This window comes from Halobacillus litoralis (assembly GCF_020171725.1).
Classification (GTDB): domain Bacteria; phylum Bacillota; class Bacilli; order Bacillales; family Halobacillaceae; genus Halobacillus; species Halobacillus litoralis_F.
Window position 1 is genome coordinate 1 of sequence record NZ_JAIVAJ010000008.1, and the last position, 57,671, is coordinate 57,671.

Annotated in this window: 59 protein-coding genes and 1 pseudogene (1 of these 60 running past the window's edge); 20 read left to right on the plus strand and 40 right to left on the minus strand. The window is 47.4% G+C overall.

Translation table 11 applies throughout. The annotated features are described in order from the left end of the window. Window positions 1–262 precede the first annotated feature (262 nt). Window positions 263–631 (minus strand): LytTR family DNA-binding domain-containing protein, encoded by a 369-nt coding sequence (locus tag LCM20_RS20265; RefSeq protein ID WP_412098007.1) that lies wholly within the window; start codon window positions 629–631, stop codon window positions 263–265. A gap of 244 nt (window positions 632–875) precedes the next feature. On the opposite strand from LCM20_RS20265, the gene LCM20_RS16010 reads away from it, so the two are divergent. The 4 genes and pseudogenes from LCM20_RS16010 (at window position 876) to LCM20_RS16025 (ending at window position 5,371) form a co-directional block, all read left to right on the plus strand. Further along, a complete protein-coding gene (locus LCM20_RS16010) occupies window positions 876–1,565 on the plus strand; it encodes a response regulator transcription factor (protein ID WP_225196659.1) in 690 nt (229 codons plus the stop codon). After that, window positions 1,562–2,587, plus strand: coding sequence for a sensor histidine kinase (locus LCM20_RS16015; protein WP_225196504.1), 1,026 nt, complete (start codon window positions 1,562–1,564; stop codon window positions 2,585–2,587). The genes LCM20_RS16010 and LCM20_RS16015 overlap by 4 nt, the downstream gene beginning before the upstream one ends. A gap of 100 nt (window positions 2,588–2,687) precedes the next feature. After that, window positions 2,688–3,450, plus strand: a pseudogene (locus LCM20_RS16020) (ABC transporter ATP-binding protein). Continuing rightward, entirely contained in the window at window positions 3,440–5,371 is a 1,932-nt protein-coding gene (locus LCM20_RS16025) for an ABC transporter permease (protein WP_225196505.1), read from the plus strand. Before LCM20_RS16020 ends, LCM20_RS16025 begins: the two are co-directional and overlap by 11 nt. Before the next feature lie 85 nt (window positions 5,372–5,456). Here the strand turns inward: LCM20_RS16025 and LCM20_RS16030 are convergent, their stop codons facing one another. Then, on the minus strand, window positions 5,457–6,218 hold the full coding sequence (locus tag LCM20_RS16030) for an SDR family NAD(P)-dependent oxidoreductase (protein WP_225196506.1): 762 nt from the start codon (window positions 6,216–6,218) through the stop codon (window positions 5,457–5,459). Between the two features lie 106 nt (window positions 6,219–6,324). Here LCM20_RS16030 and LCM20_RS16035 point away from each other — a divergent pair, with 106 nt between their 5' ends. After that, on the plus strand, window positions 6,325–6,696 hold the full coding sequence (locus LCM20_RS16035; protein ID WP_225196507.1) for a MerR family transcriptional regulator: 372 nt from the start codon (window positions 6,325–6,327) through the stop codon (window positions 6,694–6,696). Between the two features lie 12 nt (window positions 6,697–6,708). Here LCM20_RS16035 and LCM20_RS16040 read toward each other — a convergent pair whose 3' ends face one another. The 5 genes from LCM20_RS16040 to LCM20_RS16060 form a co-directional block, all read right to left on the minus strand. Beyond that, window positions 6,709–7,521 carry a metallophosphoesterase gene (locus tag LCM20_RS16040; RefSeq protein WP_225196508.1) on the minus strand — a complete coding sequence of 271 codons (813 nt, stop codon included), beginning with the start codon at window positions 7,519–7,521 and terminating at the stop codon, window positions 6,709–6,711. Continuing rightward, window positions 7,518–9,218: a M3 family oligoendopeptidase gene (locus tag LCM20_RS16045; protein ID WP_225196509.1), complete on the minus strand. Its 1,701-nt coding sequence runs from the start codon at window positions 9,216–9,218 to the stop codon at window positions 7,518–7,520. Before LCM20_RS16045 ends, LCM20_RS16040 begins: the two co-directional genes overlap by 4 nt. A 98-nt stretch (window positions 9,219–9,316) precedes the next feature. Then, window positions 9,317–10,486 carry a type III PLP-dependent enzyme gene (locus tag LCM20_RS16050; protein WP_225196510.1) on the minus strand — a complete coding sequence of 390 codons (1,170 nt, stop codon included), beginning with the start codon at window positions 10,484–10,486 and terminating at the stop codon, window positions 9,317–9,319. 15 nt (window positions 10,487–10,501) lie between these two features. Next, the gene (locus tag LCM20_RS16055) at window positions 10,502–12,373 is read right to left on the minus strand and encodes an IucA/IucC family protein (RefSeq protein WP_225196511.1); all 1,872 of its coding nucleotides are present in this window, start codon (window positions 12,371–12,373) and stop codon (window positions 10,502–10,504) included. After that, entirely contained in the window at window positions 12,370–14,061 is a 1,692-nt protein-coding gene (locus tag LCM20_RS16060; RefSeq protein ID WP_225196512.1) for an IucA/IucC family protein, read from the minus strand. The genes LCM20_RS16055 and LCM20_RS16060 overlap by 4 nt, the downstream gene beginning before the upstream one ends. Window positions 14,062–14,605: 544 nt before the next feature. Here LCM20_RS16060 and LCM20_RS16065 point away from each other — a divergent pair. Further along, window positions 14,606–15,352, plus strand: coding sequence for a hypothetical protein (locus LCM20_RS16065; protein WP_225196513.1), 747 nt, complete (start codon window positions 14,606–14,608; stop codon window positions 15,350–15,352). A 74-nt stretch (window positions 15,353–15,426) separates the two neighbouring features. On the opposite strand, the gene LCM20_RS16070 is transcribed toward LCM20_RS16065, so the two are convergent. The 7 genes from LCM20_RS16070 to LCM20_RS16100 all read right to left on the minus strand — a co-directional run bounded on the left by LCM20_RS16070 (window position 15,427) and on the right by LCM20_RS16100 (window position 21,154). Next, window positions 15,427–16,212, minus strand: a complete 786-nt coding sequence (locus LCM20_RS16070) for a GNAT family N-acetyltransferase (RefSeq protein ID WP_225196514.1) — start codon at window positions 16,210–16,212, stop codon at window positions 15,427–15,429. A gap of 71 nt (window positions 16,213–16,283) precedes the next feature. Continuing rightward, window positions 16,284–16,565, minus strand: coding sequence for a hypothetical protein (locus tag LCM20_RS16075; RefSeq protein WP_225196515.1), 282 nt, complete (start codon window positions 16,563–16,565; stop codon window positions 16,284–16,286). A 173-nt stretch (window positions 16,566–16,738) separates the two neighbouring features. Next, on the minus strand, window positions 16,739–17,848 hold the full coding sequence (locus tag LCM20_RS16080) for an endonuclease (RefSeq protein WP_225196516.1): 1,110 nt from the start codon (window positions 17,846–17,848) through the stop codon (window positions 16,739–16,741). Window positions 17,849–18,033: 185 nt separating this feature from the next. Further along, complete coding sequence (locus LCM20_RS16085) at window positions 18,034–18,456, minus strand: VOC family protein (protein WP_225196517.1); 423 nt, start codon at window positions 18,454–18,456, stop codon at window positions 18,034–18,036. Window positions 18,457–18,547: 91 nt separating this feature from the next. After that, window positions 18,548–19,372: a GNAT family N-acetyltransferase gene (locus LCM20_RS16090; RefSeq protein WP_225196518.1), complete on the minus strand. Its 825-nt coding sequence runs from the start codon at window positions 19,370–19,372 to the stop codon at window positions 18,548–18,550. Between the two features lie 215 nt (window positions 19,373–19,587). Then, the gene (locus tag LCM20_RS16095) at window positions 19,588–20,217 is read right to left on the minus strand and encodes an NUDIX hydrolase (RefSeq protein WP_225196519.1); all 630 of its coding nucleotides are present in this window, start codon (window positions 20,215–20,217) and stop codon (window positions 19,588–19,590) included. A gap of 106 nt (window positions 20,218–20,323) precedes the next feature. Further along, window positions 20,324–21,154: a hypothetical protein gene (locus tag LCM20_RS16100; protein WP_225196520.1), complete on the minus strand. Its 831-nt coding sequence runs from the start codon at window positions 21,152–21,154 to the stop codon at window positions 20,324–20,326. Between the two features lie 184 nt (window positions 21,155–21,338). Between LCM20_RS16100 and LCM20_RS16105 the strand changes: the two genes are divergently transcribed. From LCM20_RS16105 to LCM20_RS16135, 7 genes are all read left to right on the plus strand, one after another. Continuing rightward, window positions 21,339–22,607: an ATP-grasp domain-containing protein gene (locus LCM20_RS16105; RefSeq protein WP_225196521.1), complete on the plus strand. Its 1,269-nt coding sequence runs from the start codon at window positions 21,339–21,341 to the stop codon at window positions 22,605–22,607. Between the two features lie 12 nt (window positions 22,608–22,619). Beyond that, a complete protein-coding gene (locus LCM20_RS16110; RefSeq protein ID WP_225196522.1) occupies window positions 22,620–24,581 on the plus strand; it encodes a hypothetical protein in 1,962 nt (653 codons plus the stop codon). Window positions 24,582–25,018: 437 nt separating this feature from the next. Continuing rightward, window positions 25,019–25,276, plus strand: a complete 258-nt coding sequence (locus LCM20_RS16115) for a hypothetical protein (RefSeq protein ID WP_225196523.1) — start codon at window positions 25,019–25,021, stop codon at window positions 25,274–25,276. 80 nt (window positions 25,277–25,356) lie between these two features. Next, window positions 25,357–26,238: a helix-turn-helix domain-containing protein gene (locus LCM20_RS16120; RefSeq protein WP_225196524.1), complete on the plus strand. Its 882-nt coding sequence runs from the start codon at window positions 25,357–25,359 to the stop codon at window positions 26,236–26,238. Window positions 26,239–26,258: 20 nt separating this feature from the next. Then, window positions 26,259–26,435: a hypothetical protein gene (locus LCM20_RS16125; RefSeq protein ID WP_225196525.1), complete on the plus strand. Its 177-nt coding sequence runs from the start codon at window positions 26,259–26,261 to the stop codon at window positions 26,433–26,435. Between the two features lie 35 nt (window positions 26,436–26,470). Then, entirely contained in the window at window positions 26,471–26,623 is a 153-nt protein-coding gene (locus tag LCM20_RS16130) for a hypothetical protein (RefSeq protein WP_225196526.1), read from the plus strand. A gap of 97 nt (window positions 26,624–26,720) precedes the next feature. Further along, the gene (locus tag LCM20_RS16135; protein WP_225196527.1) at window positions 26,721–26,966 is read left to right on the plus strand and encodes a hypothetical protein; all 246 of its coding nucleotides are present in this window, start codon (window positions 26,721–26,723) and stop codon (window positions 26,964–26,966) included. A 17-nt stretch (window positions 26,967–26,983) separates the two neighbouring features. Here the strand turns inward: LCM20_RS16135 and LCM20_RS16140 are convergent, their stop codons facing one another. From LCM20_RS16140 to LCM20_RS16180, 9 genes are all read right to left on the minus strand, one after another. Next, on the minus strand, window positions 26,984–27,697 hold the full coding sequence (locus LCM20_RS16140) for a hypothetical protein (RefSeq protein ID WP_225196528.1): 714 nt from the start codon (window positions 27,695–27,697) through the stop codon (window positions 26,984–26,986). Between the two features lie 116 nt (window positions 27,698–27,813). Beyond that, window positions 27,814–28,239, minus strand: coding sequence for a universal stress protein (locus LCM20_RS16145; RefSeq protein WP_225196529.1), 426 nt, complete (start codon window positions 28,237–28,239; stop codon window positions 27,814–27,816). A 98-nt stretch (window positions 28,240–28,337) separates the two neighbouring features. Continuing rightward, the gene (locus LCM20_RS16150; RefSeq protein ID WP_225196530.1) at window positions 28,338–29,408 is read right to left on the minus strand and encodes an AI-2E family transporter; all 1,071 of its coding nucleotides are present in this window, start codon (window positions 29,406–29,408) and stop codon (window positions 28,338–28,340) included. A 220-nt stretch (window positions 29,409–29,628) separates the two neighbouring features. Further along, window positions 29,629–30,828, minus strand: a complete 1,200-nt coding sequence (locus tag LCM20_RS16155; protein ID WP_225196531.1) for a DUF819 domain-containing protein — start codon at window positions 30,826–30,828, stop codon at window positions 29,629–29,631. 234 nt (window positions 30,829–31,062) lie between these two features. Further along, complete coding sequence (locus LCM20_RS16160) at window positions 31,063–31,221, minus strand: hypothetical protein (RefSeq protein WP_225196532.1); 159 nt, start codon at window positions 31,219–31,221, stop codon at window positions 31,063–31,065. Between the two features lie 19 nt (window positions 31,222–31,240). Continuing rightward, complete coding sequence (gene amt / locus LCM20_RS16165) at window positions 31,241–33,520, minus strand: ammonium transporter (protein ID WP_225196533.1); 2,280 nt, start codon at window positions 33,518–33,520, stop codon at window positions 31,241–31,243. A gap of 220 nt (window positions 33,521–33,740) precedes the next feature. Beyond that, window positions 33,741–34,697, minus strand: coding sequence for a Gfo/Idh/MocA family protein (locus tag LCM20_RS16170; protein WP_225196534.1), 957 nt, complete (start codon window positions 34,695–34,697; stop codon window positions 33,741–33,743). Then, the gene (gene rbsK / locus LCM20_RS16175) at window positions 34,694–35,554 is read right to left on the minus strand and encodes a ribokinase (protein ID WP_225196535.1); all 861 of its coding nucleotides are present in this window, start codon (window positions 35,552–35,554) and stop codon (window positions 34,694–34,696) included. Before rbsK ends, LCM20_RS16170 begins: the two co-directional genes overlap by 4 nt. 11 nt (window positions 35,555–35,565) lie before the next feature. Further along, window positions 35,566–35,793 carry a hypothetical protein gene (locus LCM20_RS16180; protein ID WP_225196536.1) on the minus strand — a complete coding sequence of 76 codons (228 nt, stop codon included), beginning with the start codon at window positions 35,791–35,793 and terminating at the stop codon, window positions 35,566–35,568. Window positions 35,794–35,914: 121 nt separating this feature from the next. On the opposite strand from LCM20_RS16180, the gene LCM20_RS16185 reads away from it, so the two are divergent. The 3 genes from LCM20_RS16185 to ahpF all read left to right on the plus strand — a co-directional run bounded on the left by LCM20_RS16185 (window position 35,915) and on the right by ahpF (window position 39,137). Further along, on the plus strand, window positions 35,915–36,766 hold the full coding sequence (locus LCM20_RS16185; RefSeq protein WP_225196537.1) for a hypothetical protein: 852 nt from the start codon (window positions 35,915–35,917) through the stop codon (window positions 36,764–36,766). Between the two features lie 264 nt (window positions 36,767–37,030). Continuing rightward, entirely contained in the window at window positions 37,031–37,594 is a 564-nt protein-coding gene (ahpC, locus tag LCM20_RS16190) for an alkyl hydroperoxide reductase subunit C (protein ID WP_079477601.1), read from the plus strand. Between the two features lie 13 nt (window positions 37,595–37,607). Beyond that, window positions 37,608–39,137, plus strand: a complete 1,530-nt coding sequence (ahpF, locus tag LCM20_RS16195) for an alkyl hydroperoxide reductase subunit F (protein WP_225196538.1) — start codon at window positions 37,608–37,610, stop codon at window positions 39,135–39,137. Between the two features lie 443 nt (window positions 39,138–39,580). Here ahpF and LCM20_RS16200 read toward each other — a convergent pair whose 3' ends face one another. From LCM20_RS16200 to LCM20_RS16240, 9 genes are all read right to left on the minus strand, one after another. Further along, entirely contained in the window at window positions 39,581–40,870 is a 1,290-nt protein-coding gene (locus tag LCM20_RS16200) for a TRAP transporter large permease (RefSeq protein WP_225196539.1), read from the minus strand. Beyond that, window positions 40,867–41,346 carry a TRAP transporter small permease gene (locus LCM20_RS16205; RefSeq protein WP_225196540.1) on the minus strand — a complete coding sequence of 160 codons (480 nt, stop codon included), beginning with the start codon at window positions 41,344–41,346 and terminating at the stop codon, window positions 40,867–40,869. Before LCM20_RS16205 ends, LCM20_RS16200 begins: the two co-directional genes overlap by 4 nt. A 61-nt stretch (window positions 41,347–41,407) precedes the next feature. Continuing rightward, window positions 41,408–42,427: a TRAP transporter substrate-binding protein gene (locus LCM20_RS16210; protein ID WP_225196541.1), complete on the minus strand. Its 1,020-nt coding sequence runs from the start codon at window positions 42,425–42,427 to the stop codon at window positions 41,408–41,410. Window positions 42,428–42,467: 40 nt separating this feature from the next. Next, entirely contained in the window at window positions 42,468–43,112 is a 645-nt protein-coding gene (locus LCM20_RS16215; protein ID WP_225196542.1) for a bifunctional 4-hydroxy-2-oxoglutarate aldolase/2-dehydro-3-deoxy-phosphogluconate aldolase, read from the minus strand. A gap of 13 nt (window positions 43,113–43,125) precedes the next feature. Next, window positions 43,126–43,680 carry a 6-phospho-3-hexuloisomerase gene (hxlB, locus tag LCM20_RS16220; RefSeq protein ID WP_225196543.1) on the minus strand — a complete coding sequence of 185 codons (555 nt, stop codon included), beginning with the start codon at window positions 43,678–43,680 and terminating at the stop codon, window positions 43,126–43,128. Continuing rightward, window positions 43,649–44,302 carry a 3-hexulose-6-phosphate synthase gene (gene hxlA / locus LCM20_RS16225; protein ID WP_225196544.1) on the minus strand — a complete coding sequence of 218 codons (654 nt, stop codon included), beginning with the start codon at window positions 44,300–44,302 and terminating at the stop codon, window positions 43,649–43,651. The genes hxlB and hxlA overlap by 32 nt, the downstream gene beginning before the upstream one ends. Before the next feature lie 12 nt (window positions 44,303–44,314). Further along, window positions 44,315–45,268 carry a sugar kinase gene (locus LCM20_RS16230; RefSeq protein ID WP_225196545.1) on the minus strand — a complete coding sequence of 318 codons (954 nt, stop codon included), beginning with the start codon at window positions 45,266–45,268 and terminating at the stop codon, window positions 44,315–44,317. 15 nt (window positions 45,269–45,283) lie between these two features. Beyond that, a complete protein-coding gene (locus LCM20_RS16235) occupies window positions 45,284–46,288 on the minus strand; it encodes a LacI family DNA-binding transcriptional regulator (protein ID WP_225196546.1) in 1,005 nt (334 codons plus the stop codon). Window positions 46,289–46,527: 239 nt separating this feature from the next. Then, window positions 46,528–47,106, minus strand: a complete 579-nt coding sequence (locus LCM20_RS16240) for a hypothetical protein (protein WP_225196547.1) — start codon at window positions 47,104–47,106, stop codon at window positions 46,528–46,530. A 169-nt stretch (window positions 47,107–47,275) separates the two neighbouring features. Here LCM20_RS16240 and LCM20_RS16245 point away from each other — a divergent pair, with 169 nt between their 5' ends. Next, window positions 47,276–48,430: an FtsW/RodA/SpoVE family cell cycle protein gene (locus LCM20_RS16245; RefSeq protein ID WP_225196548.1), complete on the plus strand. Its 1,155-nt coding sequence runs from the start codon at window positions 47,276–47,278 to the stop codon at window positions 48,428–48,430. A gap of 21 nt (window positions 48,431–48,451) precedes the next feature. Then, complete coding sequence (locus LCM20_RS16250) at window positions 48,452–48,874, plus strand: RDD family protein (RefSeq protein WP_225196549.1); 423 nt, start codon at window positions 48,452–48,454, stop codon at window positions 48,872–48,874. A gap of 56 nt (window positions 48,875–48,930) precedes the next feature. Here LCM20_RS16250 and LCM20_RS16255 read toward each other — a convergent pair whose 3' ends face one another. The 8 genes from LCM20_RS16255 to LCM20_RS16290 form a co-directional block, all read right to left on the minus strand. Continuing rightward, on the minus strand, window positions 48,931–49,917 hold the full coding sequence (locus tag LCM20_RS16255; RefSeq protein WP_225196550.1) for an aldo/keto reductase: 987 nt from the start codon (window positions 49,915–49,917) through the stop codon (window positions 48,931–48,933). A gap of 280 nt (window positions 49,918–50,197) precedes the next feature. Beyond that, on the minus strand, window positions 50,198–50,407 hold the full coding sequence (locus tag LCM20_RS16260) for a hypothetical protein (RefSeq protein ID WP_225196551.1): 210 nt from the start codon (window positions 50,405–50,407) through the stop codon (window positions 50,198–50,200). Between the two features lie 49 nt (window positions 50,408–50,456). Then, window positions 50,457–51,971 carry a malate dehydrogenase (quinone) gene (gene mqo, locus LCM20_RS16265; RefSeq protein WP_225196552.1) on the minus strand — a complete coding sequence of 505 codons (1,515 nt, stop codon included), beginning with the start codon at window positions 51,969–51,971 and terminating at the stop codon, window positions 50,457–50,459. 274 nt (window positions 51,972–52,245) lie between these two features. Beyond that, window positions 52,246–52,506 (minus strand): HPr family phosphocarrier protein, encoded by a 261-nt coding sequence (locus tag LCM20_RS16270; protein ID WP_225196553.1) that lies wholly within the window; start codon window positions 52,504–52,506, stop codon window positions 52,246–52,248. Window positions 52,507–52,526: 20 nt separating this feature from the next. Further along, a complete protein-coding gene (locus LCM20_RS16275; protein ID WP_225196554.1) occupies window positions 52,527–53,423 on the minus strand; it encodes an AEC family transporter in 897 nt (298 codons plus the stop codon). A 140-nt stretch (window positions 53,424–53,563) separates the two neighbouring features. Beyond that, window positions 53,564–54,844, minus strand: coding sequence for a TRAP transporter large permease (locus LCM20_RS16280; RefSeq protein WP_225196555.1), 1,281 nt, complete (start codon window positions 54,842–54,844; stop codon window positions 53,564–53,566). Continuing rightward, complete coding sequence (locus LCM20_RS16285) at window positions 54,841–55,380, minus strand: TRAP transporter small permease (protein WP_225196556.1); 540 nt, start codon at window positions 55,378–55,380, stop codon at window positions 54,841–54,843. The genes LCM20_RS16280 and LCM20_RS16285 overlap by 4 nt, the downstream gene beginning before the upstream one ends. 69 nt (window positions 55,381–55,449) lie before the next feature. Beyond that, complete coding sequence (locus LCM20_RS16290; protein WP_225196557.1) at window positions 55,450–56,490, minus strand: TRAP transporter substrate-binding protein; 1,041 nt, start codon at window positions 56,488–56,490, stop codon at window positions 55,450–55,452. Window positions 56,491–56,781: 291 nt separating this feature from the next. On the opposite strand from LCM20_RS16290, the gene LCM20_RS16295 reads away from it, so the two are divergent. Next, window positions 56,782–57,639: a MurR/RpiR family transcriptional regulator gene (locus tag LCM20_RS16295; RefSeq protein WP_225196558.1), complete on the plus strand. Its 858-nt coding sequence runs from the start codon at window positions 56,782–56,784 to the stop codon at window positions 57,637–57,639. Between the two features lie 14 nt (window positions 57,640–57,653). Then, window positions 57,654–57,671, plus strand: the beginning of a protein-coding gene (locus LCM20_RS16300; protein ID WP_225196559.1) for a gluconokinase. 1,476 nt of this gene lie beyond the right edge of the window; the window shows 18 of its 1,494 coding nt (coding positions 1–18); the start codon lies at window positions 57,654–57,656; its stop codon lies beyond the right edge, outside the window.

Sequence of the window (57,671 nt, forward strand, 5' to 3'; positions counted from 1 at the left end):
ATTCAAAGGGAAGTCCTCCTTTTGATGTTTGTATTTGGTTGTACAAACGCATCATATCGGAGGGCTTCTTTTTTTACAAGGACCCCTTCATACAATCCCACAGGAATCTCCTGCGGGATTAACGGACCACGGCGAGATCCACTTAGGCTTTAGCCTAAGTTAGCTCGGCGTCCGCCGCGGAAAGCGAGCTATTTTCCACCCCACGACTCACTCTATTTTATTCAGAACCTTCTCAACAACTAAAAAGACTAACGCGACGGCGTTAGTCTCTCCATTTGGTCAACATCTCTTCTAACCTCTTCTTGGTCATATATGCTTTCTCCGAACTTCCGTAGAATTCAACGCTGAACGTACAATTTGCAAACAACTCGATATCTTTTATTTGGTGCATGTTCACAATGTAGGATTTATGTGCTCTGAAAAATTCATCCGGAAGCTCGCGGCCGATGTCTTTTAGCGATTGATGAGTATAGTAATCTTCAGTATTTGTAATAATTCTTGTACAACGTTGAGATGTTTCCATAAAAATAATGGATTCCAGACGTATAAAACTAACTCCTGATTTGCGTACGATAATCAACTTATTTTCGTCATTATAGTCGGTTGTAAGTATCATCTCAGTAGTCCCCATTTCTCAAGGAGGGATCTTAAAAAATGGAATCCTGAAGATGGTGAACCTGTTCTTCTCACCTCCAAGAGTGTTTTCATCAGTCGTGGCACTTTCAAGATAACGCTTTCTAACAAATGAGTCAATATTATCCATTAACTCTTAATTTGACCTTTACACAATTTACACTTCACTTTCCTTCGAACAGGAGGTGTCCGGATGATAACTTTGCTATAATTTGGGTACTATCAAACCTGAGGTGGATCATATGTTCAAAATTCTCATCATCGAAGACGACCTGACCTTATTCCAACAAATCCGGGACCGCCTTAAGCAGTGGTCTTATGACGTATATGGCATTGAAGATTTCAGCCAAGTGATGGAAACCTTCACATCGGTGAAGCCAGAACTTGTAGTGATTGATATTCAGCTTCCGAAGTATGACGGGTTTCACTGGTGCCGGCTTATCCGCGAGCATTCCAGCGTTCCGATTCTTTTCTTATCTTCCCGGGATCACCCGACCGATATGGTGATGTCGATGAATCTTGGAGCGGACGACTTCATTCAGAAACCGTTCCACTTTGATGTCCTCATCGCCAAAGTCCAGGCGCTGCTTCGCCGTGCGTATAATTACAATGCGGAATCGAACGAACTCAAGACGTTCAACGGAGCCAACGTCGATTTCGAGCAGAACCGGCTGACGAGCGATCATGGAACGATCGAACTGACGAAGAATGAGACGCTGATCTTGAAACTGCTCATCGAACAAAAAAATAAAGTGGTCAGCCGCGATACGCTGATCGAAAAGCTTTGGCAGGATGAACGTTTTATCAGCGACAATACGTTGACGGTCAATGTCAACCGCCTGCGCAAGCGACTTGGTGAAATCGGTCTTGAGAAAACCATTGAAACGAAAACCGGGCAGGGATATAAAGCTATTGAGAAGGTGAAACCATGATGCCCGCCTATCTCAGGGAAAAAATGAGCTGGATTGTGTTCATAGGCACACTTCAAGGATTCCTCCTCCTACTCAGTGCGCTCGATGCCACCATTCCATTCGAGTCTGTCCTTTATTACGTCTTCCTCTCAACGAGCGCTTTCCTCGTGTTTCTTTTTGTAAGGTACAAGAGAGAATCGGCTTTCTACCAGCAGTTGAAGGAGCGTGTGATGGATCAGGATGTCACGAGTATTCCAGAAGGGCTTCGTCCGTTTGAAAAAATCGTGGAGACGACATTGAAAGATGAAATGCACCAGCTTCAGCGCAGAGCTTCTACACTGCAGCGGGAGACCGAGGAAGAAAAAGACGAGCTGCTGGCATGGATTCATGAAGTGAAAACACCACTGACGGCGATGGACTTGATGCTTCAAGATATCGAGGACCCTGAGCTGAAACAGCCGTTGAAGTATGAATGGCTAAGAATCCATCTCCTTCTCGAGCAGCAGCTCCACCAAAAGCGCCTGCCTTTTATGGAGAAGGATATCTACATGGAACAAGTCGATTTGAAGCCGCTCTTATTCAACGAAATTAAGACCCTGCAATCCTGGTGCAGACAGAAAGGGATTGGCATCGAGATCGATTTGGAGGAAACGACCGTGCTGACCGATGCAAAGTGGGTGACGTTCCTCATCCGTCAGCTGCTCACCAATGCTGTGAAATACAGTGAGAACGCGGATATTCACATCACCTCAAGCCTTCAGAATCAACATGTTCACTTTGCAATCCAAGATTTCGGACGAGGCATCGACCCTAGTGACCTGCCGCGCATTTTTGAGAAAGGCTTCACGTCCACCTCCCATCACCACGACTCTAACTCGACAGGAATGGGTCTCTATTTAGCTGACCGGATCGCAAGGACGCTCAAAATCGATTTACAAATTGAATCCCAACTCCACAAAGGAACGACCGCCACCCTCACGTTCTCTAAGCCGAACGATTTTACGGAGCAAAAGAATTTCGTACAACCGACCACGAGCATGTGACAAAAACGTCACATGCTTTCCCTTTTTTGTTCGTTCAATCGAAGGAAACAAAGCAGAAAGCCTACTATACTGAACGTATCATCAAACGGGAGGAATGCACATGCCATTACTTGAAGCTGTGAAAATTCATAAAAGTTATGGAAATAAATTCACGAAACAGGAAGTGCTGAAAAGCATCGACCTGACGATTGAAAAAGGAGAGTTTGTCAGCATTATGGGTGCGTCAGGTTCAGGAAAAACGACGCTTCTCAACGTGCTCTCTTCCATCGATCAAGTCAGCCAGGGCTCGATTCAAATCGGAGATACAGAGATCACGACGAAGAGGGAGAAGGCACTGGCCGAGTTCAGAAAGCATCATCTCGGCTTTCTTTTTCAAGAGTATAACCTACTCGATACGTTGACGGTGAAGGAAAACATTCTTCTTCCGCTTCTCTGTGGCGAAGATTTCAAAGAAGGCGGCACAGAAGCAGTTTGATCAAATTGCAAAGGATCTTGGCATTGAAGATATCGCTCATAAATATCCAAATGAAATTTCCGGTGGACAGAAGCAGCGTACGTCAGCGGCACGTGCCTTCATTCACGAACCGAGCATCATATTTGCGGATGAACCGACGGGCGCACTGGATTCGAAGTCTGCCTCCAGCCTTTTGGACAAACTGAGCGAATTGAACGGCAAAAGGGACGCAACCATTACGATGGTGACCCACGACCCTGTCGCTGCCAGTTATGGCTCGCGCGTCATTTTTATCAAAGACGGTCAGATGTATACTCAGCTTTACAAAGGGGAGCAGACGCGCGAGGCTTTCTTGAAAGACATCATGAAGACCCAGGGCGTATTGGGAGGCGTTCACCATGACGCTTAATCAACTCATATGGAAAAGCTTTAAGAAGAATATAGGGCACTACTCTCTTTATATCTTTGCCCTGATTTTCAGCGTATCTCTATACTTTGCCTTTGTGACGATGAGCGCATCTCCGGATACCTCGTCCGCTCAGCAGACGACAACAGGAAGCGTCGGCATCAGACTAGCTTCCATCGTACTGATCGCGATTGTTGCGGTGTTTCTGTTATACGCCAACCGTATTTTCATTAAGAGACGAAGTCGTGAGATCGGTCTTTATCAGCTGATTGGAATGACGAAGAATCAAGTGTTCCGTGTTCTCAGTATCGAACACTTCCTGTTGTATTTCAGTTCGTTAGCCGTCGGCGTATTCATCGGTTTTGCAGGCTCGAAGTTTCTCGAGCTCATTTTGCTGAACATCACCGGGCAAACGGCGGTAGCATCCCTTGTGTTCTCGACTGAGGCGCTGGTCCAGACGCTGATTCTGTTCACCATCATCTACGCCCTCATCATGGTCTCAAACGCCTTGTTCATTCGAAAAAAGAGCATTCTGGACTTATTCAATGTCCGTGCCACTCGTGAAGGAAAGCGACAGTCCGTGGTCGAAGTGATCATCGGGGTTCTCGGAATCCTGCTTATTGGCACTGGTTATTACGTCTCGTCCGTGTTGTTCGATGGAGATATTGTACGTGTCGAACTTATCTTCGGAGCGATGCTGTTCATTTTATTTACCGTCATATTAGGGACTTATCTCTTTTATAAAGGGTCTGTTTCATTTATCGGACATTTGATCCGGAAGAAAAAAGGCGGCTATTTGAATGTGACAGAGGTGATTTCTCTATCCTCCATCCTATTCCGGATGAAATCGAACTCCCTTATGCTGACGGTCATCACAACGGTTTCGGCCCTTGCCATCGGGCTGCTTTCCTTGAGCTACATCACGTATTATTCTGCAGAAGAGACCGCAAAGGATATTGTTGCGGGCGACTTCGCCTTTATGGACCCCGATGGTTCAGAAGCGTTCATTCAAAAGCTTGAGCAGAATGGCATCGACTTTGAGGCCAATGAAATCGAAATCGTCCGTTCCAACCTGAATGTCAAAGAGCTCGTCCAAGCGGACCTTGACTCGTTCAATTTTGATGCCTCTGAAATGATTGTCGCGGTCATTGGTGACGAAGACGTTCCAAATCTCAACGTGGAAAAAGATGAAGTGGTGTTCTCTGGACGAAACGACTTGATGGAGAAGGTTGTGTCGCTTGAAGATACCGGTACTGTCCTGTTCGAGGGAGTCGGAGAGAAGCAGCTCACCGCAACAAAGGACGAATACTACATCAGTTACTTTTTCTCCAGTGGTGGTCTTCCAGCGGCTGTTGTCGACTCGGAAACTTTCACTCAAATCCAAGAGGCTCGTGATCCTGAGCTTCAGTTCGGAAGCAACGTTCAGGTAACGGTCAACATTGATGGAAATGGACAGTTAGAGGAAGCCAACAAACTGTTCAACGAAATGGAAAGCGGAGAATTACCCCAGTACTCCCGCTTGAACATGACCACCGATCAAAAACAAAGCATCGGTCTATCCTTGTTTATCATTGGATTCCTCGGGCTGACCTTCCTGATCACGTCAGGTTGTATTCTTTACTTTAAACAGGTGGATGAAAGCGAAGAAGAGAGAGCGAACTACACGATTCTACGAAAGCTCGGCTTTACACGGACAGACCTTCTACGAGGCATCATCCAGAAGCAGCTCTTCAACTTCGGCATCCCGCTTGCCATCGGACTGCTTCACAGCTATTTCGCTGTCCAATCAGGGTGGTTCATTTTCGGATCAGAGCTATGGGCACCGATGTTTATCGTCATGGGAATCTACGCATCGCTTTATTCTATTTTTGGACTCCTATCCATTCAGCATTATAGAAAAGTGATACGCACGTCTCTGCGTTAAGCATTCACTGCCGAAACATACAATGAACCCCGTCGAGAGCATGTCCATCCATGCACTCGTCGGGGTTATTGTCATGATTGATGCTTTATTCACTAAATGAACGCTGAACGTACGGATACAGGGGATCTTTCAAGTGAAATTCATACGTTTCCCCGTCCACGATTCCAACGACTTTGCTGCTATCATAAAGCTCAAGCAGGAACTGAGCCATTTCTTTCGCTGTATGGTACTGCTTCACATTGCCCTCATACTCAATGTCTTCTACATCCAACGAACGCTTCATGAACTCGGTTTCCGTTGCAGCAGGTGCCAGGACTTTCGCTTTCATTTCAGCACCTTTCCCTTGCAGCTCTTGAGCAAGTCCTTCTGTAAAGGCGCTGACGAAGAACTTGGTGGAGCAATAGGTGACCGCTCCTCCTACGATGTTGTAGCCGCCTGCTGATGAGATGTTTAACAGCTGTGTTCCTTCTTTATTTTCGTAATCCCGTGCGAACAAGGTAGAAAGAACCGTTAAAGCTTCCACATTCAATCGAATCATCTTCTGAATCTTATTTAAATCCTGTTCTGCTACAGGATCAAAGTTTCCAAACCCTGCATTGTTCACGAGTGTTTCCAGTTCATATTGCTTCAGGTCTTCATAAAGACCATGGACGCGTTCACTAACGGTCAAATCTTCCGGCTTCACAATGACATCCACATCATACTTCGCTTGAATGTCCGCTTTCAATTCTTCCAGTTTTCCCTCTCGACGTGCAACGAGGATCAAATTCTTCCCTCTTGCAGCAAATGCGATGGCAGCTTCATATCCAATTCCAGAACTAGCTCCTGTAATTACCGTATAAGTCATAGGTGAACCCTCCACTTTAGAATGTGTTACGCTATCATCATACAAATTCAAGTGCACTTGAAGTCAAGCTTGGTCACTTGGAGACACAGAAGGAGAGGACAGATCGATGTACACAATCAGCGAGGTAGCTGAAAAAACAGGGATTAAACCCCATACCCTCCGCTACTATGAAGAAGAAGGGATCATGCAATCCGAACGAACTCCATCAGGCATTCGAAGGTACACCGAGCAGCAAGTGGGCTGGCTGCGTTTTATTTTGAAGCTACGAGAAACGAACATGCCAGTCTCTCAAATCAAGCAGTACACGCATTATGTAAAAGAAGGGGACCATACAGCTTTGGACCGGCTACATTTACTTGAAGTCCACATGCAGAACATCCAGCAGCAAATGGCCGAATTACGAGAAACCGAGGCCATGTTGGAAAAGAAAGTGAAGATGTACAAAGAGATGATTCATACCACGGACACCCTCAAGTAATGCCCCTTTCACTCACTTTTTCAGTTCGACTGACACGATTTCCGGTCGGTTGAAAAGACGTTGGGGGAAGATGCTGTTGCCGAGGCCGCGACTCACGATCATTGTCGTACCGACCTCTTCATGCTTCCCTGACGTGTAAGCCGGAAATACGCCCTGTCCCGGGGCCACGAGTCCTCCGATGAAAGGGACTCGGAATTGACCCCCATGGGCGTGACCAGAAAATACGAGGTCCGCTCCCTGCTCCTGATAAAGGGAAAAGAACTCAGGTCGGTGGGACAACAAAATGGTGTACGATTCTCCACTTAGTGTTTGTACCACCCGTTCACTGAAAGAGCCTGAAAATGTGGGATCCTCTACCCCAGCAAGCGAAATCACCTCACCTTTCCTTTGGAGCTCGAGAGATTCATTCCTCAGGACATGAACCTCTTGTGCTTCAAGTTCTTCTATCAATTCTTTTGTTTTACCGGACCCCCGTTCATGATTTCCTGTCACAAAATAAACAGGAGCTGTGTTCTTCAATTGGGTTAAAAGCGTTACACCTGGTTCCAGTTGATTTCGACTCCGGTCGAGGAGATCACCAGTGAATACGATCAGGTCCGGATTCTGTTCTTCCACCCTCTCGATCAACCGCTTCTGATCTTCTCCGAACCATTTGCTGTGCAGGTCAGAGAGGTGCACGATTTTATATCCATCAAAGGCTTCCGGCAGTTCTTGATCGGTGACGATAATCTCTGTTTCACTCAGTATATTGTCTTCGATATAAAGAACGATAGCTGCTACCGTAATCGGCAGCAGCACCATCCATAACGTATAGAGTTTCCTCAAACCGTCATCGCTTCAAGCTCAGCAATTTCCTTTTGGATAAACTCCATCAGCTCCTGAATCATGTCGGCTGAGAAGTCGAACCTTATGCCGGCCGCTTCATAGACTTCATATAGTGACTTGGTATTCCCGAGGGAAAGCGCATATTTGTAACGCTCAAGCGTGCCTGATGGGTCTTCTTTGTATTGCTTATACATCTGCATCGCACCAAGCTGCGCGATGACATATTCCACATAGTAGAACGGCACTTCAAAGATATGAAGCGTAAACAACCACTCTTTCTTGCGCACGTCTTCATAGCCGCTCCAATCGACAACGCCGGAGGACAGCTCCTTCGAGATTTCCGCGAACTTCTCCATCCGCTCTTCCTTCGTATGATCCGGGTTCTCATACATCCAGTGCTGGAACTCATCCACACGGATTCCGGACGGCAGGAATCCGATCATGCCGCGCAGGACATCGAGCTTCGCCTGCTTCCACTCTTTCGTCGAATAAAAATGATCCCACTGATCCATCGAGATCAGCTCCATCGTCATGCTGGCAAGCTCCGACGATTCCATCGGCGTATCACGATCATAGGATAGCGGAAGGTGACGATTCAGATCATTGTGAATGCAGTGGCCCATCTCATGGAAAAGCGTCAACATATCATCATGGGTCTGTGACGCATTCATGAAAATAAACGAAAGCTCAGAAACCGGAAGCGGCGTACAGAACCCACCAGGTGACTTGTTCTTCCGTGTTTCAAGATCAAGCATGCCCTTCTCGTTCATCGTATCGATCAGTTCCTGGAAGCGTGGATCCAGTTGACCAAGTGCCTTTGACGTTTTCTCGACCAGCTCATCACGGGTCGTAAACGGCTTCAGCGGGGCTTCATCTGCCGGGACGGCTTTCCTGTCATAAGGCATGAGCGTATCGACTCCGAGCCTCTCCCTCTTTTGTTCATCAAGCTTTCGTGCAACAGGGACGACGTGTTCCCGAATCGATGCCGCCAGTCGCTTACAGTCTTCCGGCGTATAATCGAACCGCTCATACTTTTTGAACATGTAATCACGGTAATTCTCCAGTCCGCTGTTTGCCGCCTTCTTCTTACGTAGCTCCATCAGCTGATCCATAATCTCCTGCAGTTCCTCTTCAACCGTTTCAAGCGCGCCGAATATTTTTTCAAAAGCGGCCTGCCTTGCCTGACGGTCCGAGTCCTCCAGTATCGGAAACAGCTCAGGAATCGTCTTCTCTTCCCCGTTCCAATCGGCGGTCAGCCCACCCGTCAGTTCGAAGTAGCGCGTCGCCAGGCGGTCTTCTTCCACCTCAAGCTGCACGTTCTCTTCGTTGAAAAGCTTCAGTGCGTTCTCTTTGCTGCGCAACAGACGGCCATAATGCGCCTGATCCAGCTCGTCTTTGAACGGAGAACTCATCAGCTTCTCATCAAGCTTCGCTGCATAGATCTTAATCAAAGGTTCAATCTCTTTTTGATCATGCTCGAACTTCGCCTTCGCTTCTGCGTCCTGATTATGAGCCTGGAAGTCGATATAATGTCCATCCAGCGCCTCTCTCAGCTCATCGTAGAAGTCGGATACGTCCTTCAGCCATCCTTCCACTTCCTTAACGGTTGAAAGCTCTTGCTGAAGAAGTTGTTCTAATTTGGTTTGAATCGCTTCTGTGTTTTGTAAATCGTGTTTTTCTATGTAGATGGTACTCATGTTTGTTCCTCCTTTATATTTCCACTTAACAGTATTCGGGATTAGGAAAAAAAATCCTTCAAAAAAAGGAAGCCACCTGCAAAAACAGGTGGGCCTCTTCATTTTTCTATATAAACGATCTCAGGCTTAGGATGACTCAAAAATTCATGGTGGGAAATCGTCCAGGCATACGCGCCGGCATACTCGAACACGACCACGTCGCCCGCCCGAAGCTCATCCACATACTCACCGCGGACAAGTACATCATTCGGCGTACAGAGCTCTCCCGCAATGGTCACTTCATCCCGCGCAACCGTCGGCCTCAGGAACGGGTACGACCACTCCTCCACTGGCAGGACGTGAAACGGGTGACTCATTTTCCAAGCTGCAGGCAGACGCAGATGGTGCGTCCCACCGCGTATGACGGCAAAATTCTTTCCGTGGTTACGTTTCACATCCACGACCTCGGTCACATACGATCCGCAGGCCGCCGTCATGTAACGACCGATTTCGATGATCAGCTCCACATCAGCGGAGTCAAGCTCCTTCAACCCTTCAGCAAGGGTATCCCAGTCAAACGGCTCATCCGGGTTCCAATAGTTGATGCCGATTCCGCCTCCGATATCCACCACACGCGCATCCAATCCGAAGCGTTCGCGCCAGTCCGCTGACTTCTCCAAACAGAGACGGACGAATGCCACGTGCGCCTCTGCATCGAGGTTATTGGACATCGCGTGAAAATGGAAGCCGGCAATGTCAACGTGGCTCATTTCAAGTGCTTCAGCTAAAAACGGGGGGATGTCCCGCTCATCCACGCCGAACTGAGTCGGGACGCCCGACATCCGCAAATGACTGTTGCTGACATTCTCACTCAGATTGACCCGAACCAAAATCGGAACCGTGGTCCCCTTCTGCTCCGCGATAAAGTTAAGCCGGCGCAGCTCATGGAAGCTCTCCACATTCAAGTACTCTACGCCAGACTCGATTGCCGCTTCAATCTCTACGTTTTTCTTAGAAGGACCGCCGAATATCATCGGCTTTTCCGACACCGCTTCGACCTTATCCATCTCCCCGGCAGAGGCCACCTCAAATCCATCCACGATCGGTTCCAGCGCCTCGAGAATCGGCTGATCAGAGTTCGCCTTCACCGCGTAATAGAAACGGCATCCACTAGGAAGACTCGACTTCAATCCTTCCGCATGGTCACGCAATCCGTTCAAATCGTACACATAAGCACAAACGGGTTCATCCGATGTTCGATTCATTAGATAATGTTCTACTGCATTCATAACTCATTCCTCTTTCTATGATAAAGGGTTCGGTACTTCTGTGTAGTCGTATTCTTTCCGGTCGGTCAGCCTCATCTTCGTCAAAGACTTGTGCATGACCGTCGGCTGAAACAGAAAGCCACGATCCACCGCCACCTCTTCTTCCAAGCCTTCAAGCTGATCCAACGTCTCTTCACACACCTTCTTCACCAGCTCCCAATACACCGACTCGTCATCCGCAAGCTGACGGATGATTTCCCCGATATGATTCTGAAAAACGGTGTAATACAGCTTGTTGTGCATATCGGACACGTCATCCGTCACCGAAACAGAGCCTTCCGCAAACGCCGCCTCGATTCCCTGCTTCAAGAGCCTCGGCTTATAAATACGGGAGCCACCCCAATCTCGGAAGAAGAAGCGCGAAATCTTCCCGTTCCGAAAGACCGGCACGCTGTTCTGCAAATGCCCCTCAAGCGCCACCCCGTACTTCACCATCAGCGTAAGATAACCCGGCAGCACCGTCCGGATATATTGTTCAAAAAAGTGAAGAGGCGTCTGACCCGAGGCTTCTACAAGCTCCTCCAGAACCGTCTTCCCACTCATCGGCGACGTGGCATACAACGCCATCCCAGCGACCGCCACTTCCCCCTCTTCCAAGTTCGCATCCACACTCTCACGGATCAGCATCGTCAAATTCCGCTTCTTCAACGCATCAGAAGACTTGAACGCAGCCCCCTTCGTCTCATTCAACGGAACAAAACGAGGCAGCGGATCCCGTTCCAAGATACGCTCCATCATCTCCGTAAACACACGCGAATTAAGCGCCGTCTGAGGAGAAATCGATCGCACCGTCGACGTCATCTGACTGTTCACCGCAAGCTTCAACACCGGCGTATCCTCCCCGTGCGGACTCACCGTCCGGAACGAAGACGTCGCATCCGCCATCAGCCGGACCTCTTTTAATAAAATGACTTCATCCGCTTCGATTTCCGTACGGTAGATGTCCGGAATCGCATGCTCGAACTGCCATGGGTGCACCGGCAGAACGTCATAATCCACTGCCCTGTACCCGCGGTCGTGGAGCTCCGCTTGTGCTTTCTCCCACTCACCAGGAAAATCATCTCTCAGCACAGGAGTGGCGTCCGTCGAAACGAGATGCGTCCGTTTGACCGCAACGAAACGCACGTCGAACGGCCTGTGGTATTCCGGCGCATATCGCTCCACGTCTTCATAAGACAAGCCGAGCTTTGTTTTGGCCCCCGGATGAAGGTGATGCCCTTCAAGTACCAGCTGTTCATAAAAGAGACTAGCAGAAAAGGCCGGATTCAAGGCGCGCTCTTTTTGCACGACGTCCATCGTGTTCCGCGCATCAAAAGGCTTCTTCCACACTTGATTCCTGACTAACGCTAGCGTCATATTGGCTGTCCCGTTATCCAGTTCCTCTTTGAACCTTGTGACATTCGGATAGTCGTGTTCCTGAAACAGACGGTCCACCAGCTCAGAAGCCGTCTGAATGGTCTTTACCTCGTGGTCATCCACGTATAAAAGATCTTCACACGTCTCGACGCGCCTGAAGGAGTACTCGTTCAAAATCGGAAATACGATAGCGTACCCCTCAAGAGGCACCAGCTTATAGACGAGATCGGAGCGAAGCGGATACCGTTCAAGCTGCTGGGCATACGGTGTCGCAACGCCGCTCCGCAGATCCACTGCCTTCGAATACAAGCCGTCTATATTTTCCCGAAGGATGGCAGAGGCCAATTTATGAAGGATGCTCCGCCGCCCTTGGTCAAGCTGGTCCATAAATGCCGGTGCATCGTCCGGGTGGTGCTCCATTAGATAGCGAAGGCACTTCTGTTCTTCCGGAAGCAGATCGGTCATTTGTTTCGTTTGTAATGGCATCGTCATCGTTTCGGCACCTCGCTTCCCAACCGCAATGGGTTGTGAACTTGAACGTACATGTTGTCTGTATACCGATCCGACAGACGCATCTTCACGAGCGCCTTCATCGGCAGTGTATCGGAAAATAACAACGCTTCGTCTTCTTTTGCATCCGGCGTCTCTTCTCGAAGGGTCAGGTACGTGCTCTTTATGACGTCTACGACCTGTGCCCACAAATCCGCTTCTTCTAGGTTTCGTTTACGTGTCAAGGCGACGATCATCTCTCCCAGATGGTTATGAAGGAGCGCATGAGAAAAGATGCTGATCAACTCGGAGACATCGTCAGTCAGAAGGTTCGTACTCGGATCAATCTCTGTGTCAGCAACTTGCTTAAGGCGGTCATTCATCACACGCACACCTCCGTAATCGCGCAGTATCACTCGTTTCGGTCTGGCGTTTTCGAAAACGACGACAACGTTTTGCAAATGCGCTTCCATACTCACCCCGTACTTCGTCATCAGTGTCAAAAGACCGGGCAGAAGAACCGAGGCGTACTGCCTGATCCATTTTTCCGGCTCAATCTGCTGATACTCGATGGCATCTTCAAGGATCAGGTCACCGGTGAACGGCGAGTCGGCCATCAGAGAAGCGGCCGAAATGGCGGTTTCCCCTTCCTTCAATGTACGTTCCGGATTCTCACGTAGAATGGCAGCCAGATTCTTCTGGTCCACTTCATCTCCCGGCACATAATGAATGCCGGCAGACTCCTTCATCACAGAAACCGGATGATCCATCTCGTCAAACACACCGCACAGTACCTTCGACAGCGTCGGGCCGTTTTTCGTAGACGCTGGAGACACCGTCCGTACGGCGCTCGTCATCTGGATATTGACCGCCGTTTTGATGTGGTGTTTTTTTCGATTGTGAAGCGGCGCCAATGTCCGGAATGAAATGAGCGCTGCTGTTGGGATTCGTGCTCGATCAAGCGCGACAAGATCCCCTCTACGCAAGGCTTCCTGATACCGCTTTTGAATCGTGTGCTCCCACTGCCAAGGATGGACAGGAATCAACTCATACGATTCCGGATCAAGCCCGCGTTCATAGAAGGCATGCTCCACTTCCGGATACTCCTCGAACAGGATTTCCCTCGGCGAAGCCCCTGTCTTGTTGTAAAGCCCTTGCCGGACAGCAACCGGAATCACTTCCGGCCGTCCCTCCCACTCGGGGGCGTATGCTTTAAGGTCGTCGTCATTCAAACCAAGCCGCGTTCTCGAGCCCGGATGGATCGTATGACCTTGGATGACCCACTGCTCCAGGAACGTGAGTGGACTGAATGATTCGTCCTCTTTTTGTTGGTTTATATACTCAAACACATTCGATGACACCCCAAGCTCAGCACGGCGTCTCTCAGCGCTCTCTAACGCCAGGGCATAGTTGTGTACGCTATTATGAATCTCATCCTCGAACCTCTTCTCCAAAGAGAGCCGTTCCAGCAGTTCCGCCGGAGATGAGAGAGTTTTATTTTTTGTGTAAACGGATTGAATATCCAAATGACCCAGTGTATATCTTTTATCGATACGGATAAAAATATCATCCTCTAACGACCACTTCAGCGTATGCTCGGTCACCCACTCATACGGCATGACCTCTTCACGGATCAAGGCCTGCACAAGCTGGTGAAGCACCGATCTTTCGGCTTCCTTCTTTTCCTTCATTTTCTTTCACCTCAATGGGGTCGTTTGTCTATGATCTTCTTATTCCCTGATTAGAACTATTATAATCAAGCTGACGGGTCGGGGAAAGCATTCTGATCGGCTTAGGGGTGTGGAAGGATCGGGACTATGATGGCCTATTTGGTGTGTTGCTTGTCTCATAAAATGAGTTATGGGACTGTGAGATTCCCTGTTGGCTTGTTGGACGTCCCATTAAAAGAGAATTGGAACTGTGAGATCCGCCATTAGCGCGTGGGCTGTCCCATTAAATGATATATGGGACTGCAAGACTCCAGATTGGCGCGTTGCTTGTCCCATTAAGAGATTTATGGGACTGGGACCATCGCAACCGGCATCCGACCTGTCCCATAAAGGTTCAAGCGAAGATTTCAGAAACTGTCTGCTTACGAAAAAAAACAATCCATCTTACATAGTGTACGAACCGAGATCGCATCAATATGCCAGTATGCCTGCCCAAAGTTGTCCCGATTAAGGAAATCCTTTATAATTGATAATAGTTATCATTCTGAAAAGTGGGAGTTTTTTTATGAAGACGATTTTCGAACAACTTCAAAACGACCACCGCCTTTATATAGGGGATGAGTATTCGGAACATATGGATTACCGGGTCGACGATCTGATCAACGACCGTATCGCACTGAAGGAGCTTTTGAACAAGCAGAACAAAGGCATCGAGGCCCCGAGCCTTTCGATTACCGGCCTGCTGTTCGGGAAAATGTACTCTGTTTTTGCCATGGGGTTCTTTGAGATGATGGTGACGCACGGGGTTATTCTTGATGCAGACCCGTCTCAAGTCGGGATTGAGCTCGAGGAGAAAAACAAAATGAATTACGTGTTACCTGAAGCGGCCGTAAAGCCGTTGAAGGAGCTTTCGGAAGAGGAAGTTCAAGAGCGGATCCTCACTTTCATCACGGGTCATATCCAGCCGCTATTCCAGCAGGTTGCGAAGGTCTCACGATGCAAGTCGACGCACATGCGCTCCATCGTGTCCCATAACCTTCATCAGCGGAAGTGTGCACTCGTGAAGCAGTATCCGGAGCGAGAGGAAATGATTGAACAGCTGTTTCATTGGATGACTTCACACGAACTGTTCAGCCGAAACCGCCGCAATCCGCTTCACTTCGATTTCCGCTATTACACGGCGGACAACGGGAAAGAAACGTATGTACGAAGACACTGCTGTATGAAATATATGCTTCATAACGCCAACAAAGCCAAATGCTGCCCGACGTGTCCGCTGATCAGTGACGAGGAGCGGGACGAACGATTATAGCTGGCAACGAAAACTTTTCACACAAAACTCTCAGAGTTCAACGCTCTGAGAGTTTTGTATTCTGTAAGCTGTTCTCACATAAACTTGCGGCAAACATGAGTCGTATGCAGGCGTTCGAAACCTATAGAGGAATACAGATTTTCAGCAGCTTCATTTCCCGTCACATAACAAAGCCGAACTTCCGGATACCCCTCACTCAGTAATGTATTCACACCGAATTTCAAGGCTTCCCGTCCGTATCCCTTCCCTTGATGATCAGGCGCAACCATCAGGTTCTCGATTTCTCCATCACCTACTGTCACGGATGCCACAACTTCCTCACCTTGAACGACGACATACACCCTATCTTTGTTTTTCAGCTGATACTGTTTCACAATGTCATCTGAGGCTGTATATGGTTTGATGTCCACCTTCTCATGGAGGTCGTAATAGGCATCCTGCACGACCTTTCGAAAGCTTTCATACAACACATTGTCATACTTCACAAATTCACCGTTCGTTTTAGAGAACGGTTTTCCTCTATAGATCAATTCCGGAGAACTCCACCACTTCACAAATCCCATGCTTTCCGCAAACTGAAGACCATCCTCCTGGCTCTCACTGAGATATACGCTTACAAAATCGGAATCCCTTTCAGCAATCAGCTTCTCGGTTTCTTTATACAGATTCGCACCCAAGCCACTTCGTCGGTACTCTGGATCTATATACAAACTCATTTGCGCAATGGATTCCTCACTATTTTCATACGTAGAGTAGCAAGAGACCCCTTTGACTCCGCTTTGTTCATAAACCAACACCTGCTCAGCGTTTCCGATGTCCTCCTTCAACTTCTCCCCTGTTCCGGTTTCTAGTTTGCTCATTAAGTTTTCAAGACTTTCACAATCATCTCGATTATAAAAACGAATCATAACGAAGCCCCTCTTTAAAATGGTTATTGCCTGATTTGATTCAGGTAAAGGATAAGTGGGATCATACAAAAAGCGAGCATCCCGAAAGACATGAGTCCAATTGTTTGAACAAAATAAGGATCATTGAAGGAGTTGAGCGTTCCTCCTGCCATCCCATAAGAAAAAGCCAGCGCTGAAACCACCAGATTTACGATAAGCAACTTCGAGAATTCGTTTTTCTTTCCCTTGACCTTGAAAAAGGCCATGCCGCCAAGTAAGATGCCGGCGTTGACAAGAAAGCCGAGAAATAAGAAAAGATAAAACATGCTCCAACCTCCTGCTTACATAATGATCAATCAGCCACTCATGTATTAAAACTTCAACAATTCCCTCTATTTTCCTTTTGGCATGTATAAAAATATATAAGTTCCCCCAATAAAGAAGAGACCCTTTTCAATTAAGGGTCTCTTCTTTATTGAGATAACACATCATTTTTGTATTACCAGATGTATTCAACAAATTCAGGATGGTCAATGAATGGATTGCGGTTGCCTTGATAATCCGCGTAGATGATTTCGTTACGATTACGTTCGAATTCACTCACCGGATCCATTTCGTGCCACTGTTTCAGAACAGACAGTTTCCCTAAATAAGGACCGTTTGTACCTGTGTAGTTAGCGATTTCCAAGTCAACTTCTCCTGCACCCCCTTCATAGCGCACAGCCATGTAGAAGATCATACGGGCTACGTCGCCCTTCACTTCATCGCGCGGTTCCCAGGAATCAGAGTCATAGAAGTTTTCTGGTGCTTCTGCTAGAGGACTTCCACCATTATCAAAGTCTAAGTTGCCGCGGGATGAGTTGATGGATACATCCGTTGGGCGTAGGTGGTGAATATCTGTTCCAGGTCCTCTTGATGTGCCGAAATCACCGTGCGACTTAGCCCAGACGTGCTCACGGTTCCATTCGTCGACGAAGCCGCCATTTTCGTACTTGGAAATGGAATCACCTGAATAAAGAAGGACGACGTTGTTTGCATTATAAGGGTCTTCATCTGTGTCACGAAGCGCTCCCCAAACGTCACTATACGAAAGCTCTGTGTGATCATCAATGATGTTGTGCAGGGCCGCCTTAAGCGAAGACCCTGTCAGGCCGTCTGCATTTTCATAGTACCCACTTACAGATGGACCCCCATTGTCACTGCCTCCATCATCCGTAGTCGCTGCCGTGATCGAGCTTACATTTTCAATACCCTTGTGGCTGAAATAGGGGTCGACTACACCTTGGACTTGAATGAGCTCGCCCATTTTTCCAGGGTTGCTCTGCAGCCCCCATTCACTGCGATAAGCGGAATCCAGCTTCACGAGAACCATCTCGTTCATATTGGTTTCAGAAGGACTGTCCGCCAAGGCCAATGCATAGTTACTCGTAAAACCACTTTGCTGCACTTCAGTTGTGGAAACCGGAACCCCCACGATGTACCCTTCTACCGTCACACTAGAACCATTCGACTGATACAAGGTCTCCTGAACCGTCAACGCTCCCGCCGCATGAACGGTACCTACCGTCATCAATACAAACGCAAAACAAACCATGAAAAGCTTCTTCATTTTTTCTCGACTCCTTGCCTATGTAATAACGTGCGTACATACTATTCGAGATAAATGAATGTATACCTGCTTTTTACGAGGATCTTTTCAAAACAGGAACATATGCTTAACATAGTCTCAATATTATCCATAGAAAAAGGTTGATCTCCTAATCGAAATCAACCTTTTCTCTACTCTCTAGAAGATCAATCTACTTCTCCCCACTCCGGGTTCCATACGATCTCCCAAAGGTGTCCATCCGGATCTTGAAAATGACCGGAATAACCACCCCAAAATGTATCATGGGCAGGATCTGTGATGACCGCTCCAGCATTCTCCGCTTGCTGCATGATCGCGTCGACCTCTTCTTTACTGTTCACATTATGCCCAAGAGTGAACTCGGTCGGACTCGGGCTTCCGACTTCCACCTTCGTCTCGTGAGCAATGTCCTTACGGTTCCAGATCGCCAGTTTCAGACCAGCATGCATATCAAAAAACGCGACGGCACCGTGGTCAAACTCCTCACCAACGATCCCTTCAGTCGGAAAGCCTAAGCCGTCCCTGTAGAAATGCAAAGCTCTTCTAAGGTCATCGACCCCGATTGTGATGACAGATACTTTTGGTTTCAATGGTCTTCCTCCTTACTATGATTACACGTATAAACGTAACACATGCTGAGGACCTTTCCGGCCTTCATATACCTCTCCTCCACTCCTGTTACTAAAATTCTGCAAAGACCGGTAACTTCACTTGGAGATGGTCTTCGTTCACTTCCCCTCGAACCATCAAACAGTCAGGCGACGAATACTCCCGTACTTCAAAATCCGCATCAAACTTGTCCGGGGACATAAACAAATGGACTTCTTCAAACGGTTCCCGGATCCATGAACAGACCTCATCCAATTCAGGCAGTGTCTCCCCGATGACATCAAACAACTCAAGCCTTCCCTCGAGCACTTCATACATAACAAGCACATCACGCGAAGGAGAATAATAGAGCAGCTCCTTAAGAAAAGGATTGTACACATTCAAATAAAAGGAATGTTCATAGTTTAAGGGATAGAACACCGATGAGCTGGGCGTATTGTTTCTGAAGAGCCTTTGGATAATCCCCAAATCTTCCACATCAAAAGGGTCGATTGGCCGCAAGTCACTGCTTCCTGAACCCTGATGAGTTCTTTTTTTCACAAAATAATATTCTTTAAGTACACTGAATCCGAATTTCTCGTATAAAACAGGGTCGGATGTCACTAAAAAAGCGAGCCGCCCTTCAGCATCTATGTCTTTTACAGCCTTGTTCATCAGGTCTGCCATTCGTCCGGTTCCTCTGTATTCCGGATGGGTCATGACGGATTGAATCCCTATCGCCTGCCTGTGGTTTCCGTCCAAAAGAATCGGCCATTGAAAAGTGGACACATTGGCGACGGCACGCCCTTCCACAAAGTATGAATAAGGCTTGTAGGACGGGTCCCAAAAACCTCTGGAGTGGAAATCCTTGAAGGTGGAAAAAGGAATATCAAACACGGTCTCGAACAATGGATACAACCCTTCCCGAAGGCTTTTATTATTTGAGTAATCTGTTTCGTAAGTAAGTCGGTTAATGCTTGTCTCCTCCTCTTTCATTAGAATCTACCATGACAGGTTGTGACTTGGCATAGATAACCCTCCTTTTTCTACCAATTATAGATGAACCCCTTACAAAGACCAATCCCTACTAAAAAACAGGAACAGCCTGAAGCTGTCCCTGTCTCTGCATTCTGTTATTCTCCTGATCCTTGAATCATCTCTACAAAATGGACAATGACGCTCGCTGTGAGCCCCCAGATCACTTTATCACCGTACTGATAAAAGTATTCCGGAAAACGCTGCGTTCTCCAGTTGTAGTTCTCCCCTCCAGGGATGAGATCAAACGGAAAGCCTTCCTCAGGCTCGATTTTCATCCGAATATAGTGTGTATCCGGCTCCGTTTTCAAAAAGAAAGACAGTGGCACGGTAAACACTTCCTCGACTTCAGCGGGGTTCGGGTCCATGTCTGTTTCCGAACAGTTCATAAACCCAACATAGGTGGACACCTTCATCCCGAATGGAGACACCATGTAATCGAATGGATAAACCTTGGTGATGTCATGGTTATGGATTCCGAGCTCCTCCATCGCTTCTCTTACAGCTGTGTCTTTCTCGATCCGATCTTCCTCGTCCACTCGTCCGCCCGGAAAACAGACCTCTCCCGGCTGTCTGCGCATGTTCAACGAACGCACCTCAAAGACGAGGTGGAGCTCGCCCTCTTTTTCAATCAAAGGCAGGAGGATGGAATAATTCCGGTAAGACGTCTGGCCAAGGACGTCCGGCGTATGGGACTTCATTTTTTGAATGATTTCTTCAGCGTTCATACTTTCACCTCTCCTATTACTATATCAAAGTATGTAACGGAGAGTTGATTTGGTGCTTACAAAGAAAAAGAACCTCTTAGTTAAAGAGGTTCTCACGCGTGGCCATCTATTGAAGAAGATCCAAGTATTCCTGTTGGATATATTGTGCGAGCGTGCCAAGCGTCTGACCTTTGAATGCATCAGGAACAGACTCGCCGTCAGGATGCTCATAATAATACTCGCCGAGGTCCTCGTTATACCAGTAGCCGACTTCCTCAAGAAGCTGCTGCAATTCTTCCGGTAGCTGTTCCATGCCTGTCTGCTCGGTGAAATAGGCGGTCGGCTTGATATAGACGTCAACATCATTCAAGCCGGTGTACACTGCAAACAGGTCACGCTCTCCCTGCATGATCCACTGCTCCTTCGAAAACAGGGAAATACCTGATTTCTCCAAACGGGAAATGCCGTCCAGGTTGATGCCGAAAATGTCATTGATGAGCGTTCGGATTTCTGGTCCTGAAAGTTCGCCTTGTAGAGCTTCAACATACAGGTCCATCACTTCGGATTTCGATAAAGAAAGAAGGTCTTCTTGTCCCAGTGCGTCTTTGATGTAGTCCGGATACTCCTTCACTTGTTTGCCAGCCTCCAAGTCGGACACGGCCTGCAGGTTGATCCCGAACACTTCACGTACGGTAAAGCGCAAGTCCCTTCCATCAATCCGTGGTTCTAGTTTTTCCAGATAAAGGTCCATCGCTTCTGCCTGTGGTACAGACTGGGCCCATTCGATCGCTTCGAAAACGTGTAAGTCCTCTTCTGTTTTCAGCACTTGAACGATGCCATGCATCACCTTGTAGGAATATTTGTAGTCTTTAATAGGAGAAGCTTCTGTAGGAATCGTGGTGGGGATCATGCTTAAAACGACAATAATAGCGACAATACTCGATCTTTTCCAACTCAAATCATACATCCTCCTTTACCTTTCACATATGTATACTCTCCATTATACACACGAATGGTCATTATTTTTGAAAAATTTTGTCGAAACCATATTTAATACTTACAGTTCCTTTCAGAATTTGGTACTTTTAAGATAGGTCAGCACCACTTGCCACATTCTTTTTTTATAAAGGAGAGATTTAAGAATGGAATTAGATCAAATGGAAGTAAATTCGTCTGTCGAACAAGAGGTCACATCTCCAGAAACGAAGCCTTATTTGACGGCATTAATTGGATGGAGTCTGCAGGCGATTGAAGTAGCGGCGCGTATGGAACGCCCATTTGTTGTTGTCGGTCCCCCTGAATTCGAATCGTACGCAGAAAAGCATGAAATCGGTTTTGTCGGCTGGGATTTCAACAAGCTGAACGAAGGCTCGGATCAGTTGTACAAAAAATTGAAAGCTCTCGGCGTTGAAGTGGCGATTCCATTGTATGAGGAGTGTGTCGAGTGGGCAGGGGCATTGAACGCAAGGTTCCGCAACGAGCCGCGTGTTTTCAACCGCTCCCTTCTGCTTCGTGACAAAGGAATGATGAAAAGAAAAGCACAGATTGCCGGAATCAAGGTGGGTGTGTTCGAGGAAGCTCATAACAAAGAGGATATTGTCCGCTTCCTAAGACGCGTGAATGACGCCCTCCTTAAAATCGAAGGTGATGTCATGGATCCGATCCACGTGAAACCACTCGATAAAGCCGGGTCTGTCGGTCATATGGCGATTCGGACAGTGGACGAAATCGAAGAAATCGACGATAACGCCTTTCCACTTCTGATGGAGAGTCACTTAGACGGACAAGAATTCTCTGTTGAAGCATTCATCCATAAAGGAAAAGTACAGTTTTTGAATATTACGGAATACGTTCGACTCGGCTATTCGAATTTCGTTCCAGCGTCTCCTTCCCTGATGGAAAAAAGACCGCAGATCGTAGAAGCCGTTCAACAGCTGGTCGATGCCTTTGAAATCGAATACGGTGTCATCCATCCGGAATACTTCATTACACCGAACGGAACACTCCACTTCGGTGAAGTGGCTGCGCGTGTTCCTGGTGGCCACATTTTCGAACTGATTGAACGGGCATATGGATTCAGCGCCTATGAAGCTCAAATTCTATGCAGCGATCCGAAAACGACGCAGGAAGAGTTGGATGAGTTTTTCCCAAGCCCATACGATTACAAAGGATATGCCGGCTGTTTGATGGTCCACCCACAGAAGGATTACGTCAATGACTTGGAAGTACCGGATGAGCTTGAACAGCACGGTTATTTCGAAAAACACGACCTCTTCACACCAGCTCAGGGAAAGGTTGCCCAGCGCATAGGATTTGGTAACCACTACGGCACCATCTTCTTCTTCGGTGAAGAAAGTGATGAGATGAGACATTTACTCAAGGAATACGAAGAATACGATTTTTACGTTTAAAGGAGAGTATTCATGCCGCAATCAACGGGTGTCATTGTAGAACGTTTCGAGAAAGCATTGGATGACTTGGACCAGGCCGCTTCTTTTGTAAAGTCGAAATACCAAACGGACGTCTATCAGGAGGCGAACCGTCTGATCGAGATGGAAAATGGTCTCGAACATCTCTTCGGTCACGCCGATCGTTTCGAGCAGGCCGGGGTGTTTCAAGATGGACCATGGGAATCAGCCGATAAGCTGCAGCCTCCATTAGTGGCAGGCTCGTTACGTGCCAAAGGGCTTCCGATGATCATCGAGGTCCTCAGTGATTTACGCATGCTCGCAATCGCTGAAGGAAAAGCGACCAATCCGACCGTCTCTAAGGAAATGGCCGAGGACTTCCTCAATGAAGTCATGGTCCTGAACCTGGACATTCTGTTTCCGGATGCAAGCGAAAGCTCGCGTGTAGAGGATAATGAGAACAGTGAAAAAGCACAGAAGCTTTTTGAGTTTCTCATTCAGCATTTATCATCAAAAGCGCTTGTCAAAACGCTTATTGAAGAAATCGACCGTTTGACTGCTCAGCGTCCGATTATGATCAAGCGGATCGTTTCCATGATTCAGACGGCGAAGAAGATGACCGATTCCGAGAGTGATCCTGAAGACCAAGCGGCTCTTCAGAAATACATTGCAGCACTCGAAGGGCCATCCCCTCTCAGTCACAAATATAAAGAGTTGAGTGAGTACAGGGCCAATCTGAAGGAGCTCGAACGGAACGACCTGATCTCTGAAAGTGTGTCGCTCGCGAAATCCATGCGCACAACAGGGCTCGTCGCTCCCCACCACGCAACGCTGATCCGCTTCCTCAGCAAACGCATGCCGGGGCTGCTGACGTATGCACTCGCCTTAAACAGCAAAGGGCTTGCCAACCTCGAAGAGAACGAGGAGCTCGTGCAGCAGATGATCAAAGCGTCGATTTTCCCTGCGACAAGACAGGCGATTTACGGACTCGCTCTGATGCTTGAACGAGGGGTATTATCCCATTCACCTGTTCCACCGGGGTTGAGACGTCTCGTCGAGCTCGACATCCGTCCTGAAGTAAGGAAGAACTTGAATAAAGCGGTGCAGACAGGCGAAGGACTGACCGCCAACAGTATTCTTCTTGCCGGTACGATTCAAGTGCTCGGACAGCCGCTCGGAGTCGGTCAGGGATTCAACCCGACGTGTCAGGCAGCCCGCGGCATCAGCTTATGGGCCCAGCACGCACCCGGATTCTTACTTGAAATCATCCCTCGTGCAGCAAGGGACGGAGACATCGACTTCATGTTCGAAGGTCAGGCGATTCACTCTGAGAACTTAACAGGCGGACTCGCGCCAAACCTTCACACTGAGCTGGATCCCGTCTCGCTTGTGCTCGTCCCGCACTTAGACCGGATTTACAGTGAAATGATGTCACGCGTCGCGTTACGCGGAGATGATGGTCACAGATGGGTGAACCCTGCCTTTTACGGCAACTGGGTGCAGAAAGGGTTCAATTCTGCCTTTGATCCTCTGACAGGATATGTTATGGATTACCAAGGGTTCGTTAAGTTGTTTTATGCCACACACCACCCGGATTTCAACGATGATTATGAGTTGATTTATCCGAACCCTGTCGGCATTTTCATTACGAACGTACACGGAAAACTGCTCGGTCTGCACGCGATCTCCATTACGAGAATCGCTCAAGACCCGTCAGGCGAGTATCGTGTCTATTTTTACAATCCGAATAACGACGGCTCTCAAAATTGGGGACAGTCGATCGAACCGAGCGTACAGGAAAATGGAGAAGAAGAAGGCGAAAGCTCGCTTCCGTTCCATGAGTTCACATCCCGTTTATACGCGTTCCACTACAACCCGTATGAGCAGGGCGATGCCTACGCGGTAGACTCGCATATTGTGCAATCAATCTATGAACTGGCGAAGGAAAGCTGGGGCCGGGATTATACGTGGGTTTAAGCATTTGAAAGGTTTGCAGAACGGTTATCTGTCTTAAAGATAACCGTTCTTTTCTTTCTGGCAATTGGAAGAATTACCTAATAAAATGAAACGGATGACAAGTAAATACGTATAGTAGAACGGAGTGTTTCCGCGTACTCTTCGTAAAACATGTATAAGGAGGCTTATAGCATTGCAACACGACAACACAGAAAACAGAAGTCAAAAGGGATCGTTCATCTTTCCATTCCTCGCCCTCCTCACCTTCGCCATCTCAACGACCGAAATGTTTTTCTTTGAGATCCTGAGTGAACAAGGCGAATCTCTACTTTGGTATGGAACAGGAATCCTATTCTCTCTTTATTTTCTGCTACATAAAAATTTTGTACTACTCGGAGTTTGCGCGATCGCTATGGCGCTTTCCGCAATCTTTATAGGAATATAAGGGAGGGTTTCACATGAATAAAAAGACCATGAAAATCACTGCTCTAGCCTGCTTTATGGCTTGTGTGCTCGTTTGGGTTCCGAACCTCGTTTTCCAAGTGGCATCACCTCTCTGGCTGCTTACTTTCCTTGTCGCTCCAGTCGGGATTGTACTCGCAGCTATGCTCAAGCATAAGTGGCTGATTATCGGCAATACCGTCATGCTCTTCAGCTTCTTCTGGTTGATGTTTGGTGGGTATTTAGTCAATTCCATCACCAACGGACAGCCATAAAATATTTCCTCCTCCATGTTAGCAATTGAAATCAAAACAAAGGAGCAACATCACGGTACGCTGAAGGTGAGGTGATTGTTATGAATTATAGTACGGCGACGCAGAAAGCCATTGCTCATATCGAGACTCATATCGAAGACACCATCACCGCAGACGACCTCTCGTCCGCTACAGGTTACTCCAAATACCACCTGCTTCGTATTTTCAAAAGCGAAACAGGCAAAACGGTCGGAGAGTATGTGAAGCACAGGCGTCTTGCCGTTGCCTCATCCCTGCTTATTGAAGGGGACGAATCAATTTTGACGATTGCCATCGCGTTCGGCTTCCAGTCACAGGCGGCGTTCACGAGGGCATTCAAGGACGTTTACCACCTTCCACCGGCAAAGTACCGGAAAATGCTGAGACTGCTTGACATGAATAAGGAGGAAACAGGAATGGACAATCAAAAAGAAATACACGGATGGACCTTGAGCGGATCCAATCCAGAGTTGTATCAATTCGGAGTGGATGCGAACCACTTTCACACAGGCAAACAATCCGGTTACCTTTTCGGACAGAAACAGGCTGTCCCTGCCCAATTCGGCACGGTTATGCAAGGGTTCCAGTCCAAGTTTTATAAAGGAAAAAGGGTGAAGATGTCCTGCTTTATCAAAACGGAAGCAGCGCATAAGTGCGGCGCATGGATGCGTGTGGACAACGCTTCTGGAGACGTCCTTCAATTTGATAACATGGACCCCCGCCCAATCGAAGGGGATACAGACTGGAACTATTACTCCATCATCCTGGATGTTGCGGAAGAGAGCGATGCCATCTATTTCGGTGTGTTGCTCCAAGGGTCAGGTAAGGTGTGGATGGACGGTTTTCAGTTCCAGGAAGTCAGCGACAACGTGGAAAACACCAACCTTCTTGGAGTGGAGGCTCTTCCAGAGAGACCTGATAATCTAGACTTCAGCCATTCGTGAAAATGAGGTGAACAAACCAAATGAATCACCGAAAAAAATGGGTAATCAGCGCGCTGATTGTCTTCACCCTCTCGCTCGTCATCTTTTTCCATTATTACGGGTACGCACAAGCTAAAGAGGCATGCTTGAACATCAATGGTACGATCACCGAGGATGAAGTGAGCCTGTTCAATTGGTCTGTCTCCTGCGAAAGCTAACTCTTTATAGAAAAAAACAGTAGTCGGAGGAACATATGGTATTAATCATCTTAGTGTTTCTATTAACGTTGTATATCACGTTTACCATCAGTCATCTCGAGAAGAAAATGAAGAAGCAACAAGAAGATGTGGATGAGATGAAGTCATTGTTGAAAGTCATCATAAAAAAACAAGACAACAATCCATGAATAGTTGCTCAGGTTAGGTCGTAGGTCGGCCTGACCTTTTATTTATGTTGCGACCTCCTTATATATGGTAGCCTATTACGGGAAAGGAGTTGAAAATATGGATTTCAATATATGGTTTTTGTCGTTGATCGGCGTCATCGCTTTATTTTTCATCATGCTTGAGATAAGAGACATTCTAAGGAACAAAAAACCTGAAACGAGTGTTCTCTTACACAAAATCGGGTTCCTTGGAATCGTGTTGTCATTGCTCATCGTCAGCTATGATATCTACAAAACTTGGTTTACCATTCTGACAATCGCTTTCCTCATCTTGTACGTTGCCACCTGGAAAACAGACCGCTGATGTTTCACGTGAAAACGTCATTCCTTTTCACCATCACAGCACACTTTGTGTTCAATTTGAAGGGCGATGGATAAGACATCCATAAAGGTTTCATGAGGGGTTGTTTTTTCATATAGGGGATAGTAATGACGGATGGCAATACCAAGCGGCCTTCTCGCCTCATATTCGAAGTGATAGAAATCGACGATAGGAAAGTAGAGGTCATCGCCTAAAGGAACCAGCGCGCCGGCTACGATCGAGCCTTGAACGGGGGTCACAGCATGGGGATCACACACTACAACGTCAACCGGCTGTTCCGTAATCATATCTACAAGTACGAGAACACGGTCGCTCAACTTACTCCCGACAAAGTAGAAGCGATGAGCAATGGATGTCCACTCTTTCAGCCATGACCGCGATGGAGGGACTTCAGAAAGAACATCGGCATTCGCTTCAATGTAATCATCAATGTAGCTCCATTCTTGTGAAACAAAAGCCACATAGTTCATCCGGCACCAGAAAAGATTATGTCTGAGGGTATCTTTCTTATGAGGGGCGATATGATGAGGCTCAATGAATTCATCGATGGCAGGGAGTGAATCGATGAAGTGTTCTCTTGCGATGGTTTGGGCAAAATCAGGAAACCATTCCCCCATGACCAAATCAAACCATTCATCTGAGTATGACGTTTCTTTCGAGAAGGTAGGGGAACCTGCTCGCTTTAATTGGATCACGTTCTTTCGTTCTTTCATTCACATTCCTCCTTTTTTTCGTTCAGGTCTATACTTCGACAAGTACGCCCGCATTTCCTCTTTTTGTAAGAAAGAAAGACCAAAAATAAAGACAGGTTGAACACCTGCCTTAGCGGTTATTTCATGACGAGAACCGGACAAGTCGCGTTTTGGACGACATTGTTGCTGACACTTCCGAGGAAGAGCCGCTTCACACTGCCAATCCCCCGGTTCCCAATGATAATCAAATCCATATCGTTCTCTTCTGCATACTTACAAATGCTTGAACCAGGATGATCTCCGACGAGTACCTTCGAGACGACCTGATACTCTTCTTCAGCAAGTTCCTTTTTAATCTCTTCCATTTCGCTTTCAAGCTTGGCAGCCAGTTCCTTACTGATTTCGTTTGAAACAGCCGCATACGTGACGGGTCCTGCAGAGTTCGTGACCTGCACAATATGAACCTCTTTTTCCGACGCATGAACAGCTTGATTCCGCACTTCTCTCAAAGCGTTACGGCTCCACTCACTTCCATCATAAGCAACGAGTATTTTCACCGTCATGGGTAAACCCTCCTATGAGTGTGGGAACTTGCTTACACTTCTATTTTACCACAATTGAAAGCGCGTTCATATACATAAGAACCACCACTCCTCTTAACTCAGGTGGTTCCTTTTTCATGTAAATGCCAATACCGATATGCACTCTTCACCAACACCTTCGTAGCCGAGTACAACGGAACAGCAATGACCATTCCAATAAATCCAGCAAGTGGCGCCGATACGACGAGTAACAGAATAATCGTAAGCGGGTGCACATTCAATTTTTGACCAAGCACGACTGGTGCGACAAGGTTCCCTTCAAGCTGCTGCACGATAATGAGAGCCACCAATACATAGATGACCATCATCGGGTCCTGCACTAAGGCGACAAACACCGCAGGAACAACGCCGAGAATCGGTCCGAAGAACGGAATCACCGCTGTGAACACGACAACAATGGCGAGCACAAGCGCATAATCGAGTCCGATAATGAGATACGCGATATACATCAGAATTCCGTCAACCGTCGCTACCGTAATCTGCCCAATGATGTAATTCGAAAGCGTGCGGTCCAATTTTTCCAACACACGATACGCTTCTTCGTTTTTACGCCCGGTTAAACCGCGGGTTAAGAAAGGAACGAGCTTACTCCCATCTTTCAAAAAGAAAAACAGTAGAAACGGAATAATCAACAACGTGGTTGCAGCCCCGGCAACCGTTGTGAAAATATCGGTCATATGAGTCGTAATCCGCTGCCCTAGATCACCAAAGTATTGCGTGACCTCCTGCTGCATGGATTGTACCGACAGCATGCCCATATCCTTCTTCTCCACCTCTTGCTGCAGCTCTTCCGTCATGCTTTGCAATTTGCTCGGCAGAGTGGATAAATCGTTGACTTGATTTTGAATCGTCGTAAACAACAACCGTCCAAGTAAAGCCAGGATCCCAGCAATCACAGCAAACACAATGGAGGTCGAAACCACCACTGGAATCGTGAACACCTTCGCTAACCAATCCACGATCGGTCGTATGATATAAAATAAAAAACCCGCAATCAGAATCGGGTAAAACAGGGTCTTGAACACGGTGATCAACGGAGAGATCATGTTCAATTCCCTCATGAAGAAAATAAGTATGAGAGCCAGTATTGCGGCACTTATGAACTTAAAGTATGGATGCTTCCACCACATCGCCTGCACCTCCTTGCTTTTTCTTTCACTTAATGGAGGGCGTTCAAACTTGGATATTTCAATATGTAAGAGCTCCAATAACAATTAAAGATGAAGAAAGCCTGATTCTTATTGAAGAACCAGGCTTTTTTGAATAGGAAATAGCGAACTCCTAAAGAGGTTATTCACTATACAACCACATCATACGCATTATTTATTTGTACATAAACGTGTTGTCAACTTATCCCCCGGCAACCATCCGTGCCAGTTGACCACAGAGCAACGCCGCATACATTCCGACGACGTTACCGAGGATACCCATCAATAGACCAACCGGCGCAAGGGCTGGTTGGAAGACAGACGCTACAATCGGCGCAGAGCTCGTCCCTCCGATATTCCCCTGTGAACCAACCGCGACGAAGAACAGTGGAGCCTTCAGCAGACGGGCTGCTGTAAACAGGAACAGGATGTGAATCGACAGCCAGACAAGACCCATCAGAATGAATTCCGGGGCGTCTACGATGTCCATCAAGTTCGCCCGTGAACCGATCGCCGCTAGGTAAAGGTAGATTCCCGCATATCCGAATTTGCTGGCTCCGTAGTATTCTAGATTACGAACTTTTGTAAAGGACAGTGCGATTCCGACAGCCGTTACTAGCAGGAAGGTCCATGTTGACGTGCTCAACACATCAGACTTCGGAATAAACGGAAGGTCTGCGAACACGCGAACCAAGTAAGAACCCGCAAATGCGATACTTAGAATTGCGAACAACTGCGGAAGCTGAAGCGGCTTGGCATTACGCTCTACATCCGTCGCGATTTCCTCGTTCACTTGTTTAATTGTCGAGTTGTCCGCTTTATTCCATTTGTTGAAACGCTGTTGGAAACCGGCAAGAGAAATCATAACACCCATCCAGCCGATCCCGACAATGGTATCCGTCAAAATGATCGGGCTCATAATCGAATCAGGTGTATCGAAAGCGATCTCCATCGCACCAAGGTTCCCCGATCCACCAATCCAGCTTCCGGCAAGCGCTCCGACACCACGCCACGCTTCGTCAGGAAGGATACCTTGGAAGAGTGCGTAAGCAACCGGTCCACCCACGACGACACCAAGAGTACCTGCTAGGAAAACTAAGACGGCCTTACCTCCAAGCTTAAAGGTAGCCGGAACGTTCGTGCTGATCATCAAAAGCAGCAGTCCTGCCGGCAACAGGTAGGTTCCCAAGAAGCCATACAAGTCTGAGCTTTGCGGGATGATTCCGAACGTTGTGGAAAGCATCGGCAGGAAATACATCCAGATCAATGGCGGTAAATATCCGAAAAATTTCTGCACTGGTTTTTTATTGACTGTTGAAAGCATAAAAACCGCGCCGACAATCGCGATCAAATACGCGAATATCGCCATCGGCTCTTGAATCAAGGCTTGTTGATTGTTCATGATGTCACTCTCCAAACATTGTTATAAAGATTTGAATTGTCCGAAAAATTATGTTATAGAATTGCGCGCATTTTTGGAGTTTAGCACATATTTTGACGCTGTAAAACAAAAAAACTTCAAAAAATTAAAGTAAACGCTCTCAACACAAATCACTTTTTAAAAGAAAGTTGAGAAAGGAACATCACTCCTCATTCACAAAAAAAGTTGATTCCCCCATCAAGGGAATCAACCTTTTCACCGCTTCCTCATCGCCCGTCGCTCCGCATAGCCCACACACTTACGGCATACCAACACCTCACGGCCGGCATCATCTACGTAACGCTCTGGATCCTTCGGTTTTTTGTTGCAAATCGCACATGACTTAGGAGTCAACCACCGCTTCAGGCAGTTCACATTCAACCTCTCCCGTCGCTTAAGTCGTCTTGAATTGATGGACAGCTTGCTTCAGCGACTGACTCTGCTTCTTCATTTTCGTCATGCGTTCCGTAATATCTTCCGTCATCGTGAAGCTTTCCTTCATCTGATCTCGGAACTTATCGACACGTTCGCTCATCGCAAGGTAACGGTCATGCTGGCTGCTCCGGGTGTTCTGCATCGCGGCTGTCTCTTTGTTGACGACGTGAAGCTGCGTCACAAAGGAATCCATATACTCGTGGACTTCCTTCACTTTTTCATCCATGAGTTGAAAACGCTCCGGCATCTCCTTGAGCTTCCCGTTCAGAAGCTGAATCTCATCTGTAAATCCGTTCAGCTCATTTCTACTGGAATGAATCGTGCTTGTCGTCTGTCCAATCATCTCTTGTATATCATCGGTTGATGTCTTCGTCTCGCCTGCGAGCTTCTTGATCTCCTCTGCGACAACGGCGAATCCTTTGCCGTGCTCCCCGCTTCTCGCCGCTTCAATCCCCGCGTTCAGTGACAACAGGTTGATTTGATCCGAAATCTCTTTAATGGACTGGACGACCTGTTCACTCTCTTTTGAAAAAGAAGCGACGCTCTCCATGTTCTCGTTCACATCGGCGACACGGCGCCCCACTCCGTCGTTCACTGCGGTAATCTCCGTAATGAAGCCAGCCATCTGATCGACTTCCTGCTTGATCCAATCGACTTGATGACCGATCTGCTCCATCCCCGCAAATGAATCCTGTACAGTAGCGAGCACTTGATCTTCCGTTTCCATTTCGGCAGCCAGCCACTTCTCTGATTCCTGCATCTGTGCGTGCGTGGACTCCATGAATTCAAATTGGTCGTGGGAATTCTCCCTTAATCGCTTCGCCATGCCGAGCATTTTCGTTGAGGACTCATGAACGAACGAAGTGTCCTTCTTTACTTGGTCGACGAGCGAATCGAGCGTTTGAAGCAGCTCATTGAATGCCGAATTGATTTCAGCTGTATCAGAACCCTGTTCCACTTTGATCTGCCTCGTCAGGTCGCCTTTTGCCTGAGCGATATCCTGCATCGCCGTGATCGTCTCGACCATTGCCGTCGTGGCACCGTGCTCAGAGACGTTCAGTCCGGCAAGCTCCTCTTCCCGCTCAGGTCTCAGCGTCATGAACCGGCCCATCGTTTTATAGACGATAAACCCAAGTCCGAACCCCCAAAAAAAGGCTGTCGCAATTCCAAGAGACTGCACGCCGATTTGTCCAAGTCTTGTACTCAGCTGAAGCATCTCGACGGGTGCGAACAAGGCAAGTGCAAGCGTCCCCCACGCCCCTGCGACGCCGTGGACGGCGATAGCTCCGATGGCATCGTCGACCTTCAAGCCGTTTTCAATGAAACGTAACGCAAAGACGACGACAACGCCTCCGATCGCCGCCGTTAGCAGGGCCATCAACGGAGACAGGATGTGGGCTCCTGCTGTAACAGACACCAAGCCTGCCAATATACCGTTTAAGATACTTTCAACGCCTGCTTTGGAGTCCAGCAGCCAGCTCGTCAGCATCGCAAAGAACCCTCCTGCAACAGCGCCGAGCTGCGTATTCAGCGCTATCATGGCAATGCTTGCATCCCCAACTGTTGTAGAACCAGCGTTAAATCCGAACCACCCAAGCCATAGGACGAACACACCTAATGTCGCCATCACGGTGTTCGACGGGGCGAAGCGTTGGCTTTTTCCATCTTGGTCGTACTTTCCGATTCTAGGACCAATCACAATGGCAGCAGCAAGCGCAACCCAGCCGCCAATCGAGTGAACAACGGTGGAGCCGGCAAAATCAATGAAGCCAAGCTGCTCAAGCCAGCCTCCGCTTCCTCCTGTCCAGAGACTCCCCCAAGCCCAGTGACCGAAAACAGGATAAATAAGCAGCACGATGAAAAACGTCCCCAATAAATAGACGTGGAACTTCACCCTCTCTGCAATCGCACCGGATACAATGGTCGCAGCCGTCCCCGCAAAGACCGTCTGAAACAATAGAAACGCCCACGTCCATGGATCCTCGATCGATTGAAAAAAGAAGGGCCCTATGCCGAGCCATCCATTCTGACTTTCCCCAAACATCAGTCCGAAACTGACCAGCGAAAAAACAAGCGTCGCTACCAGCAAGTCCGAGATGTTCTTCATCGCGACATTGATTGAATTCTTCGCCCGGATCATCCCCGCTTCAAGAGCCGTAAAGCCCGCCTGCATGAAAAAGACCAGGATCGAAGCTACAATAATCCAAACAAAATTCAAGTTGAGCTGCACCGCTTCCACCATCATTCCCCCTAAGTATGTAAGCCTTCTTATCTAGTGATGTTAGAAAATATAACATAATTTTCAGAATATTTCACCACTTATTAGGAGGGATGACCTACTAAACTTACCTATTTAAACGCTTCCATTGTTTAAGCATAAAGGTTCGTACTTTTTTAAATTTTTTATGTTGAAGATTCTTGTTTCCTAAATAAAAAAGGAAAAACCACAGCGCTGGGCGCTATGGTTTCCGAGTCAACTGCTCCATAATCTCGATATAGGTCAACGTAGCTTCATGATACTTCTTCAACGAATCGCCGTTCTTCACCGCTTCCATGAACGTCTTCACCTGCAGACTGTACTGATCGCCTTCTTCTGTGTACGTCTTCTCGCCTTGATCATTCTGTACGGTAATCTTCCCGATGTGGTCTTCCTTATCCGGACGATAAGCGTCGTGTACCTTAAGGACGCCCTCTGATCCAACCACTTCGTACTCATTCCGCATGACAGCATCAAAGCTTGAATCCACTTGAACAACGACTCCGTTCTCAAGTAGAAGCGCAGCGGCAGCCGTGGTGTCCACACCGTGCTCAGGGTCGATCCGCTTCGTCACCTGAACATCCATCACATTCTCATTCATGATATTCAAAGCAGAATGAACGCCGTAACAGCCGACATCCCAGAGCGATCCGCCCCCTTTTTCTTGATCGAGACGAATGTTGTACGAGGAACGGTCGAAGAAGAAGGAGAAGCTTGCGCGGATCATCGCAACCTCGCCCACCGCTCCGTCGTTCACCAGCTGTTTCACCTTATCGTGCTGCGGGTGGAACTGATACATGAACGCTTCCAGGAAATAAACGCCGTGCTCTTCACAAGCTTGGATCATTTCTTCCGCATCCTGACGGTTCAGGGCAGCTGGTTTTTCACACAACACATGCTTTCCGGCCTGAGCTGCTTTGATCGTCCACTCTTTGTGCAGGTGGTTCGGAAGGGGAATGTAGACCGCTTCGACTTCTGAATCCTCGAGTAGCGCTTCATAGCTGTCGTATGTATTCGGGATCTGGAACTGTTCAGCCAGCGCCTCCTCTTTGCCGCTTAAACTCGCAACGGCCACCACTTCAGCTCCGTCTGTTCTTTTCATCGCTGGAATCAGCGCTTTCTTGGCAATGTTCGCTGCCCCTAGAATACCCCATTTCATGTCGATCTCCTCCTTATGAATGCTTCTACTTCCTCTAGTGTCGGCATGCCGCCCTGCGCGCCTTCCTTCTGCACAGACAAAGCGGCCGCCACGTTCGCTTTCAGACAGGCTTCCTCCAGACCTGAGCCGGACGCAAGAAGCGTGGCAAGCGCTCCGTTGAATGTATCGCCCGCCCCCGTCGTGTCCCTGACCTCGACCGAAAAGCCCTCTACGATTTTCTTATTCCCATTCACCGTAAAGCTGACACCCTGAGCGCCTAATGTTGTGATCAGCTTCTCTTCTTTCACCTGCAGACTCTCCGCTTCCCTTTCATTCGGGGTGAAAAAGGAAGCCCCTTCGACGATAGATTCAGGTAAAGGCTGAATCGGTGCCGGATTGACGATCAGCGGGATATGGTGAGCCCGCGCAAAGCCCGCGATCCATTCCACCGTCTCGATTGGAATCTCCAGTTGGACGAGAAGCATATCGCTTTCCTTGAGAAGTGCTTCACACCCCTTCATATATTCAGGTGTGACGTAAGCATTTGCACCAGGTGCGACAATGATCCGGTTGTCGTTGTCACAGACGATGATCGTGGCCGTTCCGGTCGAAGCCTCTTGTATGGTAGAAACGTGGGTGACGTCCACCCCTTCGTTCAGCAGGTGCGCCTTCAAGTCGGTCCCGAACGGATCATGGCCGACAGCTCCGATCATGTGGACGTCTGCACCGAGCCTCGCAGAAGCGACTGCTTGATTGGCCCCCTTCCCACCTGGATAAGTCGCGAACTTTTTTCCTAAGACGGTTTCGCCTTGGTCGGGGACGCGGTCGGTGGTTACGGTCAGGTCCATGTTGATGCTTCCGATTATGGTTACGTTCATGGTTCAGCCTCCTAACTGCAGCACATAACCGCTCTCGTTAAATCTTTTTCTTTAATGAGAACGTTGTTTTCGTCATCGACTTTGTAATCTAGTTCTGCGTGCTGTAAACGCTCGACTAGTGATTCTCTTAAGATATCATTATCCATATTGTCCGAATAAACAACAAAGCTATCTTCTGATTCAAGCTGGCATCCAAAGAGCACGATGGATAGTAAGACCAGCGTAATCCATCCTTTCAAACGACCACTCCCTTACCATTTTCACCCTATTATATCACGCCAAGCAGGCAAGCAATTTACTTAAAATTCCAAAGTTGTTTGCTATAATGGAAGTAGTTCCCTCTTGAGAGGAGTATCGTTGATGCTTACTGCTTTCTTCATCATTACAATCTTGGGGCTGTTTTTGTTTTCGGTTGTAGCGATCAGCTTATCTTCGGTTCAGAAGCGTGATGTGGAACGCGACGGGTATAAAGTGTGGATGGACCAGATGAAGGCTGGAACGATTCGAATCGACTATGAACGGCGCAGGATTGAGACACCGGACCTCGAGCTCGGATTCGGACAGGTCACACGGCTGAGTCTCGTGGAAGCCCACGATTATACGGACGTGTATCTTTTTTATACGAATGCTGAGCTGATGTCCGATTGGCTGCAGTTTTCGATTCATAAAAAAAGTACAGACTACCAGCCGAATGAGACGTTCATCCAGCAGTTGCAGCGAATAGCGGATAGTGCCGGTGGGGAGTGCGAGCCGGTTGAGAAGCTGATGGACGACGAGACGATCCGGTTGTCCTCTCCATTGCGGAAGATTGCCCAGTCGCTCAAGGTGATGGGTACGGATGAGCGCCGGGATTTGGAAGCAAAGCTGAATACGTATCAGCTCCGCACGTTCGTGAAGAAGGAGATGCAGTTGATTTCGTATGAAGGAAAGCCTCTAACGTTGCGTGTACGGGAGGGCTTCCGCTTTTATTCACCTGATTGTGAAGCCCATTTCATGTTCCTTCATACATTTGACACGATTTACCTTGCAGAAGTTTGTGAATCTGGGGAAGTCTATATGTTATATGAAGAGAAAGAAGACCGGTGGTTTGCAGAAGAGCTTTGGCGTCCGAGCCTTCAGGCTGATATTTGGTTTATTGCAAGAGTGTTATCGGACCCGGCGCCATTGGACAAATCCACGATCAACAAAAAGGGCTTGTCTCCTCATGCGTAGGAGCGGGCTTTTTTTGGTGGCGTGATTTTCTTTTTTAAAGATGGTAATTGAGAAAAAAGCGACCCGTTTGAGTTTAAAATAGGTGGGAAACGGTTTATACTAGCTATTGTGGGAATTTTGCCACAAGGCATTTCGGGAAATATTTTCGACAACTTTGTGATGCTGTTGACAAAAAACGCATTTTATTTAATAATAGTTGTCGTATTAGAATTATTATAAATAAGCTGCTTCTTGCAGCTAAAACATATTAGGAGGAATTTTGTTATGTCTCTAATCGGTAAGCAAGTCGAGCAATTCCAAGCTAAAGCATTCAAAAATGGTGAATTCGTTGATGTAAGCGACGAAAACTTCAAAGGTCAGTGGAGCGTAGTTTGCTTCTACCCTGCAGACTTCTCTTTCGTATGCCCAACTGAACTTGAAGACCTTCAAGCACAGTACGAAGACCTGAAAGCACTAGGTGCAGAAGTATACTCTGTTTCTACAGATACTCACTTCGTACACAAAGGATGGCACGACAGCTCAGAGAAAATTAACAAAATCGAATACACAATGATCGGTGACCCATCTCAGCAGATCTCCCGTAACTTCGATGTACTTGACGAAGAATCTGGCCTTGCTGACCGCGGTACATTCATCATCGACCCAGACGGTGTTGTTCAAACAGTAGAAATCAACGCTGGCGGAATCGGTCGTGACGCAAGCACAATCATCAACAAGATCAAAGCAGCTCAATATGTTCGCCAAAACCCAGGTGAAGTTTGCCCGGCAAAATGGGAAGAAGGTAACGACACATTGACTCCAAGCCTTGATCTAGTAGGTAAAATTTAAGGAGTGTCTATAAATGGTTCTTGATGCACAAATTAAGGAACAATTAAACCAATATCTTCAATTGATGGAAGGTGACATTGTCCTGAAAGTCAGTGCAGGCGAGGACGACGTTTCTAAAGAGATGTCAGCTCTAACGGATGAGCTGGCATCTATGTCATCTAACATCAAAGTTGAGAATGCAGCACTGAAGCGCACACCAAGCTTCAGCGTGAACCGTCCTGGTGAAGAGACGGGCATCACGTTCGCTGGTGTACCTTTAGGTCACGAGTTTACTTCTCTCGTGCTTGCTCTGCTTCAGACAAGTGGGCGCGCGCCTAAGGAAGAAGAAAGCATGATCAACCAGATTCAAGATATTAGTGGCGAATTCCACTTTGAAACGTATGTCAGCTTAAGCTGTCACAACTGCCCGGATGTTGTACAGGCACTGAACTTGATGAGTGTTCTTAACCCGAACATCACGCACACGATGATCGACGGGGCCGCTTTTAAAGAAGAAGCGGAGAAGAACAATGTGATGGCAGTCCCTTCTGTATATCTGAACGGCGAATTCTTTGGTGGCGGTCGTATGACGCTTGCGGAAATCGTAGGCAAAATCAGCGAAGCGCCGAATCCGGAGGAATTCACGAACCGTGACCCATACGAAGTGCTGATCATCGGCGGTGGCCCAGCAGGTGCCAGCGCGGCGATTTATGCAGCGCGTAAGGGAATCCGCACAGGTATTGTAGCGGAGCGTTTCGGTGGTCAGGTCCTTGATACGATGAGTATCGAGAACTTCATCAGTGTAAGACAGACGGAAGGTCCGAAGTTCGTCGCGAACCTTGAAGAGCACGTGAAAGATTACGAAATTGATGTCATGAACCTTCAACGCGTGAAACGCCTGGAGAAGAATGACATGTTCGAAATCGAACTCGACAATGGCGGCACGCTGAAAAGTAAAACCGTCATCGTTTCAACAGGTGCCCGTTGGCGTCAACTTGGTGTCCCTGGAGAAGAAGAATTCAAGAATGCCGGCGTTGCCTACTGCCCTCACTGTGACGGTCCTCTATTCGAAGGAAAAGATGTCGCTGTCATCGGTGGCGGAAACTCCGGTGTCGAAGCAGCCATTGACTTGGCCGGCATTGTGAAGAATGTCACAGTACTTGAATTCGGTGCAGAGTTGAAAGCGGACGACGTCTTGCAGGACCGCTTGAACAGCCTGCCAAACGTCTCTGTACACACGAACGCCCAAACAACAGAAATCACCGGCGACCAGAATGTCAATGGTCTCACGTACATCGACCGTGAAACGGAAGAAGAGAAGCACGTCGAGCTCGACGGCGTCTTCGTCCAAATCGGACTTGTTCCAAACACGGAATGGATGGACGAAACGGTTGAGAAAAACCGTATCGGTGAAGTTGTCGTCGATAAGAAAAACGCGACAAACGTACCTGGCTTGTTTGCCGCAGGAGACTGCACAGACAGCCCGCACAACCAAATCATCATTTCGATGGGTGATGGAGCCAATGCTTCTCTTGGAGCATTCGACTACTTGATCCGTAACTAATGAAAATCCCTCTCCATTTCGGTGGAGAGGGATTTTTTTATACCCTGCGGGGCTGCGACTTTGATTGGGACAGAGGAGTGCGCGTTCATAGGGGTGGTTGTCCCATTATTTTCTTATTGGGACTGATTCGACTGCTGGCTGGTGGCTCCCTGTCCCGATAATCTTTTATTGGGACTACCAGCTCTGCTGACGAAGGGCTCACTGTCCTGATAATCTCTTATTGGGACTATCTCCTGTGCTGACGAATGACTCGCTGTCCCGATTACCTCTTATTGGGACTACCTCCTCTACTGACAGGTGATTCGCTGTCCCAATTCTCTTTTATCGGGACTTCTCCCTCTACTGACAGGGTCCTCCCTGTCTCATTCCATTCAAAGCAAGCGGCGTACGCACATTTCTTTTTTCAAAAAACAAAAAGCCCCTCAATTAGAAGGGCTGATTGGTTAAAACAAGTTCGGGCTCAGCATCTCTGGTAAGTAGAAGGCGACGCCTGGCACGAATGCGATGAGCAAGAGCACGAACAAGACGACAGCGATGTACGGGATCACGGCTTTAAAGGATCGTTCGATCGGCAGCTTTCCTATTTTCGCAGCGAGCAGCAGACATAATCCATACGGTGGCGTAACGAGTCCGACGGCGAGTGTCATGATTGTGACGATTCCGAGAAGTACCGGGCTGATATCGAAGCTCAGGGCGACGGGCAGTACGACTGGAATGAATAGAATCATTGCTGGGATGGCATCCATGAACGTTCCAACAAAAAGGAAGAAGGCGATGATGACAAGCAGGAAGATCCATTTATTCGGGATGTTGTTCGTAAAGAACTGCTCGGCCCAGGAGGACAGTTGATAGTAGCTCATCAGTTCCCCTAGTGCGTTGGCGGCTGCGAGGGCGAACAGTGATAGGGAGCTGAGTGTCAGTGTATCAAATAAGATCTTCGGAAAATCCTTGATCTTCAGCGTTTTGTAGTAGAACATGGCGACAACGATCGTGTACAGGGAAGCGAATGCGGCCGCTTCTGTTGCGGTGAAGATTCCTGTAATGATTCCACCTATAAGAATAATCGGGGTCATCAAAGCAGGTGCCGCGTCTAGAAATTGTTTAAAGAAGTTACTCATTGACGCTTTCTGATAGGTCGGGTAGTTATGTTTCTTCGCTAAAACATACACGATGGTCATCATTCCGAGTCCGACGAGTACGCCTGGTATGATTCCGACCATAAACAGGGCGCCGACGGATACGTTGGTCAGGCCTGCATAGATGATCATCGGAATACTCGGAGGGATGATGACTCCAATCGTTGAAGAAGCGGCGGTGATTCCGACGGCATTCTCGTTATCGTAGCCCTGCTTTTTCATATTCGGGATGAGGATTTTTCCTACACCCGCTGTATCGGCCTGGGAAGCACCTGATACGCCGGCAAACAGCATCGATACGAGAATGTTAGCGTGAGCAAGTCCCCCTTTGATGTGACCTACGATGGAAAGGGCGAAGTTGATCAGCTTCTGTGAAATCTGACCGCTGTTCATCAAGTTGGCGGCAAGGATGAAGAGGGGTACAGCGATCAGGACGAAGGAATCGAGTCCGTTGAACATTTTCACCGGAATCGTGACCGCCGGTGTGTAAGGCAGGTTGAAGATTCCGAGCATAGCGACGATTCCGATGACGAATGCGATCGGGATACCAATGATCATCAAAATGACGAATAAGGCGACGAGTGAAATTCCAATCACTGCTGTACCTCCTTTCCAGAGAAGTGCTTAAGATTTTGTATGATGTGGTTCAAGGTGTAGATGGACATCGTGAGTCCCATAATCGGTACGGCAATCCACACATAGCCCATCTTGAGCTGTGGAATCGATACCCAATTGTAATTCCAGAAATTGATCATCGCTTGTGCACCGAAGACTGTGATGGCTGAACTGAACCCAAGGATGATCACGTCATTGACGAGTGTCAGGCTGCTCTTGCCTTTCCCTTTCAGCTTCTTTAAAAGCAGGTCAAATTGGAAGTGTTCTCTTCGATTAAGCATGACAGATGCTCCCATAAATACAGCCCAAATGAAGGAATAGGTGGCGACTTCCCCTGTCCATATAGCGGAAACTCCTATAAACCTTGTTATGACCTGATAGACGATCGTGATGAAAAAGACGATCAGGAACAGGATGCCAATGGTTGTCTGCGTGCGCTCAAGAAGTCTGATTAACATGTTAAACCTCCTTCTAGAAGATGAAAGGGAAGGACACGAACAGTGTCCGCCCCGTCAACCTCTACTTTTGTTCTCTCACTTGTTCTAATAGATCTGTGAATCCATTCTCTTCCGCTGTTTGGTCTTGAATCGGTTCAGCCAGTTCGATGAAAGGCGCGCGGTCGATTTCATTCACTTCCGCACCATCGTCGATCGCCTGCTGTTTGTATTCTCCCTCTTGTTCATAAAGGACTTCGCGTTCTTTTTTCACAGCGGCATCTGCAGCATCAAGTACAGCTTGCTGCTGTTCTTCTGTATAAGAGTCGAATTTCTTACCGTTTACAAGTAGGAATCTTGTTGTGTAGTCGTGACCTGTTTCCGTGATGTACTTTCCGTTATCCGTCTTGTGGTGGTTCTGCTGTACGAAGTATGGGTACGCATTCTCAGAGGCATCCACTACGCCTTGCTGCAGGGCCTGATACAGTTCACCCCATGCAACAGAGGTTGGAACGGCTCCTGTCTGCTCCCAATAGTTCGCTACGGCACCAGACGTTTGCGTACGGTACTTCAATCCTTGCATACCATCTACAGATTCCAGCGGTTCTTTTCCGTAATAGTGACGAACACCTGCTGTCCAGTAGCCCAGCACTTTGAAGTCATTATTGGACTTCTCGTTGATGATGTCAGCCATTTCGCTTCCGACTTCCCCGTCTACGACTGTTTCCCAGTGGTCATAGCTGTCGAATACGTAAGGAAGGGCGAATAGTTCGATTTCTTTGATTCCTGTCTTAGACATGAAGCCTGGGGATACAAGAACGACGTCCGCCGCACCGAGCTTCAGCTTCTCAACAAGCTCTGATTCACTCGTCCCAAGTGTTCCAGCATGGACTTCCACTTCAATGTCCTCATTCTGCTCAGCGACTTTCTTGAATTCTTCCATCCCGAATTGATAAGGGTTTTCTGGTGACGTCTGGTTATGAGCGGCAATGATCTTCATCTTTCCATCTTCTCCTGAAGCACCGGCTCCATTTCCACCACAACCTGCGAGAATCATCATCGAAGCTAGTAATAGGAAGGCAGCAAACGTAAAGGTTTTTTTCATAATGGAATTCCTCCTTTTAATTTGAAGACGCTTACATTTATTACAAAATAGTTTGAAGCTCTTGAACTTTGGTCATATATTTAGTGGCTTCTTCTTTCAAACGTTGAAAATCTTCTCTCGTGTGAAGCAACTTAGGATTCACAAGCTGACTTCCCACACCGACGGCATCGGCACCATGATGGATGTAGTCCATCATATTGGCGAGGTTCACGCCGCCCGTCGCCATGACGGAGACTTGAGGCAGAGGTCCTTTGATGCTCTTGATGTGCTCAGGACCGAGACTCGAAGCCGGGAAAAGCTTCACCATCTGCGCGCCCGTTTCATAGGCCTGCACCATTTCAGTAGGGGTGAATACGCCAGGAATGTACGGCACTCCGTAACGGTTACAGAGCTTGACGGTCGCTTCATCAAGTACTGGTGATACGATGAACGATGCGCCTGCCATGATCAGACTTCTCGCAGTCTCTGAATCGAGCACCGTCCCTGCCCCGATCATCATCCGGTCGCCCCATTCTTTATTCAGGTCCCCGATCAGCTGTTCAATGCCCGCTGTTTCTGCTGTCAACTCGACGGTACGTATGCCGCCTTCATACAGCGCTTCCATAATGGATCCGATGGTTGCGGGATCCGCTTGACGAATGACTGGAATGACTTTCGAATTCTTTACGTCTTGATAGGTGTGCATCTCTCTCGCCTCCTTATTCCATATTTGCGTGGTTGGCTGTCATCTCATCATGGGTCAGAGATGAGCCGTGCTGAAGGGTGTAAATGATGATGGCATCCAGTAAAAGGTGGACCGTTTGGTCGAACTGGTTTCCAAGTGGCTGAATCGTTTCCGGCTCGTGCGCCAGTCGTTTTTTTGTTGCGGCAGGAACCTGAATGTGAACATCGCTCTCCCTGCCTATCGGAGAATCCGGGTTCGTTGTCACCAGCGCTACGCGGCTTGACGCTTTCTTCGCACTCTCCACTTGATGCAGGATCGAAGTGGTCGTGCCGGATCCAGAGATGGCGAGCAATAAATCGCCTTCTGCAATGCTTGGTGTAATCGTTTCGCCTGTAACGTAAACATCGAAGCCTCCGTGCATCAGCCTCATCGCGGCTGCTTTCCCCATAAATCCAGAACGTCCTTCTCCTGTAACAAAAATGCGCTTCGCTTTGAGCAGCTCTTTAGATAAGTCGGTCGCCTCTTGTTCCGAAATCTGACTCAATACATGGTCGATTTCACGAACGACGGTCTGCATGGTCTCTTTCATAGCTTGTCATCACTCCTTTCAATTTGGCAGCTTGTTGTTGTGGGTCATCACTCTTCGTGATGCCGCTTCCCACGATGAGCGTGTCAGGTTGATGCTTTAACACATCAGGCAGCGTCTCGAGCGTCAGCCCGCCGGCAACCGCCACATCGAGATCCGGGAAGTCGCGGACAATCGAGAACATCCCGACGTCCATCCCAGCCTTTTGCTGCATATCCTTGCCGAAGTGGAGGCTGACGAGATCGACGTTTAACGCAACCAGTTCAGCCACGCGTTCTTTTGAAAAAACGCCGAGCAGATCGACCATCACGCGGCCACCATAACCCTCGGCTACCTCCTGCATATCGATGATCGTCTGGTCTGCTGCAAAGGCCATCACGGTTGTAATGTCGGCTCCCGCTTCGAACACCTGGCGTGCTTCGTGGGCACCTGCATCACACGTTTTCATATCCGCAACAATCGTTTTGTCGGGGTATTTTTTTCGGATAGAACGAACGATGTCCATTCCATACTCTTTGATTACTCCTGTACCGATTTCAATCCAATCGATTGATGGATCGACACTTGCGAGGATTCGATCACATTCCTCCTCCGTCAACCGGTCCAATGCCACTTGCAGATTCATAGCGGGTCACCTTTACCTTTCTACGAATTCTTTTTCACCGAGGCGGATCAATACTTCATCAAGCTCTGGGAGTCCTTCGTTGTCTCCGTTGACACTTACGACCATCGAGCCGATCGTATTGGCGAATTCGAGTGTCCGTTTCAGTCCCCATCCTTGAAGAATACCGAAGACGAACCCTGCATCGAAGCCATCTCCTGCTCCGACAGTATCGACGACTTTCTCCGGCGGTTTGGCCGGGGCTTCGATCGTCGAGCGGCCGTCATAGCCGATTGCTCCGTCTTCTCCGCGCTTAATGGCGATCATTGAAATGCCGTAACGTTTAAAAGCTTCGATGATGGCGCGGGGCTCTCGTTCGCCAATCAGCAGGTCCGCTTCATCCAACCCTGTTAAGATCAGATCCACGTAAGGAAGCAGTTCCAAAATCCCTTTCCGCGCTTCCTCTTTGCTCCACAGCTTCAAGCGGATATTCGGGTCGAAGGAGATCAAGGCACCATGATCCTTCGCAATCGTAATCGCACGTTTCAAAAGTGGAATGTTTTTCTTCGGGTCGATGGCTGCGAACACGCCTGTGATGTGCAGGACTCTCGTGTTGCGGAGCAGCTGCTCATCGAGGGTCTGCTCCGTCAACGCTTCTGTCGGTGACGGGAAGCGGTAATAGAATGTACTTCCTTCTCCACTCTCGCGGACTTCCTTGAAGTTCAACGACGTGCTGTACTGATCCAGCAGCTCGACGCCTGTGAGGTCTACTCCCTCTCCTCTCGCGAAATTGCGGATGTATTTTCCGAATTCATCGTGCCCGAGGCGGCTGATCCACCCTGTCCGCAGTCCGAGGCGTGCGCTTCCGATAGCAAAGTTGAACTCCGCCCCACCTGCGCTTCTTTCAAAAGATGAAGAGAATCTGAGTGGTCCTTTGTGAGATGGATTAAATGTAATCATCGCATCTCCGATCGTGATGACATCGAACATCCTTCCCCCTCCTTTTTATACTGAGTCTCGAACCATCAAAGTAGGTTGGAACCTCACTTCATGGTCTGGCAGATCGAATGATTTTTTTACAATCTTCTTTAATAAAATTTCAGCTGACATTTTGCCCATCTTGAATGTGGGCTGTGCCACTGTAGTAATCGCTGGTGTATAGAAGCTGGCATAGGGTACGTCATCGATGCCGATTAAAGCCAGATCCTCAGGTATCGACAGTTGATGCTGCTTCACATATTTCAGGACTTCAGTCAGAACTAGGTCGTTCCCTGCAAGAATCGCTTCAGGACGCTCCGGCTGTTGAAGCAGATCGTGCAAGGAAGCTTGGATGTCTTCCTTGGAAGCACTTCGGATGAACTGTTCGTTTGCTTGTAACCCATGCTTCTCAAGCGCCTTCTCAAATCCGTTCAGCCTCTCCTGCCTCGGTGTGATGTGCTTCAGAATCGAAGTCGTGATCAGGCCGAATTTCCGGTAGCCTTTTTCTACAAAATGATCGACGGCAAGCATCGAAGCAAGCTCATTCTCAAGCAGGATGGCCGGCAGTTGAATATCCGGGAACCATCGATCCAGCAGAATGATCGGGTAATCTTCTTCGACCATCTTTCTGTAAAGATCTCGGTTGTTACCTGTCGGGAAAACGATCAGGCCATCCACCTGCTTGGCGCGAAGCATTTCAATGTACCGCTTCTCTTTGTCCGGGTCGTCGTCGGCATTACATACGATGGTATGGAAGCCTTCTTCATTGCAGACATCCTCAATCGCCCGGCTCACCTCTGTAGAGAAGGTGTGCAGAATGTTGGCTACAATCACGCCGATGGTTTTCGTGGATTTCTGCTTCAAGCTTCTCGCTACGGCGTTTGGTTGATATCCTAATTCTTCAATCGCAGCTTTGACTTTGTCTTTTGTCGCCTTGCCCATGTAGTCATAGCGTTCATTCAAATACTGTGAAACGGTACTCTTGGAAACGCCGGCATGAGCCGCGACATCTGCGATGGTTATTTTTTTCATAGTCATTTCTCCAATAAATTGAATTACTAAACCGATTTAGTAAATCGATTTAGTTAAATTAAAACATGATGTAAGCGCTTTTTCAACACTTATTTGAAAATTAACTGAAAAATTGTCTGAAAATACGTACGATGTGAAACAATTTTCGCGCTGTATCGTATTAATAGATAGGGGTTTAAACCGGTACTATCATGAAGGTTGCCTGTACATAAAAAAACCGGCATGCCTCAGCACGCCAGTCAGGACCCTCTCGGATATAACAAATCTGCAGTTTGAGGGTCAATTGTTCTGAGCGGTCCACGAATAGCACCAAAGAGTCCTTCGAAGTCAGGAAGATCCTCATCAATATAGAAGGCGACATTTTGATAGATTTTCAATATTGCTTTCAATTGCTGTTGATCCTTCTGCGTCATGGTGAAATCTTCATTGAACAAAAAGTCTTCGCTCATGTAGTCAATCGTTCTATTGACGTTGTGCAAAATATGTACCATTTTACTTCTGTTTGTACTTTGGGTGCTGTCTTCAAATGTCGTGATGCTGGAAAGGGTCGCATTCATATTCGTTTGATAAAAATTCACCTTCGACCAATATTTCGCGAGTGTTTCCAGGTCAGGATTCTCTCTTTCAGATATCTCAATGAATTGTTCGAGAGGTGTGGCTATGTCATCGCCATGGACCCCGACCATCATTACCCGATTTTCATTCGAACTTTCCATCCGATTGACTAGATTCGTGTGCTGCACGTGTACATAAACGCTGTAAATCAAGACCGCCAAGGATAGAATCGCGACCGGTATGGTCATTTTCGTCATTCTCATACTTGTCCCCCCTGCTCTCCTATTACGAAAATGATTATATCATTTTGCCGAGCAATATAAGTGGTTACCCTGTCGTTTCTTACGATTTTTGGTAGAATGTTGTTAATATGTAAAATGGATCGAGTTAAATGTGCCAACTAGAATGCCAGAGTAAAAAAGGATGAAATACATGAACAACACAGCAAACAGCCGAATTCCATCAGACCTTATTCTAGTTCTTCTATTCTTCATGGCCGTCAGCATCGCGGCCCTCTACAACATGGAACAGTTCACGCAGGCCAGCGACAATTATGCCTTTAAGCAAGGGGTATGGTACGCCGTTGGTACGATGCTCGTCATTGGTGTACGTTTCTTCGATCTGCATCAATTGTATAAGTTGAGCCTTCCCGCCTACCTGTTCGGGTTGGTCGTACTAGCGGTCCTGCTTGTCGTTGCCCAACCTATAAATGGCGCGAAAAGCTGGTTTACCCTGCCAGGAATGACACTGCAGCCTTCGGAATTCACGAAAATCACCACGATTATGTATCTGTCCGCTGTCATCGTGAACCACAAGAATAAATACGAAAAGCGCAAGTTCATGACCGACCTTTTATTACTGTTCAAATTAATCGGCGTGATCGCGCTGCCCGTCGCACTCATTATGCAGCAGCCGGACTTCGGAACCTCTGTCGTCTATTTGGTCATTCTCGGAGCGGCTGTCATTTTCTCAGGGATCAACTGGAAGCTCATTTCCCTGACCGCTGTCCTCTTTGGAGGGATTGCGGCTGGCCTTGGGTTTGTAGCGGTTCAGTACACAGAGTTTGCCACAGAAAACCTGCCGATTGATAAATACCAAGTCGACCGGCTCGAAACATGGATTCTTGGGGAGGAACAGCAGGCCGACGAGAGTTATCAGGTTTCGAAATCGCTTGTCGCCATCGGCTCAGGCCAGCTTTTTGGAAAAGGAATCGGAGATCTTGAAGTGTACATACCTGAGGCCCAAACCGACTTCATCTTCGCCATCATAGGAGAAAGTTTCGGATTTGTCGGGTGTTCGATCCTCATTCTCGTCTACTTCTATCTCATCTATCGACTGATGACACTGGGATTGCTCGTGCACAAGGTGGACCCGTTCGGTGCCTACTTCTGTTTCGGCTTCCTTATCATGCTTTCCGTCCATGCTTTTCAGAATATCGGGATGACGATCGGCGTGATGCCCATCACCGGAATTCCGCTGCTTCTGATCAGCTACGGAGGAAGCTCAGTCCTTGCGACGATGCTTGGAATGGGCGTTGTGTACAGGGTTTACGAGGAGTATTTAAGGTCTAAAGAGCGGATGTTTTAGCGTCTGAAAAGGAGTGAGAACATGCAGCCACTTGCTGGAACGGTTGAAAGGTTGATCGCACTGATCATTGACAACGTCATCTTAGCAACGACTGTTTTTATTATCATTAACCTATTCTCAATTGATTTTTCCCCAGTGTATCCAAATACTTACGGGTATCTCTTGGACATCGCCTACTTCATGACCCTGCCCGCTCTCTGGGGTGGTTTCACCTTGGCGAAAAAAGCAGCGAATATCCGTATTGTGAAGGTCTCCGGGGAAAAGGTCGGTTGGTCGAACATGATCGGCCGCATCATTGGAGGCGGACTGGTCTATGCTTTATCCTTCGGCGTTGCGGCGATTGCGAGTTTCTTCATGGTTATCTTCCGGGAGGATAAGCGAGCTGTTCACGACCTGATTGGGGGAACAAAAGTCGTGAAGGTCCCTGATCTCAGGAAGCCATAGGACCAGTTTAGTTCAAAAAGAAAGGTCCACCCCGGCTTGGGATGGACCTTCTTTTTTTAGTTAGGAAGAGGAGCATCAGCAGAGATAAAGCCCCGGTCGACGAGCTCCGCCCAGAAATCACGCGGGATCTCTTTTTGAATCATTTCCAAATCCTCTTTAATTCGATCCGGTCTTGTAGATCCTGGAATGACAGACTTCACAGCAGGATGAGCCGTGGAAAATTGCAGAGCAGCAGCTTTCAAACTAACCCCATACTTGTCCGCAATTTCTTTCAGTTGGTTCACCCGTCCGATGATCTCAGAGTCAGCTGGAGCGTAGTTGTAATGATCTCCGCCAAAGAGGACTCCTGAGTTATAAGGACTTCCGATGACAAGGTCGACGCCTTGTTTTTCCGCGGTCGGCATCAGACGCTGAAGCGCACGTTCGTGCTGCAGGAGGGTGTACTGCGTAGCAGACAAGCTGATATCAGGACGATTTTCCTCAAGCTCCATAGCCAGTTCAATCGGTTCGGTCGTATTGACGCCGAGTCCCCACGATTTGATGACTCCTTCCTCACGAAGCTGGGAGAGAACGCGGAATGCTCCTGTTCTCGCTTCCTCGAACTTGGAGATCCATTCGTCACCATGAAAATCAGGAGACACATCATGCACGAATACGATGTCGAGACGATCTGTTTTCAGACGCTCCAAGCTCTGCTCAATCGATCGCTTTGTCGCATCCTCTGTATAATCGGTGATGACTTTATTGTCGCGTGCATGGGAAAAGAGCCCTTCTTTCTCCTCTTTTTCATCCGTGACATACCGGCCGACTTTCGTGCTGAGTACGTACTCGTCCCGGTCATACTGCGACAATACGTTCCCAAGGCGCATCTCCGCAAGCCCCGCCCCGTAAAAAGGAGCTGTATCAAAGTAGCGGACGCCTTGATCCCAAGCGGTCTGGATCGTTTGTCTCGCCTCATCTTCCGGAACCTCTCTGAACATATTCCCAAGCGGAGCTGTGCCGAGCCCCACTCTATGTTTAAGCGCATCTTGTAACGACTTCATCATGCTCACCTTCCCTTTCATAGAATCTACCACTGTATAGCCAGTTACAGGAAAAACAAAACATCAGGATCATGGTGGCAGGACGATTGTTTTGGCTTTTCCTCCAGGCATATGAGGAATATCTATTTATTCTACCTTTTGAATGCTTCCACTCGGCAAAACGTCGCTTATATTCGTTTTATCTACCTTTCGACCGTTTCCACTCGGCAGAACGTCGCTTATATTCGTTTTATCTACCTTTCGACCGTTTCCGCTTCCCAAAACGTCGCTTATATTCGTTTTATGTACCTTTCGACCACTTCCGCTTCCCAAAACGTCGTTTATATTCTTTTATTCTACCTTTTGACCACTTCAGCGCACCAAAACGTCGCTTATATTCTTTTATTCTACCTTTTGACCGCTTCCACTCACCAGAACGTCCTTTATATTCTTTTATTCTACCTTTTGACCACTTCAGCGCACCAAAACGTTGTTTATCAGACTTTGTCACGCCGCTGCACACAAAAAAACAGCGACACACATCATGTCGCTGTTTCTGTTTACTGCATGCTATAGAGTTTTCCTGATGAATCCTGGCTATCCAACCCCAAGGCTTTGGCGGTGGATTCTTCGAGTTCTTTCATCAGATCTGGATTTTCTGATAAGGACAGTCCGTATGACGGGACCATTTCCTTGATTTTGTCTTCCCACGACTCGATGTGGTCCGGGAAGCATTTTTCCATCAGCTCGAGCATGATGGACACGGCCGTTGAGGCTCCTGGGGATGCGCCGAGTAAGGCAGCAAGCGTTCCGTCTTCTGAGGAAACGACTTCGGTTCCGAAACGGAGTGTGCCTTTACCTTCTTCTGTGTCTTTAATGATTTGAACACGTTGGCCGGCTACGACGAGCTCCCAGTCTTCGTCTTTGGCTTGCGGGACGAATTGTCTGAGCTCTTCCATTCGCTGCTCCTTCGAAAGCATGAGCTGTTGGAGCAGATACTTGGTCAACGAAGCGTTCTTCAGTCCACTTGCCGACATGGTGACCAGGTTATCTTTTTTCACAGAAGTGAATAGATCGGCATTCGATCCGGTCTTCAGGAACTTCGGAGAGAAGCCTGCAAATGGACCGAACAGCAGGGTTTCTTTATTTTCAATAAATCTTCTGTCGAGGTGCGGGACGGACATAGGTGGTGCGCCCACTGGGGCTTTGCTGTACACCTTGGCGCCGTGGCCTGCCACGACATCCGGCTGATCGCACACCAAAAACAGACCACTGACTGGGAAGCCGCCGATTCCGCGACTTTCCGGGATTCGTGATTTCTGCAGCAGATGTAGGCTTCCGCCGCCGCTGCCAACAAAGACGAACTTTGTTTTATGATGTTCGATGGTACCGTTTTCAAAATTCTTTACCTTCACTTCCCATGAATCGTCGTCCTGGCGCTCGACGTCGTACACTTCACTTTGGTACTGAACGTCTACGTCACTTTGCTCCAAATGGTTCATGAGGAGGCGCGTCAGTTCGCCGAAGTTCACGTCGGTGCCTGCATTGACTTTCGTTGCCGCAACCGGCTGATTCGGATCGCGTTCTTCCATCATGAGTGGCATCCACTCTTTTAACGTATCGTATTGATCGGTAAATTCCATGCCTCTGAACAGTGGGTTCTTCACCATCGCTTCGAAACGATTGCTCAAGAAGTCGATATCACGTTCTCCGCGGACAAAACTGATATGCGGAAGCGGTGTGATGAAGTTCCGTGGCTGATCGATGACATTTTTGGCAGCTAAATAGGACCAGAACTGCTGGGACACACGATACTTCTCATTGATATCGACGGCTTTGCTGATATCAACGGAACCGTCTTCCTGCTGCTTTGTGTAATTTAATTCACATAAAGCCGCATGCCCTGTTCCGGCGTTGTTCCACTCGTTCGAGCTTTCCTTCCCTGCGCTGTCGAGCTTTTCAAATACTTTAATGTTCCATTCAGGAGCCAGTTCTTTCAGCATCGTACCGAGAGTAGCGCTCATGACTCCGGCTCCGATTAAAATGACGTCTGTTTCGATATGGTCTTTGTTCATATCTTTTCATACTCCCCGTTTTGGTTTACTTTTTATAATTTTCCGTAATTTCAGTGTATCATTATGAGAAGGATATGAAAACGGTTAGATGGGCGTGCATTTACAAATTTTTTCAATATTTATTTATCATGCCCAACAAAATCGTCTATGAAGAAGTTCATCATATATGAAGAAAGAGCAGCACCTTGAAACGGCTCTTTCTTAGTATTTCTCACATAGCGGAAAAAAAGACGACACCGTATGAGTGCCGCCCTTCTTTATTGTTATCAAACCTCTATTTACTGAAATACGATTCGATCGCTTCCATCGCCTGCTGTCGATCTTTCCCTTTACTTTCTAAAAGAATGACATCTCCATTTTTCAACTGAAGATTGATGAGTCCTAAAATACTCTTCAGGTTGATCTCATACCAGCTACCCTGCACATCTTTTTTTATCAAGATTTCTGCATCATAGCTCTGAACGATCCCTGAAAGTTCTACAATCGTTTGATTCTCATCAAGATGTACGGTGACGTTTTTTTGAATGGCTTCCATTTCATGACCTCCTGGATTTCTTATAATATGATCGACAACATAATAGGTATGGTGACGATACTAAAGAGCGTCGTGACTAAGGTGATGCTTGAGACAAGGTCTGGTTTCGACTTGAACTGTACGGCAAAGATCGTCGTTGTCGCTGCTGACGGCATCGCTGCTGAGACGATGAGCACACTTGCCATGAGTGGACTCATAGGCAGGATGAGCGTCAACAGGAAGGCAATGAGTGGTGAAATGATCAGTCGGACACTTGTTGCGTATGTAATTTTCGACCACTCAAATTGCTTCATCTTAATGTCAGCAAGCTGCATTCCGAGCACGACCATGACCATCGGAATCGTTGCTTGAGCCAACAAGCTCACACTGTTCATCAAGTTAGCCGGCATCGGTATTTCTGCTACATTCATGATTAAAGCGACCAGTACAGCATAGGTCGGGGGCATCTTAAGTACAGCAGTGATGGCCATTTTCAAGCCTGCATTCCCTCTGGCTGCATAGTACACGCCAAAGAAATTCATGATGATCGCCTGTAGAACGAGGAAGGAAACAGAGTACACGAATCCCTCTTCACCGAAGGCGAATAGAATGATCGGCGCTCCATAATTTCCGGAGTTCATAAAGGCTGTTGAAAGGATGAGACCACTTTCCATGCTGGTATCATATTTCTTCACCTTTGCGACAATTTTATTGATGATCAGGATACTGGCGAGAAGAAGTCCTGAGAAAATGATCATCATGACGTACTCCCCGTTCAAATCTGCTTCGTAAAACGTTTCGAAGACCAGACAGGGAAGCATGACATAAAGAGCGATTGTTGAAATGGATTTGATATCGAGCTTTGCGATTTTTTGAATGATGAATCCCGCACCGAAGATGAGCAATACGGGAAACACGACTTGAATAAATACAGCCATGGTATTCCCTTCCTTTTAACAAGAGTAAGTGGTAGACCCGAACATCGCTGACTCGAGTTACACACAAGAGAGAGTGACTTAAAGTCATGAAAAACCCCTTGCGTTAAGCAAGGGATTCATGAGGGACATTTCAGAACATGTTATTCCGTGAAGCCGATCAACCATAGGGACAGCTCAGGAATGAACGTAATCATTAACAAAGCAAAGATCATAGCAAGGAAGTACGGAATGATCGCTTTGGAAAGCTTTTCGATTGAAAGACCGGATATTCCGGAACCTACGAACAAGTTTACGCCAAGTGGCGGTGTAATAAATCCAATAGCCAAGTTAACGACCATGATAATACCGAAGTGGATCGGATCATATCCGAGGTTCGTTGCGATCGGTAGAAGGATCGGTGTCAAGATGATAATGGCTGCCAGCGTATCCATGAAACAACCTACGACGAGTAGTAATAGAGTAATCAATAGAATAATTACAATCTGATTCTCAGAAATAGAGAGTAAGAAATTAGCTACTTGAGTAGGGATTTGTTCAATTGTAAGTAAGCGACCGAAAGCAGTTGCAGAACCGACAATGATCAATACCGTAGCCGTCGTTAGTGCTGAATCAGCAATGACTTTCGGAAGGTCTTTGATCTTCAACTCACGGTACAATAGCAAACCAGCAATTAAGCCGTAAACAACAGCGATAACAGCAGCTTCTGTAGGTGTGAAGATTCCTCCATAAATCCCGCCAAGAATAATGACAGGAATCACGAGGGCCCACTTAGCCTCCCAGAAGGTACGGCCGACATCTGCCAAGGAGACCTTACTATCAGATCCCTTGTAGTTGTTTTTCTTAGAATAGATATAAGCCCATGTCATTAAGGCAGCTCCGACAAGTAGTCCAGGAATAATACCTGCGATGAACATGTTACCGATAGAAGCACTGCCGACAACTCCGTAAATAACCATCGGAATACTCGGAGGAATGATAACCCCGATAGAGCCTGCGGCTGCAACAGTTGCCGTTGCGAACTTTTTATCATAACCCTGCTTGACCATCGCTGGAATCATGATCCCACCAATCGCCGCAACAGTTGCGGGTCCTGAACCTGAAATGGCTGCGAAGAACATACAAGTAACAATCGTCGCCATGGCAAACCCACCCGTTTTGTTACCTACGAGTGCATTCGCAAAGTTGAATAACCTTTCAGAGATTCCACCCTTACCCATGATTTCACCGGCAAGAATGAAGAATGGTACGGCCATGAGCGGGAATGAATCAACAGCTGTGACAAGCTCTTTCATCAAGAATTCAATTGGAATCGTTCCCGAATAAAAGATCGTGACCATTGTAGCTAAACCTAAGGAGATTCCGATAGGGACACTGAGAAGCAAGAGGATAGCAAACGATCCAAATAGTACGATAGATGTCATGATTCATCCTCCCCTTCCTGCTTGTGCAAACGATCGCGCTCATTTTCTACATCAAGTGGCTGTTTTCCGGTCAACATCTTAAATTGTGTAATCAAATTTTGTACTAATCGGATGGATGTCAGTCCAAATCCAATCGGTGTCGCCATATAGACAAGTCCCATTGGGATATGAAGAGCAGGAGACTGTTGGCCGAAGCTTAGCAGCTGGCTGGCAATTCCATACCCTTTTACTACGACATACAGACTGAAAACTAAGAATAATAGATTGGCAAGAATGGAAAGGGCGAGTTTCCCTTTTCCTTTCAGCAAGAGCAGCATGACGTCTACTTTAATATGACGCTGCTTTTTCACTCCATAGCTGATTCCGATATAGACCAGCCAAATAAAACAATAACGGGCAAGTTCCTCCGACCAGGACAACGAGTTTCCTGATACACGCATTACCACTTGAAGAAAAATCACACTTACCATAACACTTGAGAATAGAACGAGTAATACTTCTTCAAGTCTACGATCGATCGCTCGTACGATGTTCATAATGTCACCTCAGCACACTTTCAAATTATGTAGAAAGACGTTGCGGGAAAACCCCGCAACGTTACTTCCTTATTCCTTTGCATCTTCGATTTCTTGATAAATTGCATCTACCGTTTCTTCTCCGATTTTGCTCTTGTACTCATCGATTACAGGTTGTACAGCCTCAACCATTTCCTGACGAGCTTCTGGAGTGATTTCTGTATAAGTCATACCTTCTTCTTGAAGTTCTTTCAGATACTTCTCGTTAGCTTCACGATTCAACTTACGCTCGTGCTCCCCTGCTTCTACAGCAGCTTCACGTACAATCGTCTGTTGCTCTTCAGTCAAGCCATCATAGAAAGACTTACTCATCATGAATACGAACGGGCTATAGATATGGTGAGTGTTTGAAACATGGTCTTGAACTTCATAGAACTTTTGTAGATAAATTGTTGCATAAGGGTTTTCCTGTCCATCAACTGTACCTTGCTGCAAGGCCGTGAACAATTCAGTAAATGCCATTGGAGTCGGGTTAGCACCTAGCTCTTTGAAGGCATCAAGGTGCAGGTCGTTTTCCATTGTACGGATCTTAAGACCTTCGAAATCTTCCATAGAAGCTACTGCGCGCTTGCTGTTCGTCAAGTCACGGAATCCGTTTTCCCAATAAGATAGTCCTACAAGGTTCTGCTCTTCAAGCTTGTCTAATAGTCCTTGTGCTGTTTCGCCTGCCAGCACTTTGTCCGCTACTTCCTCATTCGGGAACAAGAAAGGAATGTCGAACACGCTGAACTCTTTTACAAAGTTTGCTACAGGAGCAGTAGAAGGAATAACGACTTCCTGTGTACCTAGTTGAAGGGCTTCCATCATAGAACGGTCGTCACCTAGCTGACCACTGTGATATGTATCAACTGTAATTGCACCATCTGTTTTTTCCTCAACGATTTCTTTAAACTTCAATAGACCTTTATATTGTGGGTGATCCTGGTTCAGACCGATACCGGCTTTAATAACTTTTGATTCACCGCTTCCTTCTCCATCTCCAGAATTACCAGATGCGGAATCGTTCCCAGAACAGGCGGCTAGAATACCAATCAATAAGATAGCAGAAACGAGTACGAATAACTTTCTCATTAAGAAAACTCCCTTTTCTAATTATTAACTGCTTCACTAACAATGACTCCAAGAGAATGATCATCCACTCTCAGGTTAAACGCTTTCAAACAAGACCGAAGTAACTGCCTGTCTTCGTCTGAAGAAGGGCAATTGATGAATGCGTATTCATAGTGATCATATGTAGTTAGCAATTTATGAAATATTTTTTCTATAATTCCGATTATACAAGAATATTTTTTCGTTTCAAGCGCTTTCAAAAAAATTTTTTTCATTTATACTAGAAATAGACGAATTATAGGAGGAAAATTGATGATTGAAGCACCTACTAAGCACGTGATTAGTCGTATTCGCTCATCTTACAGCCAGTTCAGCGAGAAAGAAAAAATAATTGCCGATTACATTCTCGAGAATCGTGAGAAGATCGTGCATTATACCATTAACCACATTGCGGATGACCTCATGGTTGCCGAAGCTACGGTTTTCCGTTTTTGTAAGCGCTTAGGTTTTAAAGGATTTCAAGCCCTGAAGATTGCACTAGCATCCGAGATTGTAAATGAAATAGAGGATATTCATGAAACGATCAGCCCGGATGACAATGATTTAGAAATCAATGAAAAAATATTTCAGGCAAACATTAGGGCTTTGGAATCTACGCGTGATATCCAAAACAAAGAAACCATTGAAAAAGTCATGAGTTATCTCATTGAAGCGAAACGCTTTTTCTTCTATGGAAGTGGCGGGTCTGGAGTGCTTGCTCAGGATGCTCAGCACAAATTTGTCCGAACAGGTATTGAATCCCATGCTTACATGGACTCCCACCTTCAATTGATGACGGCTACCCAGTTAAGAGAAGGCGACGTCTGCATCATCATTTCACATACCGGGGCGAACAAGGACATGATCGACCTCGTTGAGGAAGCAAAGGAGAATGGAGCCAAAACCATCGCGATCACAAATTTCTCTAAATCTCCACTCACAAAGCTTGTGGATGTCAGCCTCTACACGGTTTCACAAGAAACGGAGTACCGTTCAGAAGCATTGGCATCGAGGATTGCTGCCCTCTCCATCATTGATTCTCTTTTTGTGAATTATAGTGTAAGAAGGAAAGAACAGGCTCAGGAAGCAACGAAGAAAGTAAGAAAAGCTATATCTAGAAAGCGCATGTAGAAAGGATGAAACAAATGGGTACACACGTCATT

Excerpts from the sequence above, each read along its gene's own strand:
- LCM20_RS16075 (WP_225196515.1), bottom strand. The coding sequence starts at position 16,565 with ATGTTTTATCTTTTCTTATTTCTCGGCTTTCTTGTCAACGCCGGCATC.
- LCM20_RS16140 (WP_225196528.1), bottom strand. The coding sequence starts at position 27,697 with ATGAAAGAACGAAAGAACGTGATCCAATTAAAGCGAGCAGGTTCCCCT.
- LCM20_RS16130 (WP_225196526.1), top strand. The coding sequence starts at position 26,471 with ATGGTATTAATCATCTTAGTGTTTCTATTAACGTTGTATATCACGTTT.
- LCM20_RS16105 (WP_225196521.1), top strand. The coding sequence starts at position 21,339 with ATGGAATTAGATCAAATGGAAGTAAATTCGTCTGTCGAACAAGAGGTC.
- LCM20_RS16280 (WP_225196555.1), bottom strand. The coding sequence starts at position 54,844 with ATGACATCTATCGTACTATTTGGATCGTTTGCTATCCTCTTGCTTCTC.
- LCM20_RS16095 (WP_225196519.1), bottom strand. The coding sequence starts at position 20,217 with ATGAACGCTGAAGAAATCATTCAAAAAATGAAGTCCCATACGCCGGAC.
- LCM20_RS16235 (WP_225196546.1), bottom strand. The coding sequence starts at position 46,288 with ATGAAAAAAATAACCATCGCAGATGTCGCGGCTCATGCCGGCGTTTCC.
- LCM20_RS16145 (WP_225196529.1), bottom strand. The coding sequence starts at position 28,239 with ATGACGGTGAAAATACTCGTTGCTTATGATGGAAGTGAGTGGAGCCGT.
- LCM20_RS16120 (WP_225196524.1), top strand. The coding sequence starts at position 25,357 with ATGAATTATAGTACGGCGACGCAGAAAGCCATTGCTCATATCGAGACT.
- LCM20_RS16295 (WP_225196558.1), top strand. The coding sequence starts at position 56,782 with ATGATTGAAGCACCTACTAAGCACGTGATTAGTCGTATTCGCTCATCT.
- LCM20_RS16050 (WP_225196510.1), bottom strand. The coding sequence starts at position 10,486 with ATGAATGCAGTAGAACATTATCTAATGAATCGAACATCGGATGAACCC.
- LCM20_RS16245 (WP_225196548.1), top strand. The coding sequence starts at position 47,276 with ATGAACAACACAGCAAACAGCCGAATTCCATCAGACCTTATTCTAGTT.
- LCM20_RS16285 (WP_225196556.1), bottom strand. The coding sequence starts at position 55,380 with ATGAACATCGTACGAGCGATCGATCGTAGACTTGAAGAAGTATTACTC.
- rbsK (WP_225196535.1), bottom strand. The coding sequence starts at position 35,554 with ATGAACGTAACCATAATCGGAAGCATCAACATGGACCTGACCGTAACC.
- hxlB (WP_225196543.1), bottom strand. The coding sequence starts at position 43,680 with ATGAAAGAGACCATGCAGACCGTCGTTCGTGAAATCGACCATGTATTG.
- LCM20_RS16080 (WP_225196516.1), bottom strand. The coding sequence starts at position 17,848 with ATGAAGAAGCTTTTCATGGTTTGTTTTGCGTTTGTATTGATGACGGTA.
- LCM20_RS16275 (WP_225196554.1), bottom strand. The coding sequence starts at position 53,423 with ATGGCTGTATTTATTCAAGTCGTGTTTCCCGTATTGCTCATCTTCGGT.
- LCM20_RS16290 (WP_225196557.1), bottom strand. The coding sequence starts at position 56,490 with ATGAGAAAGTTATTCGTACTCGTTTCTGCTATCTTATTGATTGGTATT.
- hxlA (WP_225196544.1), bottom strand. The coding sequence starts at position 44,302 with ATGAATCTGCAAGTGGCATTGGACCGGTTGACGGAGGAGGAATGTGAT.
- LCM20_RS16065 (WP_225196513.1), top strand. The coding sequence starts at position 14,606 with ATGAAGACGATTTTCGAACAACTTCAAAACGACCACCGCCTTTATATA.
- LCM20_RS16205 (WP_225196540.1), bottom strand. The coding sequence starts at position 41,346 with ATGTTAATCAGACTTCTTGAGCGCACGCAGACAACCATTGGCATCCTG.
- LCM20_RS16030 (WP_225196506.1), bottom strand. The coding sequence starts at position 6,218 with ATGACTTATACGGTAATTACAGGAGCTAGTTCTGGAATTGGATATGAA.
- LCM20_RS16025 (WP_225196505.1), top strand. The coding sequence starts at position 3,440 with ATGACGCTTAATCAACTCATATGGAAAAGCTTTAAGAAGAATATAGGG.
- LCM20_RS16250 (WP_225196549.1), top strand. The coding sequence starts at position 48,452 with ATGCAGCCACTTGCTGGAACGGTTGAAAGGTTGATCGCACTGATCATT.
- LCM20_RS16115 (WP_225196523.1), top strand. The coding sequence starts at position 25,019 with ATGAATAAAAAGACCATGAAAATCACTGCTCTAGCCTGCTTTATGGCT.
- mqo (WP_225196552.1), bottom strand. The coding sequence starts at position 51,971 with ATGAACAAAGACCATATCGAAACAGACGTCATTTTAATCGGAGCCGGA.
- LCM20_RS20265 (WP_412098007.1), bottom strand. The coding sequence starts at position 631 with ATGGGGACTACTGAGATGATACTTACAACCGACTATAATGACGAAAAT.
- LCM20_RS16010 (WP_225196659.1), top strand. The coding sequence starts at position 876 with ATGTTCAAAATTCTCATCATCGAAGACGACCTGACCTTATTCCAACAA.
- LCM20_RS16155 (WP_225196531.1), bottom strand. The coding sequence starts at position 30,828 with ATGAACAATCAACAAGCCTTGATTCAAGAGCCGATGGCGATATTCGCG.
- LCM20_RS16150 (WP_225196530.1), bottom strand. The coding sequence starts at position 29,408 with ATGTGGTGGAAGCATCCATACTTTAAGTTCATAAGTGCCGCAATACTG.
- LCM20_RS16270 (WP_225196553.1), bottom strand. The coding sequence starts at position 52,506 with ATGGAAGCCATTCAAAAAAACGTCACCGTACATCTTGATGAGAATCAA.
- LCM20_RS16210 (WP_225196541.1), bottom strand. The coding sequence starts at position 42,427 with ATGAAAAAAACCTTTACGTTTGCTGCCTTCCTATTACTAGCTTCGATG.
- LCM20_RS16060 (WP_225196512.1), bottom strand. The coding sequence starts at position 14,061 with ATGAAGGAAAAGAAGGAAGCCGAAAGATCGGTGCTTCACCAGCTTGTG.
- LCM20_RS16110 (WP_225196522.1), top strand. The coding sequence starts at position 22,620 with ATGCCGCAATCAACGGGTGTCATTGTAGAACGTTTCGAGAAAGCATTG.
- LCM20_RS16255 (WP_225196550.1), bottom strand. The coding sequence starts at position 49,917 with ATGAAGTCGTTACAAGATGCGCTTAAACATAGAGTGGGGCTCGGCACA.
- LCM20_RS16055 (WP_225196511.1), bottom strand. The coding sequence starts at position 12,373 with ATGACGATGCCATTACAAACGAAACAAATGACCGATCTGCTTCCGGAA.
- LCM20_RS16070 (WP_225196514.1), bottom strand. The coding sequence starts at position 16,212 with ATGAGCAAACTAGAAACCGGAACAGGGGAGAAGTTGAAGGAGGACATC.
- LCM20_RS16045 (WP_225196509.1), bottom strand. The coding sequence starts at position 9,218 with ATGAGTACCATCTACATAGAAAAACACGATTTACAAAACACAGAAGCG.
- ahpC (WP_079477601.1), top strand. The coding sequence starts at position 37,031 with ATGTCTCTAATCGGTAAGCAAGTCGAGCAATTCCAAGCTAAAGCATTC.
- LCM20_RS16135 (WP_225196527.1), top strand. The coding sequence starts at position 26,721 with ATGGATTTCAATATATGGTTTTTGTCGTTGATCGGCGTCATCGCTTTA.
- ahpF (WP_225196538.1), top strand. The coding sequence starts at position 37,608 with ATGGTTCTTGATGCACAAATTAAGGAACAATTAAACCAATATCTTCAA.
- LCM20_RS16035 (WP_225196507.1), top strand. The coding sequence starts at position 6,325 with ATGTACACAATCAGCGAGGTAGCTGAAAAAACAGGGATTAAACCCCAT.
- LCM20_RS16215 (WP_225196542.1), bottom strand. The coding sequence starts at position 43,112 with ATGCACACCTATCAAGACGTAAAGAATTCGAAAGTCATTCCAGTCATT.
- LCM20_RS16125 (WP_225196525.1), top strand. The coding sequence starts at position 26,259 with ATGAATCACCGAAAAAAATGGGTAATCAGCGCGCTGATTGTCTTCACC.
- LCM20_RS16170 (WP_225196534.1), bottom strand. The coding sequence starts at position 34,697 with ATGAAATGGGGTATTCTAGGGGCAGCGAACATTGCCAAGAAAGCGCTG.
- LCM20_RS16240 (WP_225196547.1), bottom strand. The coding sequence starts at position 47,106 with ATGAGAATGACGAAAATGACCATACCGGTCGCGATTCTATCCTTGGCG.
- LCM20_RS16185 (WP_225196537.1), top strand. The coding sequence starts at position 35,915 with ATGCTTACTGCTTTCTTCATCATTACAATCTTGGGGCTGTTTTTGTTT.
- LCM20_RS16015 (WP_225196504.1), top strand. The coding sequence starts at position 1,562 with ATGATGCCCGCCTATCTCAGGGAAAAAATGAGCTGGATTGTGTTCATA.
- LCM20_RS16230 (WP_225196545.1), bottom strand. The coding sequence starts at position 45,268 with ATGTTCGATGTCATCACGATCGGAGATGCGATGATTACATTTAATCCA.